Source organism: Ochrobactrum sp. EDr1-4, assembly GCF_049199085.1.
In the GTDB taxonomy this organism is placed as follows: Bacteria; Pseudomonadota; Alphaproteobacteria; order Rhizobiales; family Rhizobiaceae; genus Brucella.
This window is the reverse complement of the sequence record NZ_JBLZOF010000013.1, coordinates 1-57,105: the sequence shown is the minus strand read 5'-3', so window position 1 is coordinate 57,105 and position 57,105 is coordinate 1. Positions and strand designations below refer to the sequence as shown.

Below are 57,105 nucleotides of genomic sequence, written 5' to 3'. Positions count from 1 at the left end.
CTGGGTTGTGGAATTCGACATCAAGGGACTGTTTGACAATCTTCCACACGATCTATTGCTGAAGGCGGTCAGAAAGCACATCACATGCAAGTGGGCTCTGCTCTACATCGAAAGATGGCTGACGGCGCCGATGGAGAAGAACGGAGTGGGGATTGAGCGAACGCGCGGTACTCCGCAAGGGGGCGTGGTCAGCCCAATCCTTTCGAATCTTTTCCTGCACTATGCATTTGATCTGTGGATGACGCGGACGCATCCTGACCTGCGATGGTGCAGGTATGCGGATGACGGTCTCGTGCACTGCCACAGTGAACAACAAGCAGAAGCTCTCAAGGCGGAGCTTGGTTCTCGATTGGCAGAGTGCGGGCTTCAGATGCATCCGACAAAGACCAAGATCATCTATTGCAAAGACCAAAGGCGCAGGGGGAGATACCCGAATGTCGTGTTCGACTTCCTCGGGTATCAGTTCCGACCGCGACGTGTAGCGAATGCGCAGCGAGACGAGTTCTTCTGTGGCTATACGCCTGCGGTTAGTCCCTCGGCACTTAAGTCAATGCGGTCGACGATCAAAAGCTTGAACATAGAAGTGGCTCGGGAAATCTGCACAGCTAGGATAAGTGGAAATTCTGCCTGAGTTCGGCTTAGATGCCGGGAACAGGAGATACCATGACGAGACGACCACGCCGAAACCATAGCCCAGCTTTCAAGGCAAAAGTTGCGGTCGCTGCGATCAGAGGCGAGCAGACGCTAATGGAATTATCCCAGCAGTTTGACGTGCACGCGAACCAGATAAAGCAATGGAAAGATCAGCTTCTTGAGGGGGCGATCGGTGTTTTCGGCCACGATACCAAGGCGGAACCAGCAGAGCCAACCGTCGACGTTAAAACGCTGCATGCCAAGATCGGTGAGCTAACTCTGGAGAACGATGCTTCGCTTGGGGCTTACGCGGCCCCACTGGGGCCACGGTCCCCGCTTCGATAGCCGGAGCGCTCAGCAAGGCGGGATTGCTGGGCGGAAGGAAATGATCGACCGCGCTCACAAGCTTTCGGTCGCCCGACAGGCAAAGCTCCTCGGGTTCAGCCGTAGCAGTGTCTACTATTCACCGCGCCCTGTATCGGATGGCGATTTGGCACTGATGCGCCGGATCGATGAATTGCATCTGGAATATCCATTCGCGGGAAGTCGGATGTTGCAGGGGCTTTTGAAAGGAGAAGGGCTTGAGGTTGGGCGGCTGCATGTCTCAACACTGATGAAGAAGATGAGCCTTGAAGCGATTTACCGTCGCCCAAACACCTCCAAGCCAACGCCAGGGCATAAAATCTATCCCTATCTCCTGCGCAAGCTAGCGGTCACCAGACCCAATCAGGTGTGGGCAATGGATATAACGTATATTCCGATGGCTCGTGGTTTTGTCTATCTGTGCGCTGTCGTCGACTGGTTCAGCCGCCGGGTTCTGTCATGGCGACTGTCGATAACGATGGAGGCGGACTTCTGCATCGAAGCGGTTGAGGAAGCTCTGGACCGCTATGGAAAGCCGGAAATATTCAACACCGATCAAGGATCACAGTTCACGTCCATCGACTTCACTAACGTGTTGAAAAAGGCAGAGATCGCCATCTCGATGGATGGCAAGGGTTCGTGGCGGGACAATGTCTTTGTCGAGCGGCTCTGGCGATCAATCAAATACGAAGAGGTTTATCTTCACGCCTACAAAACCGTGTCCGAGGCCCGCACTGGCATCGGCAGATATCTGAATTTCTACAACAGCCGACGCCCACATTCATCGCTTGACCGACAAACACCGGATCAGGTCTACTTTAACGCGCTGACACCAATGATGGTGGCGGCATAAGCGAGGCGGAAGTCCACTTAACAAAACGCCCGAAACTGTTCAGACAAACCGAACCACTTCTCAAAGCCTATCATGAATAAAATCATTCAGGCCTTTGCTGCACTGCCTTATCCCGCGCGTCGAAGTTTTACCTTTGATCGTGGTTCCGAGTTTATGGGTTATAGGGCACTGTTACTTTAACGGGAGTGCAGACGTAACTCATTCTTTGATGCATCTGTCATGCGGACTTCAGGCAAGCGATTTCCCGCCACATGTTGGTGGCGGCCTGTCGTAACTCACGATGATCGGCAGCGTCGAATTGGTTGCGGGGGAAGTAATATATGTTGTAGATCGGATCATGTATCGACGTGAAGTTTTGCACATGTCGCGCCGATTTAAAGCGCTTCATAACACGCTCGCGTCGTCGGATCGGCTGATGCGAATTCTCTGCCCGATTGTTCAAACCCTTATGCTGGCGATGATCGCAAACGCTAAGGCCTATAGCTCGTTTGGCAGCGCCATAAGATCGTAATTTATCGGTGACCATAACCCGCGGTGCGCAGCCTTGAGCAGAGAGAAGCTTGCGCATGAAACGCTTGGCAGCCTTGGTATTGCGGCGTTTCTGGACCAGAACATCTATCACGAAACCATCCTGATCAACCGCTCGCCAAAGAATGTGATGCTCACCTTTGATCGTAATGACAACCTCATCCAGATGCCATTTGTCACCAAGGCGTGGTGTGCGGCGACGGATATTACTGGCATAGGTCCGTCCGAATTTCTCAGCCCATTCGTACACAGTCTTATGTGTGACGAAGATCCCACGATAAGCCAGCATATCTTCGACCATACGAAAGCTCAGTGGAAAGCGGAAATACAACCAGACAGCTTCCGCGATAATCTCAGCTGGATAACGATGGCGACGATAAAGCGAGGCACGAGGTTCTATCATACCCTATTATCGCTGCTGACGTTTACGCTTTGATTAAGGTAACGGTGCCTCAAGTACGCATCCGTTCTTAAGATCTGCTCCACAAACTCTCATATTGACCCTGATATCTAGAAAAAGCCAACAGAAAGGTGGGCGGGATAACAGTGCTAAATTATATTCAATAAAGGCAAATTATGTCTTGCATTCTAGGGACGCAGATTCACCAACGCATGTGTTTCTGTGTCATTGAAACTTTGTTTGCCCCCATTCATGCATGCGTTATGTAAATAATCAGCCGTCATAAAGGTCGCATTACGTTGCCGGCCTCATTCAGTTGTTGGAATGGCGGAAGCATGAACCTGCAGAAGATCAAAGCGCTCATTGAGTTTACCGGACGCTCATCCGTGTCAAAACTCGTTGTCAGAGATCGTGGCGTGACTTTGCGCATTATAAAATCTCAGGCAGCCGTTGCGGCTAAGCCGGATGTCGTTCCAACGCAGGCTGATCCTGTTACTGTGGAAACTGGCAAGCTGGCCGCTGGTGCTGACGAAGCCGTTCTTGTTGCTGCGCCAATGTTTGGTCTGTTGCATCGCAGTCCCAATCCGGGTGCGCGTCCCTTTGTGGAAGAAGGGGATCATGTCGAATCTGGTCAGGCGCTTTTGATTATTGAAGCCATGAAGGTCTTTAACACCGTCGCCGCGCCCAAAGCGGGGAAGATCACGCGCATCATGGCAGAAGACGGTTATGAGGTCGAGGCTGGCCAGTCGCTTGTGGAGATCGTGTGATGCCGAAACCTGATCATGATAATGCTCCGGCGGCAGCCCGTTTTGATACATTGCTGGTCGCAAATCGCGGCGAGATAGCGTTGCGTATTCAGCGGGCATGCCGCACGCTCGGGATTAAAACTGTGATGATCTGCTCTGAGGCAGATCGCAATGCCGTCTATGCGCAAACCGCAGACGAATTTATCTGTATCGGCCCATCGGCACCTGCGCAAAGTTACCTTAATCGGGCCTCCATTCTGCTTGCGGCGCGCGAAGCAGGGGCAGGGGCTGTCCATCCCGGCTATGGCTTCCTTTCCGAGAATGCCGATTTTGCGGAAGCACTTGAAAAGGCCGGGCTGGTATTTGTTGGTCCACCCGCATCGGCGATCCGCACAATGGGTGACAAGATTGCCGCCAAACGGGCCATGATTGAAGCGGGTGTGCCATGTGTGCCGGGGCCGGATGCAGCCCTGCCGGATGATGTGAGCGCCATCAAGGCAATCGCTGATGAGATTGGTTATCCGGTAATCATCAAGGCAGCAGGCGGTGGCGGCGGACGCGGCATGCGTGTCGTGCACATGGCCTCAGAACTGGAGCATTCGGTTTCGGTAACGCGCGAAGAGGCGCGCCGTGCATTTGGAAAGCCGGAGCTTTATATTGAGAAGTTCCTTCAGCATCCGCGTCATGTTGAAATTCAGGTCCTGTGCGATGAGCATGGCAATGCTGTCTGGTTGGGTCATCGCGATTGTTCAATGCAGCGCCGCCATCAGAAAGTCGTTGAAGAAGCGCCTGCACCGGGCATTCCGGCAGATATTGCTGCGACTGTAGGGCAGCGCTGTGTCGATGCGTGTCTTCAGATCGGATATCGGGGCGTTGGGACATTTGAGTTTCTGTACGAGGATGGCCAGTTCTATTTCATCGAAATGAACACACGGTTGCAGGTGGAGCATCCGGTAACGGAGATGACTTCCGGGATCGATATTGTTTGCGAGCAGATCAAAGTCGCGCAAGGGCTTGAGCTTGAGTTCGGTCAGAACGAAATTGCGGTTAATGGTCATTCTTTTGAGTGCCGTATTAATGCGGAAGACCCTTATACATTTGCTGCATCACCGGGAATTATCAGCTCGATACGTTTTCCCGGCGGGCCGGGGGTGCGGGTCGATACGCATGCATATGCCGGCTATAAGGTTTCTCCCCATTATGACTCGATGATCGCTAAACTGATTGTGCATGCACCGACGCGTGAAGAAGCGATCCGCCGGATGCGCGTGGCGCTTGATGAGTTTCATATCGAGGGTATTTCAACCAATCTGCCACTGCACAGGGAAATCTTCACCGATCCCGCATTTTGCGCAGGCGGGACAGATATTCATCACCTCGAAAAATGGCTGAGTGAGAGAAAACAATGAGCAAGGATGCAAAACATCCGGCGAACGGGATAGTGGACGATTTCACATCGCTAGAGGTGCTCGAACAGATTACCTGCTGGTTGCAGCAAGCGGGTGTGTCGGAAGTCGAAATTGAAACTGATACTGGAGAAAGTATCAGCATCAGTTTGCAGGCATCTGGCAAAATCAGCCGCAGTGAAAGCGCTTCGCAGGCACAGCCCATTGTGGCCGTTCCACTCAAAACCTCCGGTGCTAAAGCGCCGCTTGCTCCTTGTGTCGGGCGGTTTGTCGAACGTCATCCCTATTACAGCGATGGTCCTTTTGCAGCAGGAACGACAATCCGGGCGGGTGAAATTGTCGGATTTGTCAAAACTGGTCCCCTGCTTGTTGCATCGCGTTCAGTACAGGATGTGATCGTGACGGATATTCTTGTCAAAGCCGGTGATTTGGTTGGGTTTGGTGATCCTCTTTTCAAAGTAGAGCCGACATCATGAGTGCCGTGAAACAACACAGCTTGCCGACGCCTGCAATATTGAGTGACGCATCTGCGGATAAGCCGCGCGTGTCGGTTATTGGCACCCGTACCTATCTGATTGAAGCGCCGGGCGATTTTGATGTGGCTGCGCAGCGTCGCATATGGGCGGTATCAAAGCTTCTGGAAAATTGCCCTGATGTTCGGGAACTGGTGCCCGGAGTGACCAATCTGCTGGTCATTCTGCATGAAACGCCGGAAGACGAAGAGGCTGTTTATGCGCGTCTCTTCTCGCTGTGGGAAGAAAGTGCGGCAATTGATTTGCATGGCAAACTGGTGGAAATTCCGGTTCATTATGGTGGCGAACACGCAATCGATCTGAAGACAGTCTGCGATCATTCCGGTTTGAGCGATCACGAAGTGGTACGCCTTCATCATGAAGGAAACTTTACGGTTCTGGCACTCGGAAGCGCGCCGGGATTTGGTTATCTCCACGGTCTTGATAGTCGCATTCATACCCCGCGCAAAGCCGTGCCATCACTGAAAATGCCAAAAGGAACAGTCATTATTGGCGGAATGCAGACGGGTGTTTCCGTTCTGACCGGGCCGAATGGCTGGCATTCTATCGGTTTTGCGGAAACGACTTTTTTCGATCCGACGAAATCACAACCGGCAATTCTTGCGCCCGGTGACAGGGTGCGCTTTGTTCCTGAAAGGATTGAGTTGTGATCCGTATTCTCCAAACCAATCCGCTCAATACTGTTCAGGATCTGGGCCGCTTCGGGTTCCGCAATATTGGCGTAACTTCCAGCGGCGCTATGGATAGTCTGGCACTTGTCATTGGCAATTTGCTCGTCGGAAATGATGATGGCGCGCCTGCCATTGAGGTGCAGACATTCCCGTTCCGAATTGCATTTGATTGCGATACGGTGATTGCGCTCACCGGTGCCGATTGCAGTGCAACACTTGATGGCGAAAGCTTGCCCGGCTGGTGGATGACGCCGATTAAAAAAGGTCAGGTTCTTGAACTGTCGGCCGCCAAAAAATTCGCCCGTGCTTATGTTGCCGTGGCCGGTGGCATTAGAGTTGATGCGGTGTTGGGGTCTGCCAGCACGTCGCTGCGCGGAGCCTTTGGCGGCCATGAAGGGCGCTTTCTGCAAACGGGCGATTGTCTGGAAATCAATCATCCTGAAGGCGGCTTGTTGCCCGCACATGATTTCGGCGTTGAACCACCGCATATTGCTCTCGCGGATTATTTCCCCGTGGCAAGCGATGGCACATTGGTGATCCGTGCTGTCCCATCGACTGAATATGCACTTTTTGGCGCTGAGGCTGAACGGTTCTGGGCGCAAAACTGGAAGATTTCATCTCAAAGCGACCGAACCGGATATCGCCTGAATGGTGAACCTATTCTGCTTTCTTCGCCTGTCGAACTGCGTTCGCATGGGGTTGTGCCCGGTGTGGTTCAGATGCCGCCTGCGGGCGAGCCTATTATTCAGATGAGCGATGCCAATACGGCCGGTGGATATCCGAAGATCGCTGGTGTTATTGAGGTTGATCTTTGGCGGATGGGGCAGGCGCGTATTGGCAGCCATGTGGGCTTCATGCGCTCAAGCGCCGCTGAGGCCCGCACAGTCGAGCAGGCATTGAAGGCCTATATCGATGATATTCGTGCGACATCTGCGCTGCTGAGCCAATCGCTGAGAACAATTGCAAAGAAATCATAAGTGCGACCGGGTTTACGGTTGCCCGAACGACAGAGGTAACGATGCAGATCGATCTCAATTCTGATATGGGCGAAGGCTTCGGCCCTTACCAGTTGTGTGATGATGCGGCGCTGATGAATGTCGTTTCATCGGCCAATATTGCCTGCGGCTTTCATGCGGGTGATCCAGTCACGATGACGCGTATGGTTCGCCTTGCCAAAGCCAGTGGCGTGGGTATCGGTGCGCATCCAGGACTTCCTGATCGACTTGGCTTCGGACGCCGGGAGATGCAAATCGATACTGATGAAATGCGTCAGATCATGCTTTATCAACTCGGCGCCTTATCTGCGATTGCCCGGGCTGAAGATGTCGCTGTTTCGCATATCAGCTTCCATGCTGCGATGGGTAATATGATCAGCCGTGACCCGAAACTCGCCGATATTATTATGAAGGACATCCGGGCTTTCGATGCGGAACTGATTGTCTTCTGCATGCCAAATTCGGCAATACAGGCTGCTGCCAGGCAAAATCAGCTGCGTACGCTTCAGCTGTTTCTGGCTGACCGCGCTTATGATGCGGCAGGCCAGCTTGTGCCGCGCGGCATACCGAATTCCGTCATTAAAAACGAGGCTGATGTGCGCCAGCGCGTTGGCCAGTTTCTGAAGTCGCAAACTGTCAAGACCATTGATGGTCAGATCATTGAAATGCCAGCCCAGTCTATTCTGGTGCACAGCGATACGCCCGGTTCGCTTGAACTGGCTACTATCGTCCGAAATGAAATCGAAAAATCGGGAGCTTCGCTCGCGCCTGCCCGCGCGATCGTCGCCTGAAACCACTCCAACATATGCGTTAACGCTTACTGAAAGCTGTCTGAAATGCCTAGTTTAGCTGATCGTCTTAAAAATGTTTCCGTATCTGCTTCCGCAGCAATGACCCAGCGTGCACGAGATTTTGCAGCTAAGGGCATTGATGTTGTCTCGCTTTCATCGGGCGAGCCGGATTTTCCAACGCCACCGCACGCTATTGAGGCTGCTCATGCTGCTGCACTTGCAGGCGATACCAAATATCCGCCACTCGACGGCACTAACGCCCTTAAAGATGCAATCGTCAGGAAGTTCAAGCGTGAAAACGGTCTGGATTATGCATCCAATCAGGTGCTCGTTGCCGGTGGTGGTAAGCAGATCATTTTCAACGCTGTTATGGCGACCTGCAATCCCGGCGATGAAGTTGTAATTCCTGCGCCGTCATGGATCAGCTACGCCGATATTGTTCGCTTTGCAGGCGGTATCCCTGTTGCAGTCAATTGCGGTCAGGAAAATGGCTTCAAGCTGCGCGCAGAGGATCTGGAAGCGGCAATTACGCCTAAAACCAAGTGGCTTTTCCTGAATTTCCCTAACAATCCCACTGGTGCTGCCTGCTCAAGACAGGAAATGGCTGCAATCGCCGAGGTGATGCTGCGTCATCCGCATGTCTGGATTATGACAGATGATATTTATGAACATCTGATCTATGACGACTTTGAGTTCTGCACAATCGCTGAAGTTGAACCGCGTCTGTATGATCGCGTCCTTACCGTGAATGGCGCGTCGAAAGCCTATGCAATGACCGGCTGGCGTCTGGGTTACTGCGGCGGCCCCCGCGATCTGATTGCTGGTATCAGCAATGTCAATTGTCAGAACAGCGGCGGTACATCGACCATTACGCAGGCAGCAGCAGCTGCTGTACTTGATGGCCCTCAGGATCTGCTGAAAGAGCGCGCCGAAATCTATCGTCAGCGTCGTGACTTTGTTCTTGGTGAACTGGCAAAGGTTGAAGGCCTGAAATGCCACAAGCCTGAAGGCGCATTTTACATCTTCCCAAGCATTGCCGAAATTATCGGCAAGACCACGAAGGCTGGTCGCAAAATTGAAAGCGACGCGGACTTTGTAATGGCTCTGCTGGATGAACAGCATGTCGCGACTGTGCAGGGTGCGGCTTATGGCATGAGCCCGTTCTTCCGCATTTCCTATGCGACCAGCATGGATCGTCTGAAAGAAGCATGCACACGCATTGCGACTTTCTGCCATGACCTCAAATAAGTGACAGAAACCTGCGCCCGTTCAATCGGGCGCAGGAACTCACTTGAGGCGTTCTGTCAGTTCCTGCAGAATTTTCTGTACGGCCTGTGCGGGCTCCGAAAGTGGAGCATGTTCAGAAACACAAAGAGAAAGTGTTTCTTCAATGCGCGGAGAAACCGGGCAGCAGATAACAGGGTTTTCAGCCTCAGAAGCGATACGCTCTGCAATCGCTTTTGGCATAATGGTCAGGCCAATTCCGCTGGAAACTGCATGAGACAGAGTTTTGATAACCTCAACTTCACCGATTACCGATAGTTTTGCACGGCTGCGGGAAAAGGCTGTTTCTACAGCACGCCGAACAAAATTATAGGCTGGCGGCATCAGGAACGGCAGTCCATCAAGCTCCGTGATTGCAACAGGCTTGTCATCTTCCGCTATTGCGAATTTCTCATGAGCGACCAGCCTGAACTCTTCTGCAATGAGTGGCGTAAAACGAAGCCCTTTCATAGGCCCTGCACCATGAATGAGTGCGACTTCCAGCCTGTTGTTCATCAGCATCTGGCTGTAGGTCTGCCCGACACTCTCCGTCAAATGTAGAACGATGCCGGGAAATCTTTTGCGCGTTTCATTCAGCAGATCAAAGGAAAGCGTTGAAGCACTGCTGAATGGTGTCAGTCCGACCGAAACTTTGCCAGCCAAAAACTGTCCCGCCGCTTTCGCATCCGACTGCGCGAGTTCCATTTGTTTAAGAATGATCTGTGCATGACGATAGACCTGTTCGCCCGCATCAGTCATGGCAACGCCCTGTTGGCTGCGGATCAGAAGCTTAACGCCAAAAAACTCTTCCAGACCGGCAAGTTGCTGGCTCAGTGCGGGCTGGGCAATATGCAGAATGTCGGCTGCGCGCGTTATGCTTCCGGTATCGACAATAACGACAAAAGATCTCAGACGTTTGATATCCATGGGCCTAACTCTCGAAATATCGTTTGCCGCGAAATGTTGGTGTTCCGCTTTGCAGAGTACACAAACTTACTGGGGTGGGGATTCTCATGTTTCTGCTTTTTAAGCAACTCCAAGTCGCCTAATGGCTTTTTGCAGCACTGGATTTTCATATTTTTTCCTTTTCGCCGCAATCGGTGGCACCAACCTCATAAGAAAAGCATAGAAATAACAGATATTTACAATTCACCTTCACCTCCATAAGCGGAACTTATCCCTCCAGAGATAATAGGAATTATCGCTGGAATGAATCGTCCGCTAAGTTCATTCAACCAAAAAAAGGGGAAACATATGTCCTTTTCCGATTACAAGACCGCGCTTGTTACGGGCGCTTCCTCCGGCATCGGTGCCGCGATTGTCCGACGCCTCAGCGCTGAAGGTATTGAGGTTCATGCGGTGGCCAGAAGTGAAGAGCTTCTGAAGGCACTGGCAGCGGAAACGGGGTGCGTTGCTCATGTGATTGATGTGACCGACAGAGCAGCCCTTGCAGAACTCACCAGCAATGTGCAGTTCGATATTCTGGTCAATAATGCCGGTGTAGATAAACCGAAGAAATTCCTCGAAGCGGAAGACGGCGATATTGATCTTTTGGTTGATGTGAATCTTCGTGCTGTTCTGCATCTTTGTCGTCTGGTCGTGCCGGGCATGGTTGCGCGCGATCGCGGGCATGTTATCAATATTTCTTCTATTGCCGGCGCTTACAATTTCGGTGGAAATTCCACCTATCATGCGACAAAGGCTGGCGTCAGCATGCTGTCTAACCAGCTTCGCATCGATGCTTTCGGTAAGCGTGTTCGTGTAACAGAAATCTGCCCGGGCCGCGTTGCAACGGACATTTTTGCCCACGTGCATGGAGACAGCCCTGAAATCCGCGAACGATTCATTGACGGGTTTGAGCTGCCGCAGGCTGAGGATATTGCCAACGCTATCGCATTCGCAATCGCATCGCCTGTGGCTGTGAATATCGGCCATATGGAGATTACCCCAACGCTTCAGGTGATGGGCGGTCTGCAAACAGCGAAACCTCAGGATGGAGATCGCTGAAGTGAGCGGCTTCGATCTTTCTGCTATTCTGGGAAATGGTGAATATATCGATATGCTGCTGCGCGGCATAAAGATGACGCTGATCATTGCCCTGAGTTCGTGGCTTCTTGCAATGACGCTGGCCGTGCTTTTGCTGGCTCTGCGTTATGCGCCGGGGCGTATTGGTAATGCCATCGTTGTTGCGTATGTTTCTTATCACCGAAATGTACCAACGCTTGTGCAGTTGTTGCTCTGGTATTTCGGCATTTTCACGCTCATGCCGCAGGCAGTTACCTTCTGGCTTAACGAGCATAATGCCGAAGCAATTTTTGCAGTTGTGGGGCTTGGCCTGTGTCAGGCTGCATATTTCAGCGAAGATCTGCGTTCCGGCTTGCGATCGGTTCATTCCGGTCAGATGGAAGCAGCGCGAGCGCTGGGGCACGGCTACATTTCTGCCATGCGCTATGTGATGATTCCGCAGGGCGTGCGCAATGCCCTGCCAGCGCTGATCAATCATACTGTGTCTTTGTTTAAGAACAGCAGTCTGGCAATTGTGATTGGTGCTGCAGAACTGACTTATGCGGTCAAGGAAATTGAAAATCTCAGCTTCCGCACGTTCGAGACCTATCTGATCGCGACTGTGCTTTATCTGTTCTTTTCGCTCATCATCATGTCGGCTGGTGAATATATCGCACGTAAGTCTGATCCCGTACGCGGAGCACGCTCATGATTGGCGATATTATCAACATCATCAAGGATTACTGGCTGCTTCTTCTGATTGGTCAGTATCCGAACGGACCTATTGGTGGCCTTGCGGCAACTCTGATCCTGTCTGTTCTCGCAATCGTGTTAGCGTTTCCGGTCAGTATCGTGTTCGCAATGGCGCGTCTGTCCAAGTCACCGTGGTTTAATTGGCCAGTGACGGCGATTGTGTATTTCACAAGAGGCGTTCCGCTGCTGCTGCTCATTCTGTGGGGCTATTTTCTGGTTCCACTGCTCACGGGTGCCAATGTTCCAAGCTTCGTAACAATGCTTGTAACCCTTGTGGTTTATCAGGGTGCATTTCTGAGTGAAGTGGTGCGCGGAGGCATTCTGGCTCTGGGGACGGGACAGATGGAAGCGTCACGCGCGCTTGGCCACAGTCACTTTAGCGCGATGCGTTATGTCATCCTGCCACAGGCACTTTTCAATGTTATTCCGAGCATTCTTTCGGTCTTCGTTTCGACCATCAAAGATACAACGCTTGGTTATGTCATTAACGTGCCTGACCTGACCTTCGCAGCCAGCCAGATTAACAACCAGCTGCTGACCCAGCCATTCCAGGTGTTTTTCATTCTGGCAGCCATCTATTACGTCATCTGCTGGTCGCTGACCCGAATGGCAATCATTCTGGAAAACCGGATTACCCGCAAGCGCGCTGGCGAAGGTAAGGACACCACAGCCGAAAAGGCTCAGTTTAAAGCAATTATGGATCAACCGTCATGAACGCTACCGCAACACTTGCTCAAGAGCCAATGATCCAGCTGGTCAATGTTTCCAAAAACTATGGCGAGTATCAGGCGCTCAAAAACATCAATGCTGAAGTTGCCCGCGGTGAAGTCGTTGTCATCTGTGGACCTTCGGGTTCTGGAAAATCGACGCTTATCCGCACAGTAAATAGGCTTGAGGAAATTGGCAGCGGCTCCATTCTTTGTGATGGTAACGATATTCATCGTTCTATGAGTGCCAAAGAACTCAATGGTTTGCGCAGCCGTATTGGTTTTGTGTTCCAGAGCTTTAATCTGTTTCCGCACCTTTCCGTTCTGGACAATATCACGCTGTCGCCGATTAAGATCAAAGGTGTGACAACCGCTGTTGCACGGGAAAAAGCGAAGCAGCTTCTGGATCGTGTCGGTCTCGCGGACAAGGCTGGTGCATTTCCTGCACAGCTTTCTGGCGGACAACAGCAGCGTGTCGCGATTGCCCGCGCACTGGCAATGGAGCCGCCGGTTATGCTGTTTGACGAGCCGACGAGTGCTCTTGATCCGGAAATGGTGGGCGAGGTGCTCAGTGTCATGAAAAGTCTTGCAGCGGATGGCATGACAATGATGTGCGTCACGCATGAAATGGGCTTTGCCCGTGATGTCGCCGATCGCATCTGGTTTGTCGATCAGGGCAGCATCCTTGAAACATCAAAGCCGGATGATTTCTTTTCGCGTCCACAACATGCACGGGCGCAGCGCTTTCTCGCAGACCTGCGGCACTGATTTTTCTGACAGGAGCAGTCGGGGCGATCAGCGTGTCGGGTTTCGACAGGATACCACGATAGAGAATCCATCAACAAAGGGGAGTTCGCATGAAAACTACAGCATGGGTAATGGGACTGAGTGTTATGGCGTCTGCGGTCGTTTCCAGTGGAACGGCGTTCGCGGATCAGCTCGACGATATTCTGTCCTCAAAGACGTTGCGTTGCGGTACTTATGCGGATGTTCCGCCATTCTCTGCGCCTGATCTCAAAACACGCGAGATGGTCGGTTTTGACATTGATCTCTGCAAAGCGATTGCAAGAGAACTCGGTGTTCAGGCTGAGATTAAACCAATTTCTGTTGAGGCTCGTGTACCGGAAGTCCGGCTCGGTCGCGTCGATCTGACAGTTGCGAACCTCGCTTATACACTGAGCCGCGCTGAACAGATTGCTTATAGTGATCCATATTATATCGCCAAAGAAATGCTTATCGTCAAAACGGATGATCCGGGCCAGAAGAAAGCCGATTTTGAAGGCGTTCGTCTCGCATCGACCAAGGGATCAACATCGGAAATGGCGATCCGCCTGAACAAGTCTACGCCATTGACTTTCCAAGATACCGGATCGGCCTATCTAGCGGTTCAGCAAGGCAAAGCGCGTGGTCTGGTGGCCAATACCATGACCACGACAAAGATCGTTAATGAATCGAAGACCAAAGGCGCAGAAATGCGCATGATCGAAGAGCCAATGCTGTATCAGCCGACTGGCATTGGCATGAAAAAAGATGAGCCAGCGCTGCTCGCCAAGGTCAATGAAGTTCTGGTGAAACTCGATCAGTCGGGTGAACTCAACCAGATCTGGGATAAGTGGCTTGGGCCTGATACGGAGTATAAGATCAAAAGAACGGACAAGGTTGTTCCGCTTTCCGAACTGAAATTTGATCCTATTCCTTAACGGGTCTGGACAGAGAGATTTTTTGAGCACGGCGTTTCATTAACGCCGTGTTTTCTGGCTTGTATAAGAACAGAAATTTGTGTTTGCTTTTATTCAACATATTGTTTTAATTTAGTTATTAGAATTTTCATGAGCGACTGACGCGCTGTGGCCTTCATAAGAATTTTGTATGCAGTGCATCCCATATATATATTTGTTTGCTGGCTTTTTTGCTTGATATAACCCCGGTCAGTTCATTTCAGCATCGCATTTTTGTCTGGTTCGCGAAAAGCGATCTGCAAGAAAATGGCGACAGAGGAGGATTTGCCGTGGTTACCCTAAAGCAGAAATTTGACCGTCCATCGCGTGAAGAGGTTGCAGCGCTTTCGAAGTTTTCGCCTGCAACAATTCATGAGGCTCAGGGCCGTCGTGGTGCGCTGTCGTCGCGTTTGAAGCCAGTTGATGTTGGCATGAAACTTTGCGGTCCTGCGTTCACAGTGAAGTGTGCTCCGCGCGATAATATTATGCTTCAGGTTGCAATCAATTATGCGCAGCCGGGCGACATTATTGTTGTTTCCGCTGGCGAATATGAAGAAGCTGGCTCGTTCGGTGATGTTCTTGCCAATGCATGTCTGGCAAAGGGTATTGGTGGTCTTGTTACAGATACCGGCGTTCGCGATACGTTGCAGCTCCGTGAACTCGGCTTCCCTGTATTCTCGCTCAGCGTTTGCATTAAGGGCACTGTGAAAGAGACGCTTGGTGCCACCAATGAGCCTATCATTGTCGGTGATGAAATCATCAATCCGGGCGACATTATCGTTGGCGATGCAGACGGCCTTGTCGTGGTCCGCAAAGATGAAGCGCGTGAAGTTGCCAAGCTCTCACAAGCCCGCGAAGATGCTGAAGCAGGTTACATCGCTGCTTATAAGGCTGGGAAGACCGTGGTTGAAGTCAGCAATCTTGAAGCTGTACTGAAAGCTAAAGGCCTCGTCGTCGAAGCATAATTTAAGCCAAGACCGCCATCAGCCAGTGATGTGCTCCAATTAAGGGAGCCGGAATGATGGCGGTTCTGACGTGATGTTGATATTTTCGATGGGATGAACCATGTCGTTTTCACTTTTTGATCTCAGCGGCAAACGTGCCCTTATTACAGGTTCTTCGCAGGGTATTGGTCTTGCAGTTGCTGGCGGACTGGCTGCGCATGGCGCTGAGGTTGTCCTTAATGGTCGCGATGCTGAAAAGCTTGAAGCTGCGGCTGCATCTTTGCGCGCACAGGGATATGCAGTTGAGACGGCGGCGTTTGATGTGACAAATGCAAACGCCGTTCAGGAAGGCGTGTCCGCGATTGAGAAAAATCAGGGGCCTATCGATATCCTGATCAATAATGCCGGAATGCAGTTCCGCTCACCGCTCGAGGATTTTCCTGCTGATCGATGGGAGCAGTTGCTTACAACGAATATTTCCAGCGCCTTTTATGCGGGACAGGCAGCAGCGCGTTTCATGATTGAACGCGGCAAAGGCAAGATTATCAATATTGCGTCTGTTCAGAGTGAACTCGCTCGTCCGGGCATTGCACCTTATACCGCAACCAAAGGCGCTATAAAAAACCTTACCCGCGGTATGTGCGCAGACTGGGCGCGTTATGGTTTGCAGATCAATGCCATTGCGCCGGGCTATTTCAAGACACCACTCAATCAGGCCCTCGTGGACAGCGAAGAGTTTTCGTCATGGCTGGAAAAGCGCACCCCCGCAGGACGCTGGGGTGATGTGGAAGAGCTGATCGGAGCAGCAGTGTTTTTGTCTGCACCGGCATCGTCATTTGTAAATGGACACACTCTCTATGTTGATGGCGGAATCACCACTTGCCTCTGATTTAACATGGCCAGCCCCTGTCATTGTGATGGGGGTTTCCGGCTGCGGTAAATCATCAGTCGGACGTCTTCTCGCGGACTATCTTCAGGCCGAGTTTATTGAAGGTGATGAGCTGCATTCACCGGCCAATGTTTCAAAAATGCAGGCTGGTATTGCGCTCAATGATGATGATCGCTGGCCCTGGCTTGATGCAATCGGCAGCAGGCTTGCCGCAGCGCCAAAAGTCGTTGTCTCCTGTTCAGCATTGCGAAAAACTTACAGAGATCGTCTGAGAGTTTCGACGGGGCGCCCGCTGAAATTTGTTTGCCTGCATGGGCCAAGACAATTGCTGTTTGATCGCATGTCAGCGCGCCAGAACCATTATATGCCGGCAGCATTACTCGATAGTCAGCTTACAACGCTGGAAATTCCGACCGAAGAAGACGATGCGATCATCGTCGATATTGAGCGTTCGGTCCAGAGTATCGTTGATCTTGCGCTGCCTCTGGTCGCCAGCAGGCGCTAACCAACCTTTCCGAAATTATTACGGTGCACACATGTCTAAACCTCAAATTCTCCTGATGGGCGCTTATCCTGAATGGGACCTCGCTGATCTTGAAGCACAATATCAGGTTCATAAGGTCTATGAAGCGCAGGATCGGGATGCTTTTATCGCTGAGCATGCGCCCGAAATCCGCGCAATCGCGACCCGTGGAGAACTTGGTGCATCAGCAAGTCTGATGAAATCATTGCCGAAGCTGGAAATCGTTTCCTGCTACGGTGTGGGGACTGACGCGATTGATCTTGAACATGCGCGCGGCGCTGGCATTCGGGTTACTAATACGCCTGATGTTCTGACCGCTGATGTCGCTGATCAGGGCGTTGCATTGCTGCTCGCAACTGCGCGTAAGCTGCCACAAGGTGATCGCTTTGTACGTGACGGCAAATGGACCAAAGGCAATATGGAACTGGTAACGCGCGTCAGTGGTAAACGCGTTGGCGTAGTTGGATTTGGACGCATCGGCGCGGCCGTTGCAAAGCGACTGGCCGCATTTGACTGTGATGTCGCTTATTTCAGCAGAAGCCAGCGCGATGGCGTTGCCTGTCCTTTCTTCCAGAATCTTCTTGAAATGGCGAAATGGTCGGAATTCCTGATCGTCACGCTTTCAGGTGGTAATGCGACCCGTAATATCATCGACGGCGCTGTATTAGAGGCGCTCGGTGAACAGGGCATTCTGGTTAATGTTTCGCGCGGTTCGACCGTTGATGAAGCTGCACTGCTTACGGCGCTTGAAGGCAAAACAATCAAGGGTGCAGGGCTCGACGTCTTCCTGAATGAGCCAAATATCGATGAGCGCTTTTTTGCTCTTGATAACGTGGTTCTGCAACCGCATCACGGTTCGGGCACACTCGAAACGCGTCAGGCAATGGGCAAACTCGTGCGCGACAATCTGACTGCGCATTTTGCCGGTTCAGCCCTGCTTACCCCGGTTGTTTGAGGGAAACCCATGAAAGCTATTGTCATTCACGCCGCAAAAGATTTGCGTATTGAGGAGCGGGAGACTGAAACCGCAGGTGCCGGACAAGTGGAAGTGAATATTGAAGCGGGCGGCATTTGCGGCTCCGATCTTCACTATTATAACCATGGTGGCTTTGGCGCGGTTCGCGTGCGCGAACCGATGATCCTCGGACACGAAGTCGCCGGAACGGTCGTTGCTCTTGGAAGTGGTGTGTCCGGTCTTGCCATCGGTGATCGGGTTGTCGTCTCGCCAAGCCGTCCATGTGGCGATTGCGAATATTGTCAGAAAGGGATGCAGAACCACTGCTTTAATATGCGCTTTTATGGCAGTGCAATGCCTATGCCGCATATTCAGGGCGCATTCCGCCAGCGATTGGTGGCTGAACAGGCACAATGCTTCAAGATTGCTGAAGATATTTCCATCAATGAAGCAGCAATGGCTGAGCCATTTGCCGTGACCTTGCATGCGGTTGCGCGCGCTGGCAGCCTGCTGGGCAAGCGCGTTCTGGTTAGCGGTTGCGGACCGATCGGTGCGCTGGCTATCATTGCGGCACGTGCGCATGGTGCCTGTGAGATCGTCGCGACCGACGTTATGGATGCGGTGCTGGAAAAGGCTCTTGCGGTTGGTGCAGATAAGGTCATTAATATCGCGAAAAACCCGCAGGCGCTTGCTGCCTACGCAGCGAATAAAGGCTATTTCGACGTCCAGTTTGAGGCATCCGGCAATGAACAGGCCATCCGCAGCGGGTTGGATGTATTGAGGCCGCGCTCGGTTCTGGTGCAGCTTGGACTCGGTGGTGATATGTCGCTTCCGCAGAATACCATCGTTGCAAAAGAGATTGAATTGAAAGGCACATTCCGTTTCCATGAAGAATTTGGTCTGGCCGTTGATCTGATCAATACGAAGCGCGTCAATCTCAAGCCACTTCTGTCGGCTGTTTATCCGATTGAGGACGCAATCAAGGCATTTGAAATAGCCGGAGATCGTAGTCAGTCTATGAAAGTTCAGCTAAGTTTCTGATGCAGGATGGAGAAAGAGGCTTGCGCAACCATGCGCAAGCGCTCTTCGGGACAAGAATTGAAAATGGAGAATTTCGATGTCGCAAGCTGAAATAGGCCTGATCGGCCTCGGCGTTATGGGGTCTAATCTGGCGCTGAATATTGCTGAGAAGGGCAACCGTATCGCTGTGTTTAATCGCACAGTTGAAGCGACACGCAAGTTTTATGCGGATGCTGGCGAGCTTCAGAGCCAGATTATCCCATGCGAAACAATCGAAGAATTCATCGCTGCCATTCGTCCGCCGCGCCCGATCATTATCATGATCAAGGCGGGTGAAGCCGTTGATCAGCAGATGGATGCGCTTGCTGGTCATCTGTCCGATGGCGATATTATGATCGATGCGGGGAATGCAAACTTCCGCGATACGATGCGTCGTTTTGAAAGCCTCAAAGAAAGCGGTCTGACCTTCATTGGCATGGGTGTTTCCGGCGGTGAAGAAGGCGCGCGGCATGGTCCTTCGATTATGGTCGGCGGCACAGAGGAATCTTACAATCGCGTTCAGTCGGTTTTGAAGTCGATTGCTGCGAAATTTAATGATGAACCATGCGTCGCGTGGCTTGGTGAAAATGGCGCGGGTCATTTTGTGAAGACCATCCATAATGGCATTGAATATGCCGATATGCAGATGATCGCTGAAATTTATGGTGTCCTGCGCGATGGTCTGGGCATGTCGGCTGCTGAAATCGGAGAAGTTTTCGGCAAGTGGAACAAGGGACGCCTGAATTCCTATCTGATCGAAATTACCGAGAAGGTGCTGGCTGCAAGTGATCCGGCCACTGGAAATCCGGTTGTCGATATTATCCTTGATAAAGCAGGGCAAAAAGGCACCGGAAAATGGTCTGTTATTGAAGCGCAGAATATGGGCGTTGCTGCGACCAGCATTGAAGCTGCTGTTGCTGCGCGTTGCATTTCCTCGCTCAAGGAAGAGCGTGTCGCTGCGGAAGATACTCTCGGACTGCCACCTGTGCCTGCTTTGTCAGTTGCTGATAAGGCGGCTTTCATTGATGATCTGGAAAATGCTCTTCTGGCAGCCAAAATTGGCGCTTATGCGCAGGGATTTGCGACGCTTTCCGCCGCATCGCGGGAGTTTAACTGGAACCTGCCAATGCCAACCATCGCCAAGATCTGGCGCGAGGGTTGCATTATCCGCTCGCAGTTCCTTGATGAGATTGCGAGTGCATTTGAAGCTGCGCCAGATGCCGCCAATCTTATTGTGACACCGGCTTTTGCCGCGCTCATTAATGAAACAGACGGCGCATTGCGGCGCGTTGTTTCGACTGCTGTACTGGCTGGATTGCCAGTGCCAGCGCTCGCATCTGCACTTGGATACTTTGACAGCTATCGTCGTTCGCGCGGCACAGCCAACGTCATTCAGGCACAGCGTGATTTCTTTGGCGCGCATGGTTTCGACCGTGTTGATGGCAAGGATATTCACCACGGCCCATGGGGCAGCCACGCCTGATAAATCAGGACCATTCGTTAAAAAGCCGCAGAGCGCATATCGCTCTGCGGCTTTTTCTTTTTGGGAACTTAGTTCAGCGTCTGAGGCCAAAGCATGTATCCCAAAAGTGGTAACCGGTTTTGGGATAAAGACATGCTTAAAACAAAGAGATAGAGTGAGCGCAGTGGACACGATTAACCGCGACTCTAGTGCAGTATCTGGTTCAGGAACAGCTTGGTGCGCTCGTGTTGCGGATTGTCGAAGAACTCAGCTGGCGCATTTTCTTCAACGATTTGGCCCTGATCCATAAAGATAACGCGGTTTGCAACCTGACGCGCAAAGCCCATTTCATGCGTCACGCAGATCATGGTCATGCCTTCATCGGCAAGGCTGACCATCGTATCCAGCACTTCCTTGACCATTTCCGGGTCCAGTGCCGAAGTCGGCTCATCAAACAGCATCACCTTCGGGTTCATGCAGAGCGCTCGGGCAATTGCCACACGCTGCTGCTGACCGCCCGAAAGCTGGCCCGGATATTTATTCGCCTGTTCCGGAATCTTCACGCGCTTCAAATAGTGCATGGCGATTTCTTCCGCCTGCTTCTTTGGCATTTTGCGCACCCAGATCGGTGCCAGCGTGCAATTTTCCAGAATGGTCAGATGCGGGAAGAGGTTGAAGTGCTGAAACACCATACCAACTTCACGACGCACTTCATCAATCTTCTTGAGATCATTGGTAAGCTCAATGCCATCAACGATGATCTGGCCCTTCTGGTGTTCTTCCAGACGGTTGACGCAACGGATCATGGTTGACTTGCCGGAACCCGAAGGGCCAGCAACAACAATGCGTTCGCCGCGCATAACTTTCAGATTGATATCACGCAGAACATGGAATTCACCGTACCACTTGTGCATGTTCTTAATCTCGATGACCACTTCGGTCTGAGTGTCAGTTAGTTTATAAACTGAAGCATTCATAGCCATAAAACCTCAATCGTAAAAGTTTGCCGGAGTTTCTAGGGCGTGTCGCGCTTAATCGTAACCACTGCGCTCGCTCTAACTCTTTGTTTTAGGAATGTCTTTATCCCAAAACCGGTTCCCACTTTTGGGAGACATGCTCTAAGTCTGACACAGGTCTGCACGTCAGTGCGCGCGTTTGACCGCTGACAGAAACTTCTGGACCTCATCGGGAGCACCGGAAGAGAAGAAATCTTCAGGCGCTGCATTCAGACCCAGTTCTCCGCTTTTTAAAAACCAGATTCGATCAGAAACATTGCGGGCGAAGCCCATTTCATGCGTGACGCACATCATGGTTATGCCCTCATCGGATAGCCTTAAGAGCAGTTTCAGAACTTCCTTCACCATTTCAGGATCAAGTGCACTGGTCGGCTCATCGAGTATAAGCACTTCCGGTCGCAATATCAGCGATCGGGCGATCGCGACGCGCTGCGACTGGCCGCCGGATATATCAGCCGGTAAAGCATTGGCTTTGTCGGGAAGGCCAACACGCTCCAGCATTTCCATAGCTATTGGCAAAGCCTGCTTCCTTGACTGCTTCTTTAGTCTGAGCAGAGGAAGCATGACGTTTTCAACGACACTGAGATGCGGGAAAAGATTGAATTGCTGGAATACAAATCCGATCCCGGTTCGTAATTTATTCACGTCGACTTTCGGGCCGTGAATGTCATTGCCCGACAGGGTAATCTTTCCGGATTGGATTTCTTCAAGTCGGTTGACTGTGCGTACCAGCGTGGACTTTCCTGAGCCGGACGGGCCACATAAGACGATGGTGGTGCCTTTTTCCACTGTAGCAGTGATGTTCTTGAGAACTTGCTGCGTTCCATACCACTTTGAGACGTCATCAAACTCGATCATGCTGCTGCCTCCACAATAACGCGTCCTGTGCGTTTGTTAGAAACGCGTCTTTCAAGCCAGTTGGTCGCCTGGCTGAGCATGAAGCAGAGGATAAAGTAGCTGGCAGCCAGCAAACCGAAGATCTGCATCGGCTTGGTTACTTCATTGGAGTTGACCTGCAACATAACATAGGAAAGTTCAGGGACAGCAATGATAGATCCCAGCGACGATTCTTTAATGATAGTGGTCAGCTGATTAACAATGCCCGGTATGACATTGAAAAGTGCCTGTGGCAGAATAATACGCAGCGTTGTTGGAATATAGCCAAGCCCCAGTGCTTCTGCGGCTTCTCGCTGTCCTTTTGGAAGGCCTTCAATACCCGCAGCAATGATCTCGCCAAGATAAGCCGTCTGATAAATAACGATAGCAACAATCAGCGTAAGCGTTGCGTCTATGGGAACACCAATAACGACAGGCAGGGCGAAATAAGCCCAGAAGATCAGCATAAGCAGTGGTATCGCGCGCACGCAATTGACAAAGCCGGTTGCGATCATCCGCAATGGTTTTGATTTTCCCGTGCGGGCGAGGGCGATCAGAACACTGCAGGGGAATGTGACGATAAGGCTGGAAAAGGAAATGATCAGGGTGAGTGCGAGACCGCCCAGCTTACCGTGCGGATATTCACCAACGAGCAGCATCAGCCCGTAATCCTGGAGAATTTGCAACATTATTTTACTCGCAGTTCAAAACGCTTGGAAAGGACAGATGAAATCCACATGATTGCAAAAGAGATCGCCATGTAGATTGCAGTGGCTGCGCCATAAGCTTCAAAAATCCGGAAGGTCTGCTCTTCAATGTAGCGCGCCTGATAGCTCAGTTCAGCCACGCCGATAGCCGCAGCAAGGCTTGTTGCCTTAAACAGGATCAGAGTTTGGCCAAGCAAAGCAGGCAGTGCCAGTCGCCACGCCTGTGGAAGAATAACCCAGCGCATTGCTCCGAGATAGTTTAGCCCGATAGAGCGAGCGGCTTCCATTTGTGCCGGATGAATTGCGCGCAGACCACTGCGGAAGTCTTCGGACATATAGGCCGCTTTGTTCAGCGCCAGCGCTATAATAGCGTAGCCGATCTCAGCGCCAATATCGTTAAGGTAGTCATTTACACTTTCCGGCAGAATGTAAGCGAAGCCGAAATACCAGACAAAAAGCTGCACTAGAATTGGTACATTGCGATGGTACTCGACGAACGCCGCAACCAGAAACTGGGTAGGCTTAAATTCGATAGCCCGTATGACTGTGAGGACAACTGCCAGTGCAAGACCGATGATCCACGACAGAGCAAACAGGATCATCGTCGTATTCAGCCCCTGAAGGAGAAGGTATAAGTAATCCCCCTCCAGGACCTTTGAAAAGTCGAGTTGGTAACCCATGCTAAATGCCTATTATGATTTTGTTCTTACTGATCCAGCCAGCTCGATTGTGGCTTGCCGAACTCGAATTTACGCGTTGCTTTCAGGTCGGAATCTTTGCCAAGCCATTTATCATAAAGCTTATGGCCTTCATCGGACGTTTCGAGTTCAGCGAGAAATTCATTGATGGTTTTGAGGAGCTCGGGAGAGCCTTTGCGGATCGCAAAACCGGACGGCATGGACAAAAGAGGCTCATCAAGGAAGCGAAGTGCTTTGATCTTATCGCCTGCGTTACGCTCTACAGCCTTGCCTTCAGAAAAGCGATAGACAGTGGCTTTAACTTTGCCCTGCTGCAATGCAAGAAATGATGCAGCGCTTGTTTCAAATGACAGCAGACGAGCATCCGGCAGTCTTTTTTCCGCCAGAGGAATAAGAACAGAGCCTTTAACCAGACCAATGCGCTGACCGGACAGATCGTCCACGCTTTTGATGTCCGAACTGTCGAGAACAACGAAGTTGAAATCTTCAGCAATGTAGGCACCGCTGAAATCGACCTGCTCGGCTCGCTCTTTGCTATAGCTTAGCAATGAAGAAAGAATATCGACGCGGCCCTGTGTCAGTTCGGCCATACGGGTCTGCGGTGAAACAGCTGTCAGCTGTGGCTCAACGCCGATATGCTTGGCGAGCATCCGGCAGAGATCAATTTCATAACCAGCTGGTTCTCGTGATGTGCGGTCCTGAAAGCCTAAAGGTGGGGAATTCGTCAATACACCGCAATTGAGCTTTCCTGCGGCTTTAATGTCATCAAGCTGATCGGCACTCGCCGAATAAACCGTCGCAGAGCCGAAAAGCATGACTGCGCTCAGAATTATTTTCAGTTTCATAGATACCTCCCAAAACTTGTCCTCAAATCGCTCTTAGGGGCTTTTAGGTATCAAGACAAATATATATAGGAGATATTTAACATATATAAAATGTATGATGAGAGAGTTTTAAAATATGTCTCTGGACCTTCTCAAAATGCGATACTTTGTGAGAATTGCGGAGTTGGGCTCAATTACACGAGCCTCGATGGATCTCGGTGTCGCTCAGCCCGCGCTTAGTTTTCATATGAGAATGCTTGAAGAACAGCTGGGCGTGCAATTGCTTATCAGAAATGCTAGAGGCGTCATTGCAACCGAGGCGGGAATGACACTTCTGGAACACGCGCAATCTATTCTGCGTGCACTGGATAAGGCTGAAGCTGCTACGCGTGAGCAGGCAGAATTTCCGACGGGAGAAGTGTCGCTTGGAATTATCAGTTCAGTTGCGCCGCGCATAGCGGTTCCGTTGATCGAAGAATGTTCAGCCAGATTTCCGAAGATCAGTTTAAGGATTGCGGAGGGAGACAGCCAGACTTTGCGCTCCGGCGTGGATACGGGCATTTTTAATCTGGTCGTCAATCTGCGTGATGTCGCCAAGCCGACTGCTACGCCGCTTTTTGATGAGCCACTCTTTGTTGTGGGGCCTCCGGGATATTTTGAAGCAAGCAAAAAAAAGCTGCAGATTGCAGATGTTTTGGCCTTACCGCTTATTCTTCCGACGCGCCGGCACGGAATACGAATTCTACTGGAGCGAGAGGCATTAAGGCTTGAAATCGATCTGAAAGTCTCTCGGGAGATTGAAGGCGTGGCGACAACAAAACAGGCGATCAGAGCTGGACTGGGTATTACTGTTCTGGGGGAAGGAGCAGTTATGGGAGAGCGAGATCTGTCAGGTTTGTCTGTCCTCCCGATTGTGCCAACCTTGAGAAGGGCTTTTGTACTGGATATACCGTCTGATACCCCCCCAACGCGTGCAGTACAATCCATTGAAGGCATACTCGTAAAACTGTTCCGAGAAGGTTGACAATAAACCGCGGCACTAAGAGCCTGTTCCAAAATGTGTTGAGCGATTTCAGTTGGTTATGATTCAATCGGATTTCTGACATACGATGGAGATCACGATGACCTGGACTGAAACCGCTCGCCGACAGTATGACCGTCGCAATTCGCGTTATGCAAGTGATTTAACGGATGCGGAATGGTTGATTATTGAGCCCCTGATGCCCGCGTCCAAACACCTTGGACGGCCTCGGAAGACCTATCTGCGGGAGGTGGTGAACTCTCTTCTTTACATCGCTTCCTCGGGCTGCACCTGGCGGCTTCTGCCAACGGATTTCCCACCGTTTTCCACGGTACAGAAATACTTTTACCGGTGGCGGGATGAGGGAACACTGAACGCAATCAACAACACGCTCGTGATGGCAGCACGCGAGTTGGCGGATAAGCAGCCTAGTCCTACTGCTGGTGTGATCGATAGCCAGTCGGTGAAAACTACGGAAAGTGGCGGAATACGTGGCTTTGATGCTGGGAAAAAGATCAACGGACGCAAGCGTCATATTGTGGTTGATACACTCGGTTTGATGGTTGGTCTCATGGTTCATTCGGCCGGCATTCAGGACAGAGACGGTGCACCGGGTGTCTTGAAGAGCATTCTCAAACGCTGGCCGTGGTTGCGTCATATCTTTGCTGACGGTGGATACGCAGGACCAAAGCTCAAAGGCCGGTTAGAAAAGGTCGGGAAGTTTACACTGGAAATCGTCAAGAGGACCGATCGCGCTGAAGGTTTTGAAGTCATCCCGCGTCGATGGGTTGTCGAGCGCACATTTGCATGGCTGGGAAGGTGTCGCAGACTGGCCAAAGACTTTGAGAAAACCATCGCTTCTTCCGAAGCGTGGATTTACATCGCAAATATCCGCTTCCTTACGCGGCGTATCGCAAGAGCCTGATATCGTTACATTCATTATGATTCAGGCTCTAATGATTTGTGTGTATAACAGATATTGTCGAAGCAGATATAAATAAATAGCGTGACTGTTGAACCTGGGTCAATTGCAATTGTATACAGGGTGGATAATTCTTATAAAATAATATATCACATATTATAGATAATAATTTTATTAAAATATTACTATATAATATCCTATTGAGCACACGCCATATATTTTTTATAATAAAATATATGGCTAACTCTTGAAATAATAGTTATAAATATATATGTCATATTACAAGAATTTTATTATGTGAGAATTACTGTAAAAGCAAATGGGGTATTAAAATTGAACCGGAACATTTTTCTTTTGGTGAATTAATTTTATCACAAATGTTAAAAAAATATACAATTGAGCAATGTTACATCACAAAAATAGGGGGGGCTATAGAAAATGGTTTAGATTACATCGAAATTTCGTTAGAAAAGATAGATTCATATCACCTTTATCTTTTGTGTCGGCGCCCGCGATGGCAGTAAAAATACATATAAATGATCATTCTCGGCATTTGTAGATATAAATGAGCAAGAAATTATTGTATTAAATACAGATTATATAAGTGTATATACAGAAAAATATCCATCAATTTGTATTTTTGGAATAGTTTAATGGCATAGCCAAATATATTTTCTTTTTTTGGGGGAGCGCTTTTAAAATTCCGATCCTGAACCAATTTGGAGACGATCAAACTGCAAAGGTTATATTACTGACTGCTTTTCAGTTTTTCAACAATGCCGGACATCCCGTCTTCGACCCTATGGTGGTCATGCAAAAAATAAACTGGGTCGATGGTCCATAAATTTTCAAGTGTGCTGCTAAAGGTTAGAGCAATCGCCATGAATCTTGACTGGCAATCAATACATCGCCCAATTACAGGGGCCAGTGGTTCATATCCCTTCAAGTGTTTATGGAGCCACATTGATGCTGGTGAGGAGCCGAATGCAGATTGTTGCTCAAATCATGGATAAATTTGTGACCCGGTGAGCAGAGAAGCTCACCGGAATTACCTTAATTTTCACGTATTAACCCATGCTCGACTTAAATATGCAGCTTTGCGATTTCCTCAATCCCTGCAGCATCAAGTTTGTAATGACGATAGAGATGTGTGGGCGGCGCGATGAGGCTGAATTCATCCATTATTCCATGACGTACCAGCCTGGCTTTTGATGGCTGCTCCGCCAATACTTCCGCCACTGCCGAGCCAAGTCCGCCAAGGATATTATGCTCTTCAACGGTCAGGATAATTTTCGAATATTTAGCAGCTTCCTGAACGGCTTCGACGTCAAGTGGCTTTATTGTATGCATATCAATGAGACCGACTGAATGGCCTTTTTCGTTCAACGCTTTGACCGCAGCCTTGGCACCATGGACGGCCATACCACAAGCGATGATAGTGACGTCTTTGCCCAGTCCATGAACCTTTGCCTTGCCAATCTTGAACGGCTCGCCAGCCTCGTAAACGACTGGATCCTGACCGCGTCCGGTACGGAAATAGATCGGCTGTGCGTAAGTAGCGGATTCGCGCAAAAGTGCCGCATATTGAACGCCGTCGGACGGCGAAATAACCGTCAGATCAGCAATTGCGCGCATTGTAGAAATATCTTCCGTGGCGTGGTGGGATGTACCATAAAACCCCATAGATATGCCAGTGTGGTGGCCGATCAGACGTACGGGTTGTGCACAATAAGCGACATCCATGCGAATTTGCTCACAAGCAAGCAAGCCGAGGAATGATGCGAAAGTGGCTACATACGGGATCATTCCCGTTGTTGCTATTCCGGCCGCTGCAGAAACCATATTCTGCTCCGAAATGCCGAACTGTACAAACCGTTCGGGGAAGCGCTCTACGAAACCAACCAAGCCATTGGAGTGCTGAAGATCGGCCGTTCCTGCGGCAACAGGATGCCCTTGCTCGGCAAGTTCAATGAGTACGTCAGACAGAACCGACAAGGATGGCGCACGCTTGTTGAGGTCGCGATATTGCCAGGACTCAGGTGTGAGATGAGCAGTCATTACTTTGCTCCCGCGTTAAGAATTGTCTGACGAGCATTTTCGGAATCGATTGGCGACAGGTAGCCCAAATGCCAGCCTGGCTCTGTTTCCATATAATCTATGCCTTTGCCCTTGCTGGTCTTAGCAATGATGCAACATGGCTTAGTACGCTGCTTGTCGGCTTTCACCTGTCGGAGCAATTCGGTCAGAGCAACGATATCGTGACCATCAACGACATGTACTTCCCAGCCAAATGCGCGCCATTTTTCATCCAAAGGTTCAATAGCGATAACATCGTCAACTTTACCATCAAGCTGATAACCGTTGCGATCAACGATGGCTATTAGGTTGGATAGCCCATGGCTTGATGCACCCAATGCGGCCTCCCACACCTGGCCTTCCTGCATTTCACCATCTCCGAGCAGGACAAAAGCGTTGAAATCCTGCTTTTGCATGCGCGCACCAAGGAGCATTCCTGCGCCATTAGACAGAGCGTGACCGATGGAACCCGAGCTGAAATCAACACCGGGAACTTTTCGCATATCAGGATGATCGCCGAGCGGGCTGCCAAGCCGGGTGTAATCATCGAGCCAAGATTTATCGAAGAAATCAAGATCTGCCAGAATAGGGAACAGCCCGACCGCAGCGTGGCCTTTACCCATCAAAAACCGGTCACGATCGGCCCATTTTGGTTCGCCGCGCCGAATATTCATTACATCATAATACAAAGCCGAAAAAATCTCAGCGCATGAAAACACCGATGAATAATGGCCAACCTTAGCAATGCTGATCAGGCGGATCGTTTCCAGCCTGACGAATTCTGCTCTGTCCGTGAGAAGTTCGATCTGCTCACGTGTTAATTCTGTATTTTTCATAATTCGATCCAAGAACGCTGTTTCACCTTATTGAACATCAAGCAGTCAGCATGCGTGGCGCTATTCTGACGGCAGCGAGAAAGGTCAATATCCCTCCGCGACGCAGCACTAAGGAGCATGCTCCTCCCGCACTTTAGAAGCGCACTAACGAAGTAACAGCGATTCCGATATTCGTCAACATATCATGCATCATATATGATATAGTTTTGTCTTTTAATGGGTCTTTAAGATTGACGCCGATAAAATATCATGCATCATTAGTACTGGCTCTTGCATATGATTTGGGAGAATTAAGAGCTTCGAAATCCTGCACGCGCAGTTTTTCAATACTGGGAGAAAATAATGCCAATCGACGGGCGTACTAAGGTCCTCGTTCATCTATCATATCCATCAAAGCATCTAAAAACGCCGGCACTTTTCAATGCGCGTTGTGCCGAACGCGGTATCAATGCTGTGCTCGTGCCCTGGCAGGTCTCATCTGATGATCTTGGCGCTCACATAGCGATGCTTCGCTCTGCGCAGAGCGTTGCCGGAATGATCGTGACTATTCCTCACAAAGAAACAGCAGCACGTCACTGTGACGTTCTGGAAGGTGTTGCTGCCGATTTACTTGTCACAAATGTCATTCGCAGAGGTGAAGATATGAGCCTGACTGGCCGGATGCTTGATGGTATTGGCTTCGTTATGGGATTGAATGATAAAGGGCTCAACCCTCGTGGTAAAAAGACACTGCTGGTCGGTGCTGGCGGCGTGGCGATTGCAATTGCCGAAGCCCTTCTTCGGGCAGATATCAGCGAACTCGTTATTGCAAATCGCACATCAGCCAAAGCTGAAGTACTTGTAGCAAGGTTGACTGCCCTTTACCCTGGAACCCCGATCAAAGTTGGTCCGGCTAATGCTGAAAGTTTTGATCTTGTCGTGAATGGCACAGCACTCGGCATGAAGCCGGGCGACCTGCTGCCGGTCGACATTGAGACAATTGGTAAGGGAACAGTTGTTGCGGAGGTTATTATGGAGCCCGCGAGAACATCTCTACTGAATGAAGCCAAAAAGCGTGGTGCTATTATACACGAAGGTTCGCACATGCTTCGGGGTCAGATCGATGCCTTCATTGATTTTGTACTCATGGATCCATCCTCCCCGGATCTGACCCCAAACTCCTGAAAATTCCACCTGCAATTTCAACTGAGTGAGTAAGACTATGATAATTTTTGGCGCACCTCAGCGTTATGTTCAGGGCGAAGGCGCTCTCTCAACTATTGGCGCAGAACTTGCCAATATCGGAAAAAATGCAGCTTTCGTCGTCGATAAACGAACACGGCCAATCGTTGAGGAAATTATCCTTAACTCTTGCCAGCAGGCTGACGTAACGGCGACTTTTCTGGACTTTGGCGGAGAAATTACCTACGCAGAGATTGAACGCCTCGCGGCTCTTTCTTCCGGGAAAGAGTTTGATGTAGTTGTCTCTGCGGGCGGAGGTAAAGCTATTGATACGGGTAAGCTGCTAAGCCGCGCGATCAATGCAGCTTTTGTTTCCATTCCGACTATTGCATCCAACGATTCACCAACCAGCCATATTGCAGTGGTTTATGATGAAAATCACAAGCTGGTGGGCGTTGAAGAGAATAAGGGTAATCCTGAGCTTGTGCTTGTCGATACCGCGATCATCGTCAAGGCCCCAAAGACGTTTCTATCAGCTGGCATTGGCGATGCGTTCGTAAAAAAATTCGAAGTTGAACAATGTATTGGAGCGAACGGGAAAAACGTATTTGGCGCTCAATCTCCACGCACTGCGCTCGCTCTTGCACGTGCTTGTTATGACACTCTGCGCGAACATACAGAAAAGGCGTTCGAAGCGGTCGACAAAGGCAAGACGACACCCGAATTTGAAGCCATCGTTGAAGCATCAGTACTTATGAGCGGTCTCGCTTTTGAAAGCGGTGGCCTCTCCGTTTCTCATGGCATGACCCGCGGTCTTTCAGCTATTCCAAATGTGGCCGATGCCTTGCATGGACATCAGGTCGCTTATGGTTTGCTGGTTCAATTGGTGCTTGAGGGGCGAAGCGAAGAGTTCATGAATGATATTCGCGGGTTCTACAGATTAGCAGGCCTGCCTTTGAAACTCGCAGCCCTCGGCCATAAGGGCACCAGCAACTCCGATATCGATACAATTTCAGAACTATCTGCATCAGCAGTGCATATGAAGAAGTTCGAAAAGCCAATCACAGCAGCTGACATTGCCAACGCAATTGTAGAAATCGAGGGATGGTAAGATAATGGCACACGAAAACATGATCTTAGACCAGTTTTCTCTTCATGGAAAAGTTGCTCTCATTACGGGAAGCGGACGTGGCATTGGCTTTGCGCTGGCTCAGGGCTTCAGCCAGGCTGGTGCGACAGTCATCATCAACGATATCAACCCGGAAACCGCGAAAACGGCAGCCGCCGCTCTCAATGATGCTGGCGGCAAGGCTTTTGCACTTCCCTTCGATGTAACGGACTTCGATGCGGCGGAAAAGGCCGTTGATGCTATCGTGGCGGAACATGGCCGCATCGACATATTGATGAATAATGCAGGCATCCTGATCCGACAGCCTGTTGAGGCGCACGACATGAATGCGTGGAATAAGGTGATCAACATCAACCTTTCTTCCCTTTACGCTTTGGCACGAGCCTGTGCGATACATATGAAGAAACAGAAGTATGGTCGCATCATTTCAACGGCCTCTGTAATGGCCATCAGTTCGCGCCCCGGTGTCATTTCCTATGTCGCAGCAAAACATGGTGTCGTCGGGCTTACACGTGGCTTAGCCGCAGAGCTCGGACCCGACAACATTACAGTTAATGCGATCGGTCCCGGTTATATTCTTACGGAGATGAACTCAAAAGTTCTGAACTCAGCTTTTGAACAGCAGGTTATCGATAGGACACCACTCGCGCGCTGGGCAAAACCTGAAGAGCTTCAGGGAGCCGCTGTTTTCTTAGCCTCAGATGCAGCAAGTTTCGTTACAGGGCAGGTTTTAATGGTTGATGGTGGGATGACGTCAAATTCCATCTTGACACCAAGTGTTGATCTGGGGTTGGCGAGCTGATGGCGACTATTATTGACGTGGCCGATGTGCGGGTTGACCAAATACGGATTCTGCATGCCCGTGTGCCACTGCAAAATCCAGTCAGACTTGGTAATGCCGTCATTGCTTTGCGGGATTATGTTTGTGTCGAAATCACGCTCACCAGTGGTGAGAAAGGCTACGCGACTGGATACGAGCGTAATCTACCGCTTTTTGAAGTAACGCAGACAGCAGCACGTTCTTACATCGGAGCAACGGCCAGTCGGCGAGCTGCACCGAAGCTAGCAGCGCTTGGTGCCACGCCTGCACCCCGCGCTACAATGGTCCGCGGAGCAAGCCTTTGCGATATTGCTCTCACCGATGCTTGGTGTAAACATCTGGGTCAGCCTCTTTGGGCTGTGCTCGGTGGCGTTCGTGATCGCGTCCCGGTCATGCCAGTAATCGGCTATGGTATGTCTGCTGATCTTGCGGCCTCGCAAGGTGGGGATTTGTGCAAGCGCGGCTTCCGAAATATAAAATTGATGATTGATGGCAACAACATCGATGAAGACAGAACAGTCATCGAAGCATTGAGCGGCGCTTTGCCCAAAGGTCATGGATTTGGCATCGATGCGCACTGGTCCTGGAAAAACCTCGCGGAGGCACTGCCCTATTGCCGAATGGCGGAGAGCCTCGGAACACGCTTTATTGAGGACCCTTTCGCTCCAACGCAGTGGCGAGCAATTGAAGAGCTTTCACGCAAGCTCGATACGCCTCTGGCCGTTGGTGAAGATGTCATTGACCTTCAGGGCTTCAGAGATGTTGCACAGTGCGGAGGGATACTTCGTATCGATGCATCGGTCAGCGGAGGGATTTCCGGAGCTGCCGATGCTGTCGTATTGGCAAAAGCACAGAACTTGCCGGTGATACCTCATGTTTTCCCGTTTCTGCACGCGCATATTGCTTTCGCCAATGAGACTGTTGAAGCCGTTGAAATGATCATGCCTGAGGTCGGAGCAGACCCAATCTACGATTTTTACACACATTATCCGGTGATTGAAAACGGGGAACTGCTTGCAGATACGAAGCCGGGTGCCGGAACCGACATCAATTGGGAAGCGCTCGCAAAATACAGCATAAAACAAGAAAGTATGAAATTATGACAAAGCATGATGCTCATCAGACCCAGTGGGGAAGGACATCGTTTGACCATACCGGGTTCATAACTTCTAATATTGAACGATCAGTCAAATTCTGGACCGAAGTGATGGGTTTCGAGGCCCAGCAAATTGGCGAGCGCAAGAAGCCGTGGATCGCGGATTTCATGGGTGTTCCTGGTGCGGAAGTGCGGCTTGTTCATCTCTACGGTCATGGGGCACATATTGAGTTTATAGAGTTTCAGACAGCAAGAGGGGAGGCCATTCGACCGGCAGGTAATCAACCCGGTGTCGCACATGTTTGTCTCCGCGTCGAGAATCTGGATCCTCTCATCGCACGGATCAGCCAGAATGGTGGAGCATCACAGGGAAAACTGACTGAAATCACAGAAGGTATTGCAAGCGGTCTGCGAGGGCTTTACATGCGAGACCCAGAAGGCATTCTTATTGAACTTGTTGAATTGGCAAAAGAATGAGAGGGGAAAATGGCTGGTAAGCAGATATCGCGCGAAAGCCTTTCGCTGCAGCTTTATAATAACTTGCGCAATTCCCTCATGGATGGCCAATATGCGCCGGGTCAGCGTCTAACCATCTCCGGAATTGCTGAAGAATTTGGAACCAGCATTACCCCGGTTCGGGAAGCGATTTTTCGTCTGGTGAGTGAGCGTGCACTGGATGTGCGCGCTGCGACCTCTGTACAGGTGCCGGATCTAAACTTCGCGAGCTTACGTGAAGTGCAGGCTATTCGTATGCAATTGGAAGGACATGCAGCTTCAGTTGCAGCTCTCAATATTACACCGGCCCAACTTCGTGAACTAAAATCGTTGAATGCGAACTTTATAAAAGCTGTCAAGAGTAGTCCTACGAAAGCTTCTAACCTTAATCGTGACTTTCACTTTGCGGTGATGTCCTATTCCAATATGCCGATCGTAGTTAACATTTGCGAAAACATGTGGGTCCTGATGGGCCCATTTTTGCGCTTGTTTCACGACAGAATACCAGTTCGCGATCTTTCCAGTGAAGATCACAAGCACTTTGAGATAATTGCTGCTTTGGAGGCAAGAGATGACGCCCGGAGCCGGCGGGCCATGGAAGACGATATCAGGTGGGGGCTCGATCTGATCGAACAACTTGAGCAAGAAATGAGTTCAGTTAATGCTGAAGCTTAACCCTCCCATATTTCTTCTATCTTGAAGCGGAAGATTTAGAATGCTCCAGCGTAATTGCAGGGAGCATTCTTTTTTATGGTTTTGCAATGAAAAACGCCGATCTAATAGAATCAGATCGGCGTTTTATTTTGATATTTTCTTAGGTCATTTAGACAGCATCTCTTTCATCAACAAGGTCACGTCCTATCGTTTCAGGAGCAAGGCAAGCCGAAACAAATGAAATGCCTGCCAGTACGGTGATGTAAAGTGCAATTGGCCACCATGCTTGAAAGGTGGACATCAACGCCGCGCATACAAAAGGAGCGATGCCTGCGCCCAGAAGTCCGCCTATTTCTTTTGATGCCGTGATGCCTGCGAGGCGATAGCGCGAACCAAACATTTCCGCCATCCAAGAAGATGCGATCGCATACATGCCAAGGACGCAGGTACCAAAAGCTAGAACAAATGCTAAAATGATTAGATACTGATTACCGGTATTGATCATGTAGAGACCGGGAAATGCAAAAAGTGTCTGAAACCCTGCGAGGGCCATAAAGACCGGTCTACGTCCATGCCTATCTATGAGTTTTCCGATAATTGGAATGCTAAGATAAGCAAAAATCGATGCGATAACGAGAGCCATAGTGCCGGTGGCTTTGGTGGCATTTGGCAGGGTCGCAATATATCCGACCAGGAATACCTGATAAATAATCGAGGTACCACCTTCGCCAAGACGCAGACCAAAACAAGTCAGAAACGCTTTGCGACCTTGACCAAAAACGCCAGCGTAAATCTGCTTAAGCGATTTGTGCTCCTGCTTTTTAGCGACTTCAGTAAATGTGGCACTTTCCTGAACGCCGCGACGCATCCATAGTCCCCATGCAGCAACCAGGAAGCTTGCAAGAAACGGTAACCGCCATCCCCAGCTTAACAATTGTTCCTGAGGCAATAGGCTGACAGCGAGCCAGACTGTGGACGCGATCAATGTACCTGTATTCGTTCCGATACATAGTAATGACCCGATAAAGCCTCTTCGCTCGACGGGCGCGCTTTCAACAAGCAAAGCGGACGCGCTTGCCAATTCAGCACCAGCACCAAAACCTTGAAAGATACGCATGGTTAACAGAAGTATGGGAGCCCATATTCCTATTTGCGCGTATGTTGGTAGTAGTCCGATGATGAACGTGGACACGCCCATGAGTACAATAGTTATTACTAAGATCTTTTTTCGACCGATCCGATCGCCGAGAGCCCCCAGCCACAACCCACCAATGGGTCTGACGGCGAAGCCTACCGCATAAGTGGCGAAACTCGCCAAAAGGCCAAGTGTTGGATTAATGCTCGGAAAAAAAAGCGTATTAAAGACAGTGGCAGCGGCCAACCCATAAATGACGAAATCATAGTATTCCAGCGCTGTTCCTATAAATCCGGACAGCGTGCTCCTGCGAGAATGGGCAGGATACTCTTTAGCAGCCGTGGTAGTGGCCACATATTCGGTTGAACTCATGTAACTCCTCCAGATATCCATTTGCAGAGTGAAGCGACATGATGGCTTCGGCTCTGCTATACTCCCTATTTGTCTGCATAAGGCCGGTTTTCGATTGTCCTGGAAACAGGTTAAGTCAAAAACGGCGTTGCCAAGATCCTCGCCTGTCCTTTCATCTTCATTTAGAGCGCCTTGCGCCTAACTGGGCGCACCGAGGTCACTATAAGACTTCTTAATTACTGAGCCCCCGGCATGCACCTCAAAGAACATCATATATCATGCATCATCCATTTCCACAATGACTGCTTGCTTGATTAATAGTAAGTTTCATTATAATAATCATGCATCATGCATTATTAAAGGGGAGTTTAATATGCCTGCTGCAGTCCTGCATGGAATGAAGGATCTAAGAATCGAAGAGCGCCCGATCGACGAACTTGGCCCTAATGATGTTTGCGTGAAAATTCGGGTTGGGGGAATTTGTGGATCAGATCTACATTACTTTCAGCACGGCCAGAATGGAACAATCAAAGTCCGTGAACCCATGACTTTGGGACATGAAATTGCCGGAACAATAGAGTCTTGGGGAGATGCCGTCGAAGGCCTGGTTAAAGGGCGGCAGGCAGCGGTGAACCCGAGCAACCCATGCGGTCATTGTAAAGCCTGTCGCTCAGGCAAGGAACTGCATTGTAAAGAAGGTAGTTTCTTAGGAAGTGCGATGCGCTTTCCTCATACTCAAGGCGGATTTAGTTCTTTTTTGATTGTTGATCGTAAACAAGTTTTTCCGGTCGAGGATGACGTTAACTTGCACGATCTTGTGTTTGCCGAGCCACTTGCTGTCTGCCTCCACGCCCTGAGTCGGGCTGGAGAATTAAAAGATAAAAGCGTCCTGATTACAGGAGCGGGTCCGATCGGACTTCTTCTTATAATGCTGGCGAAACATAATGGCGCAAAACACATTATAGCAACTGACATAAGCGATTCAGCGCTATCATTCGCACAAAAATGTGGAGCCGATAAGATCATCAACGTGAGCGACCCTCAAGCTCTCGAAGTATGGATTGAATCCAACGATTTAGTAGAAATTGCGTTTGAATGTTCAGGACACCCCTCTGGGGTAGCCGCAACAATACAATCCTTAAAGACATGCGGAATTCTCGTTCAAGTTGGAATGCTCGGCTCCGAAGTAACTGCACCACTCGGCGCAATTGTCGTTAAGGAAATTGACTTCAGGGGTACGTTTCGCTTCGACAGAGAGTTTTCAACCGCTGTCGAATTGTTGACAGAAAGACAACTTGACGTCAGCGCGCTTGTGACTCACCACTTTGCTATAAGTGATGCCCTCAATGCCTTTGTTACTGCGGGGCAGCGTGACTTAGCAATGAAGGTTCAATTAATATTTAACGATTGCTGATTTTTTCAGCTGTTTTCAGATGTAGCCATAGAGCTGTCGAGCCTCGCACCCCACTTATAGGGTTGAGATCAACTGCTCAAGGCTATGATTTTCAGCAAATCCTAACAAATCAATTATTCATATGCGTGTCGTTATTGACTATCATTAAACATCATGCATCATATATCTGTGTGGAGGACTTAATTTCATGCTGCCCAGCTCGATAGTTTTCGGCAGGCAGAATTTAATTAACTAGGAGCGCACGTGGGTTGGGTGCGTCAGGGAGGAGTTTTAATATGCTAACGCGGAAAGATTTTCTGAAGACATTTGCAATTGGGGCAGGGGCCACATTGGTCGGCGGATTGGCTGCGCCAAGGATTTTGCGCGCACAGGCACCGACGCTGTTGCGTTTGAACATGGTTGTGGCGTCTCAGGATCCGAGTTATCCGATGTGGGAGGACTTCGGAAAACGTATAGAAGAAGCATCTGATGGTACGTTGCGCGTACAAGTTTTTCCCACCGAAACGCTTGGCAAAACCGTTGACATGATCGAGGCTGTTTCGCGCGGAGCGCCTATCCTACAAGATTGTGATCCGAGCCACTTCTATAATTACGTGCCGGATTACGCCATCTTCATGGCACCTTATCTCTTTAAAAGGCCAGAAGATATTGGCACCGCATGGAACTCTGACATTGGAGCGCAGCTTGATGCCAAGCTGAATCAGCGAGGCTTGCGTGTTCTGACCATGACATATTACGGGACGCGCCACCTGTTGTCGGCACGCCAGGTAAAGCAGCGTTCCGATACAGCTGGTCTGAAAATTCGCAATGCGCCAACAAAGATGTGGAATGAGGTTGGTCGCGTTTTGGGAGGCGTGATCACGAATACGGCTTGGTCTGAGACTTACACTGCACTTAGCCAGGGTGTTGCTCAAGGGGCTGAAAGTCCGTTGTCTGTGCTCTATTCGTCGAAACTGTACGAAACGCAGCCCAATATTTCCCTGACCGGACATCTCGTTGCAACGACATCGATTGTAATGTCACAACGCGTCTATGAAAATCTTCCAGAACCTGCCCGCAAAGCGTTGGACGTGGTTGGGCGCGGTTATACGACAGTCCGTCAGCCGATGATTGAGGCTCTTGAATTTGAGTTTCGTGGAAAACTGGAAGACGCCGGACGTGTCTTTAACGATGTGGATACATCATCTTTTGTCGAGGCAGCAGCCGAGACTCCCAAGCACTTTCCCGAATGGACGAGCGGCATTTATGAAGATGTCCTGAAAACCATCTCTTAATCCTTCCCTCGGGGCTGCGCGATAATGCGTGCAGCCTTCTGGAGTGTTGTCCTATGGCTGCTCATTCTTTGAGTGTCAGGTCTTCCCGTTATCCGGAGATTACTTATGGAGATGTTTTTTAATTCGAGGCTGGGGCGTTGCTTCAATAAGGCAGAAATTATCATCGCCGTTATTGCGTTTATGCTTATGCTAAGCGTTGTCGTTCTGAATGTTGGAATGCGGTATTTTGGCGCGACCAGTCTCTTGTCGACTGAAGAACTCGCCTATCTGGGTTTCACTTGGTCTACGTTTATGGCCGTTGCCTATATCTATCGAACCAAAGGTATGATCGCGATTGACTTTTTTCTGGAGCTTGTTCCGCGCAGCGTGCAGCGCTTTGTCATAATCGCAGTCGACATGTTGCTCATTGCTGCAAACATATGGCTTGTGTGGCTTGCATGGCAACTGGCTTCAGGTGGTTGGGTGCGCAAAACAGCCGTTCTGGAGGTGCCGTATTTTTGGGTAAACCTTGCACCCTTGTCGGCCTTTGTATTGATGACGATTTATAGCGTCATTCATCTCCTTCATTCCTTACGCGGTGAACCTGATCATGTGCCGCTGCACGAGACCGTTCTGTGACCGCTCTCATTTCTCATAATTTTTGAACGGAATCGCAAAATGACGTTTCTGTCCTTTTCGCCAATTATCTTTCTCTTCGTGATGTTTTTGTTGCGGGTCCCCATCGCAATGTCTCTGCTGATCGCAACGGCCTACTATTTCGGTGTGGTCAACACTTTTATGCCCAAAGAAACCATGATTCAGACGATCGTTGCATCGACGGAATCCTTTCCATATCTCGCGATCCCATTTTTCACCTGTGCTGGTGTAGTGTTTAACTATGCCGGCATTACCAATCGCTTGATGAAACTCGCGGTTCTGCTGGTCGGCCATTTGCGCGGGGGCATGGCACAGGTGAATGTTGCCATGTCGGCACTAATGGGCGGGCTTTCTGGCTCAGCGAATGCTGATGCGGCCATGACAACGAAGATCGTCGTACCTGAGATGGAGAAGCTGGGGTATGATCGCGGGTTTTCCACTGTCGTTACTGCAGCTTCGGCGTGTATTACGCCAATCATCCCGCCTGGCATTATTCTTATTCTCTATGCCCTCGTTGCAGATGTTTCCGTGGCTAAAATATTCTTAGCCGGATATTTACCTGGATTGGTAATATGTGCGGTGTTGATGATTACTGTTGCAATTCTCGCCAGCTTTCGTGGCTATCCGCGTTCTCGTGATCGACGCGCATCAGCGCGCGAAATTCTGCGTCAGCTGGGTGAAAGCACATGGGCTCTTCTTCTGCCCTTCGGTATTATTATGGGCCTACGTTTTGGCGTTTTCACGCCAACGGAGGCTGGAGCGATCTCGGTTGTTTACGCGCTTTTTGTCGGCGGTGTGATCTATCGGGAATTGAAGATCAAGGATCTGCCAGCAATTCTCGAGGAATCCGTAATTGCTACTGCCAGCGTTATGTTCATCATCTGCGCTGCAAATGCTTTTGCGTCCTATCTGACGTGGGAGGGCATTCCCGCACTGGTCTCGACTTTCCTTCTAAACTCCGTCGATTCACCACTTATGTTGCTGCTACTTATCAATGTGATCCTCCTGATTGTCGGCCTTTTCTTCGAAGGCGGCTCAGCAATGATCCTTATGACACCGTTGATTTTCCCAGCCGCAATGCAAATGGGCATAGACCCAATTCATCTAGGAATCTTGATGTCTGTAAACCTGACCATTGCCGGATTTACGCCGCCTGTGGGTACGATGATGTTTATAACTATATCGATAGCAAAGGTTAGAATGGAGGAATATGTGCGGCAGTCATGGCCGTTTCTTATCGCCCTCTTGGTCGCGCTTGGACTTATAACCTACATACCGCAAATTTCGCTGTGGTTACCAAACTGGCTCCTGTGAGAATACAGGTAATGTATTTAGCCTGGCAATCAAACCTTGTGGGCCCCTGTCGGGGCTCACTATCAGCTATAGCGGATCAACAGTATTACCGAGCCTTAGATTTATCATAATCTGTCTGAGCGATTATGGAGGACGCAACAAAAGTCTTGATTTTTATCCATCAATAAAGCGCGAGGTATGAAAACGGGAAACTCGCCTCGCTCATTCATAAGATTAACTGCACAATGAAGAAGATTAATTTGATTTTCTTACGAAGCGATAGTGTTACCCTGTGATTAGGAGGACACATGCTGAACGAAACAATGCTTTACAAAGCGGCTTACATATCGCCTAAACAACGAATTAGGCGGATATCCATTCACGATTTGAAGGGAATTCCAATTACACCGCCGCCATTTCGTGATCGCCCTAGTACTGAGGGGGCACTGTTGCTTGAGATGGAAACGAACGATGGTGTGGTGGGATGGGCGACCAGTGGATATACGCATCCAATCGCGATCGAATTAATCGAGAAGTATCTAGCACCACGAATCATTGACGAAGGTATTGATCCATTTCGGACAGATCTTATTCCTCGCCTGTTCGACAGACATACATGGGAGCGTCCGCTAGGGCGTGTTCTCGTTTCCGCTATGGCAATGGTAGATATTGCCTGCTGGGACATAAAAGGAAAGACAATTGGAAGGCCCGTGCATCACCTCATAGGCGGAGCAAGAGACAGGGTACCAGTATATATCACGCATGGTGCAGCCTACGATGGCGCACCAGTTTACACTGCAGACGAACTTGCTGCTGAAGCCGCATACTTGGTGTCACTCGGATATAACCACCTAAAGAACACTGTTGGTCGCCAAGCCATACCTGATCCAGATGATGATTACGTCCGCATGGCTGCTATGAGAGAAGCAGTTGGCCCTAATGTAAAGCTGTCGATGGACGGTAACTTGCGAATGAGCCTTCCGGAAGCTATTCGACTGTGCAAGCTATGTGAAGAGCTGGATATCTCTTTCATTGAGGAGCCAGTTTATTACAATGATCCCCGCAACCTTGCGCATTTAAGACAACAGACTACCATCAGAGTAGCGGCTGCGGAAAATGAGCACTTTAAGGCTCGGGACTATCTCGAGGCCGATTCAATTGACTATCTTCAACCAAACATCAACAACGACGGTGGCTTAACGGCGAGCTTGAGAATTGCCGCACAAGCGCATGCTTATAATATTCCTTTGAGTCACGGAAATGGTAATGGCCCGCATAACATCGCACTCCACGCTGGACTGTTGAACGGTGGGTTGGTGGAATATCACTTTCACAAGTGGATGACCTACAACGCTCTGTTTGAGGAGGTACCGCAGCCGCAGGCTGGCTGGTTGGAAGTGTCGCAAAATCCCGGATTTGGATTAGAGCCAAAAGACGGTGTCATTCGCGAGTATAAGCGTAACCAATAAGAAAGCTTCTGTCGGTAAAGCCAATTTTTTTAAGGATTTCTGGGAGGAAAACCATGTCGAGAATTACGACGAAATTAACTGTCGCGCTTATGGTTGTGGGGCTGGCGTCTGGTAAAGTTGATGCCGCTGATTATCCGAATCGTGATGTGACGATGATTGTGCAATCGTCTCCAGGTGGTGGCTCCGATATTATAGCGCGCACGATCGCGAAGATCATCAACGAACAAAAGCTCAGCCCGACACAGATGCTTGTCGAAAACAAGCCAGGTGGAGGAGGCGCCATTGCATATAACTATGTTGCTAAGCGGAAAGCTGACCCGTACATTATTGGAACGATTGCGACGAGTTTCTTTGTTGCTCCACTGATGGGGCAATCACCTGCTAAGATCGAAGACTTTCAACCGATCGCGGTAATTGCAGGTGACCCATTTGTTCTGGTAGCTGACGCTAGATCAGGCATCGAGAGCTTAGATAATATTAAGGAAAAAAAGAGCGTCAGAATAGGTAATACGGGTCCGGTGACGGATCCCGCCCTGTTAGCGGTGTCACTTGGTAAAGAGTTAGCCGTGGAAGTTCGACCTATTCCCTTTGGTGGAGATGGCGAGGTAACAACTGCATTGCTCGGTGGACACATCGATCTGCAGTTTGGCAACGCCTCCGAAGTTATGACCCAGATTAAAGCAGGCCGTCTTAAGCCAATTGCGGTGACGTCGCCAAACCGTCTTAAGTCCTTGCCGGATATTCCAACTTTCAAAGAATTGGGCTCTAACATTGAACTTATGCTCTATCGCGGTGTTGTCATGCCGAAGGATGTCCCGGCCGAGGCAGTTTCCTTCTGGGAAGAAGTTATGAAAAGAGTTTCGGAAAGTGAAACCTGGCAGACGCAGTATATTGAGCGTAATGACTCGGTACCTCTTTACTGGAACGCTGAGGAGTTCGGCAAAAAAATTCCAGAGGTGAGTGCACTATATGCTGCCTACCTCCAAACCCTGAAGCAGTAACCACTTTCCTTATAACTTGGATGCTTCGCTCGTCCTAGCGTTGGGAATCCTTGATTACGCATTTAGGGAGGTTTGAATGCAACCGCTTACTAGCGAGAAAATTTTCACATCATTATTTGCCGCTTTTGCCATCTATATTGTTTGGCAATCACTCCAATATGGTGTTTTTTCAGAATCGATAACAGGCGCTGGATTTTTCCCGGCCATGGCGGGTCTGCTAATCCTCATTAGTACTTGCGTATCTCTTTTTATCAAACCAAAGCAGACGGAGGTAGCCGGTGGAGTAATTTCAGATAACGACGACGTACTTAGAGCTAGTGAGCGCCTGGAGGTTTTACGCGTTGTCGTTCTCGTCGCCATAACTGTTATATTTGTTATTGCGACCCCTTACTTAGGTATGATTGCGCTTACGCCTTTCTACATCATGTCATGTTTTCTAACGTTAACGCCTGACCGAAGTGCAAAAGGCGTGATTATTGGACTAGCAAGCGCAATAGGATTCACCTTGGTAGCTTGGGCTGTGTTTGACAAGGGTCTCGGCGTGCCGTTGCCTATTGGGCTGCTTTGGGAGCTGATATGATAGAGATACTTTCTAATTTATTAAATGGACTGGCGGTGGCCATGAGCGGACCAATGCTCCTTGCGACATTGCTTGGAGTTCTGCTCGGTCTCGCTATCGGAGTACTACCGGCAATGGGACCGCCAGCCGCGCTTGCGATCCTGCTACCTATTGTTGTATCTTTTGAGCCTGCGGTCGCTGTCGCTGGCCTTGCGGGTGTTTATTACGGAGCAATGTACGGCGGTGCAGTGACGTCTATTCTCCTTGGTATTCCAGGCGAGAGTGCAGCGATGATGACAACGCTAGACGGTTATCCGATGGCTAAAAACGGGGAAGCGGGGCGGGCTCTAGGTATCGCGACTTTCGCCTCTTTCGTGGGCGGTTTTATCGCCATAATTTTATTCACGTTTGTCGCTGCGCCATTTGCTGAATTTGCCCTTCGCTTTGGTCCGATCGAAATGACTGCGCTTATGGTAATGACACTTATTTTCTCAACCTCATTGGGTGGTGACAATCGTGCTAATGGATTTGCAGCATTGGGACTCGGCCTTTGGATAGGCTGCGTCGGGCTGGATATCGTCAGTGGCTCTCCTCGATTTAACTTTGGTACCTTCGAGTTGCTTGAAGGTATTGAATTCACTGTCATCGCAATTGGTATGTATGGTGTAGGCGAGATTTTTGCTAGCGTTAATGAAACTGCACCCAAGGTGAATAGGACAAAATACTCGCTAAGAGCATTACTGCCGCGTGTAAAAGACATTTTTACAACGTGGAAAGATCTTTTGCTAGGATCTGCGATCGGATTCATTGTTGGTATCTTGCCAGGTGCGGGCGCGACTGCAGCGACTATATTCTCCTACTCATTGTCGAAGAAAATATCTAAAAATCCAGAGAGTTTCGGACGAGGTGCCCCAGAGGGTATCGCTTCTCCAGAGGCTGCGAACAACTCTGCCTCATACGCGGCAATGATACCACTTTTCACGCTAGGTATCCCTGGCTCAGGTACGACAGCCATCATGTTAGGCGGCCTGCTTATGCTTGGCTTACAGCCTGGTCCACTACTCTTTGAACAAAACCCCGAATTTGTCTGGCCGGTCATTGGTACCTTCTATACTGGAAACCTGATGTTGGTAGTACTCACCATAGTACTCACGCCAGTTCTAGCATCTTTAGTTTTCATACCGGCGGCGTACTTGTTTCCAATCGTTCTCGGAATCGTAGTTTATGGCGTATTTAGTGTGAACTACTCATTCTTCGATCTTAGTCTGGCGATGGCTTTTGGTGTCCTAGGCTATCTGTTCCGGAAGTTCAGTTATCCTTCAGTGCCTGTGCTTCTGGGCTTGGTTCTCGGGCCCATCTTGGAGCAGAATGTTCGTCGTTCGTTGCTCATGTCGGACGGAGATATTTCCGTATTCTTCAGCAGTACAATATCCGTCGTTTTTCTAGGGTTATCTGTCGTTTTACTAATTTTTCCCTTATTAAGATGGATAAGTGGACGACTTCGCTAGGCAATCCATTGCGAATACAAATTATATCACCTCGGGATCGACAGGTGGTCGATCCCGAGGTTGACTCTTTATAATCAATCTTGGCTAATCTGGCTCGGAGAAGGCGAGTCATCATGTTTAAAACTGACCACGTCCGTGATTTCAGTCACGTCAATCTCAAGCTGATAAATACCTTTGTCTGCGTTGCCGACATTGGTTCCTTTCATCGTGCGGCTGATGTTCTGGGACGTACGCAGTCCGCGGTATCTATGCAGATAAAAGAACTTGAAAGCCAGTTAGGTTTTCCGCTTTTCGTTAGAACCACCCGCCAGCTAGAACTCACTATCCCAGGGCGGATGCTTTTAGACCAATCGCGCGCTTCTATATCTAGCATTGCCGCTGCGTTAAGGTGCATTCAAGACGAACGAAATTTTCGTGGTGGACACATCAGAATTGCATGTTCACCTACCTATGCGGCGGCTAGCTTACCTAGGGTCATAAAAGCATTTAAAGAAGAGTATCCGACCGTGAAGGTTTCAATCGGCGAGTACAAATCTGCTGAAATCCTCAACGCTTTAAAACAAGACAAGGCCGACTTTGGTGTGGGTCCCGAACTCTCTGATCCCGAAATGACGTTCGAACTGGGAAGAACCGAACCACTGCTAGCAGTTGTCCCAAAAGGTTGGCTTGATGATCGCTCGTTTGAAACCATCACCTTAAAAGAATTATTGGTGCGCCCCCTCGTAATGTTCTACCCCAATACGGTCGTACATAAGATTATATCAGCTGCTGCGCAACAGATAGGAGTTCCAGTCAAAGTAGAATATTACTGTATCCAGGGCGAAACACTGCTCGCTTTTGCCAATGCCGGGCTTGCTATCGCGATACTGACGGGGTCAATCGCCAATCTTTCTCACATAGAAGACTGCAAAGTGCTTAGAATCGTGGAACCTGAGTTGCTCCGACGCTTTACGATGATTACGCGGAAGGGGGCGGCCTTAATGCCAGAAGCTAAGTATCTTTATCAACTTATCATCAAAGACATCTCTCAGGGTTAGGGCACCGTAAATTTAACTCTAGGGCAAGGTTTCGCGGCGATGAGAGGGAATGAGAGAACTACGTGTTGAGTTTCGTCTGATTTTGAGCCAGGTTCACATTTCGGGTTAACCGTACGCATACGCCGTAGACCCCAGGACGATGTGGCTTACGCGTGCTATGTTTGATGGATGGAGATCGACGAGGACAAAATCGATGACGTAGTCTTGGCCCTGTTTTGGCTAACGCTCCACAGCGAGCGTTGTGCCTGGAAGGGGTTTGATTGGTCAACAACGGATCGATTGCATGAGAAGGGTCGGATCTGCGACCCGGTGAACAAGTCGAAGTCGCTGATACTGACGGATGAAGGTTTGCAGCGTTCAGAAGCACTCTTTCGTCAGCTGTTTACACGGTAAACGCTTCTCCTTTGTTTGCCGCCGCCTACGGATAAGGGATCAGGTTTTGCGGCGTGTTTTCCGTGCCCATTTTGCAGCTAAATCATCAACGGCTTTGTTGAGTTTGGAGAAGTTGACGCTGACGGCATCATGATCGCCGCTGCCCCACCATTCGAGGAATTCGGCATGTCGCTCGTGCGCCGGATCTGCAAGCGCCTCGCAGAACTCTTGGTATCCCCATGGGCCCCCGATGTCCTCGGGCGGGCAGTTTCCCGTTGCTTCAAGGAGCATCGGCTTTTCTTCCACAATGGCGGGGAATAGGCGTTCGATTTTGATGCTGTGTTCCCAGCCATCGCCAAAGTCGTAAAGATATTTGAACGATTTTGCGCCGGTGTCCTGAACGGCCGAAAGTAGTGTGTGTTTCGGCATGGAATATTGGGTCTGACTCATATTTGATGATTTCGCGGTCGAAACTGACGCGGTTATCAGAAAGGAATCAGCATCATGGCGACCCAGTTTCGTCTGTCGTCCCTGATCCCGGTCGGATTGATTGTTGAGAGTTCCGACGAGGACAACGGGGTTATCATTGTTTCAGCGCGGGCAGCCGCTGATCAACGTTCCTGCCCTTTATGCAACCAAATGTCAGATCGTGTTCATAGCCGCTACGTTCGGATAGTTGCTGATTTGCCTTGTGGTGGCACCAAGGTCCAACTGCGATTATCAGCAAGGCGCTTTATCTGTGAGATGACAGTTTGTCGTCGCCGGATATTCGTCGAAAGGTTTGGAGAGCTTATCGTTGCGGAGCGCAGCCGTCGAACCGCTCGACTTGATACCGTCGTACATCATCTCGGGTTGGCTCTGGGAGGGCGGCCCGCAGCAGCCTTTGCCAAACGCTTGATGATCCCAGTTAGCAATGACACACTCATCCGTGCGGTGAGAAGAAAATCCATGGTGCCGGATGATGCTCTAAACGCCGTCGGAATTGACGATTGGGCTTTCCGCCGCAATCACCGCTATGGCACCGTCGTATGTGATCTTGAGAAGCGAAGGATTGTCAAACTTCTGCCTGATCGCGACAGTTTCGACGTTCCTTGCTCAGCACCCCGAAATAGCGATTGTTTCACGCGATAGAGGCGGCGGCTATCGTGAAGCTGCTGCCAAGGCTTTACCCCATGCTATGCAGGTCGCAGATCGTTGGCATTTGATGGAGAACGCCAGCGCAGCGTTCCTCGACGTCGTGCGCAAATCCATGCGGGCGATCCGTACCGCAATTGGTGCTACGACGATCAATCCTGCGCTACTCACTTGCGCTGAACGACTGCAATATGAGAGCTATCTACGGCGTGAGGACGTGAATTCGACAATCACCAAGCTGGCTTCCGATGGCGTGCCAATAAAGGAAATCGTGCGACAAACCGGCTATAGCCGCGGAACGGTTCGCCAGATTGTCCGCGGTCACAGAACTGATGTATTTCGTGTCAGACAAAGTTCCCTTGAGGCCTATCTGCCACTGTTGGATCAACTCTGGGGATCTGGGCAGCACAACGGCGCTGAACTCTGGCGACAGCTAAAGTACAAAGGTTTCCGTGGTTGTTCTCGTGTCGTTGGGGAGTGGGCCGCAAGGCGACGGCGGTCTGAGCGGGTCTGCGATCAGCAACTTCAAAAAGTGCCATCCGCCAGAACGATTGCCCGATTGATGACAACTGCTCGTGATCAACTGAGTAAGGCTGACACAATCACCATTGCGGCCATAGAAGTCGGCGTTCCCGCCTTGATCCAAGCTCGCAATCTAATTGATCGTTTCCAGACAATGATCCGAATGAAGGCCAAGACAGAACTCGACCCGTGGATCGCTGATGCACGCGACAGTCTGTTTGCCCCCTTCGCCAACGGGATACTGAAAGACAAGACAGCGGTGTCCGCCGCCATCACCGAACCTTGGTCGAACGGCCAGGTCGAAGGGCAGATCAACAAGCTGAAGCTCGTTAAAAGGCAAATGTATGGGCGTGCCAAGCTGGATCTTCTTCAGGCACGGTTGATCGGCGCAATGTGAAAGATATCGTCATCAAAAATGCGTCAGATCCAATATTCCGTTCCGATTGACACCTTGACTTCAACGCGCCGAATAGAGAAGACCCTAATTTTTTCACTTTTCGAAGCGTCATGAGCCCAACATATTCTCTCGCACTTCCAGAATATGCCTAGTCATACAATTTCTTGCTGCTTCGGTATCACGGTCTAATATTGCAAGCGTAATTTCGTTGTGGCTAAGCTGATAACGAGCACGACGTTCTGTGGACAGGGAGGCCCGTTTCAAACGCCCCCATACCGAGTGCGAACGCGCATCTGAAATATATCTGTATAGTTTTTCGCAAAGCTTATTGTGAGCAGCTGCAACGACTAGTTCGTGGAAAGCCGCGTCCCAATGTTCATATTCTTCAAAAGTCGCTGCGGCATCCCCGTACCTCACGATTTCGCGCAACTGGTTTACTTGCGAAGGAGTTGCGCGCATTGCAGCTTGAGCTGCTAAAGTCGGCTCAAGGATAAGACGCGTTTCAAGTACTTCGGCCGGATTGGTTTCATCCAATACGTTACCAAGCAAACTCACAGTATCTGTTTGGGCCGGACGCTGACCAATGAACGTTCCACGTCCGACGTGACGCCAGATCCGGCCGCTATTTTCCATATTTAACAGGGCATTACGCACAGCGCTGCGTGGTTGTTCCAGCAAAGATGCCAATTCGCGTTCGGTCGGAAGCTTGTCACCAGACGACAAACTTCTTTCGGATATCATACGCTCAATCTGTGCTTCAATCGTCATTTTCCACCTCTTTCGGCAATGATAACCGATTTTCTTTTGAATTTCCACTAAACCAATCTTGACACCAATCATAATTATGAACATGATTGGTTTGTGCTTAGGAGGAGCGAATGAAATTAGCAACTATCCGGAAAAATGGGACTGAAATACCTGCGGTTCAGACAGACGAAGGCGAATTCATTTCACTGGCACCTATCGCAGGTGACCTGCCAAGCAGCCTAATTGATCTGATCAAGCTTTGGGACGAGGTCCACGAAACAGTTGCTCATCGCGCGCTGACCGGTCCACGCATTAAAGCGTCTGACGTCGAGGTCGTGGCACCCATACCCGTGCCGCTACGTGATATTATTTGTGTTGGAAAAAATTACTTCGAACACGCGCGGGAATTCACTGAAAGCGGCTTTGACTCTTCAGGTGCCGGGCAGGTGATACCGCAATCTCCGGTGATTTTTACCAAAGCTACGACGTCGGTAATCGGCACTAATCAACAGATCCCTTTGTGGCTCGACCCGACTGGTACCGTAGACTATGAAGGTGAACTGGGCGTGATTATCGGCCGCGACGCGTTCAAAGTAGGTCGCGCAGACTGGCGCGAGGTGGTGTTCGGCTATACGATTATCAATGATGTGACCTCACGCGAATTACAGCGCAAACACCAGCAATGGTTTATTGGGAAAGGCATTGATGGCTTCTGTCCTATGGGGCCGGTTGTCGTCACGGCTGATGAGTTTGGCGAACCGGGTCCACAGATCATTGAAACTTGGGTGAACGACGAAATTCGGCAGCGTGCCGCTCTCCATGACCTTATTTTTGATATTCCAACACTTATTGAGACTATCTCGGCGGTTATTACACTAAAAGCTGGTGACATTATTGCAACTGGAACGCCGGCTGGCGTCGGTATCGGATTCAACCCACCACGCTATCTCGCTCATGGTGACCAAATCAAAGTATCCATCAGCAATCTCGGCACGCTTCAAAATCACGCGGTTGGTACAGCGCACCCGTGAGCGCGTTATGAGTGGGCCTATTTGGCTGAAATGCAATCATACAGAGGAGTTATGTAATGGTTTCCAAACTGAAAGGTGTTTTCGAGAGATTTGATCCCGTGGTCCCACCAGTGCCAGTAATTTTTGACGTTGCGCGGAGTGGTCGTCAGTATCCGGTTGATTTTCGCTCACCGCTTCCGTTTTCGATGCTACACGATAATGTCTCAGCCTATGTTGAAGAGCTATATGAAAGCGCGCCTGAATATGGTGCCGTAATGCTCTATGCGCTGTTTCCAAACACCTATATCGATGTCAACAGATCAGATTTAGATATCGATCCGGAGCTACTGGCAGAAGAATGGCCCGTACCTTTGAAGCCAGATGTGTCATTGAGCGGTCTTGGCCTCCTAAAGTCTAAATCCCGCTATGGTCAGCCAATGCATGAAGGCAAGTTGGCAGTCGCTGATGTGCTTGCGCGCATCGAAAATTATTATCGTCCATTCCACGCCGAACTTCGGGATAATCTTGATCGTATGCAGAAGGCGTGGGGATTTGCATATCAGATTAGTTGTCATTGCATGTCGGCAGTGGGTGCGCCTACCCATCCTGATCATGGCCAGGAACGCGCTGATTTTTGTATTGGTGATCGGGACGGAACAACCGCATCACCAGAATTTGTAGCCTTTCTGAAAGGTGCTATCGAGGATCTCGGGTACTCCTGCTCGGTAAACACGCCTTACACTGGTGGTGAGCTGAATGTTCGCTATGGTGATCCGAAAAATGGAATTGAGAGTGTCATGCTCGAAATCAATAAAAAGCTTTTCATCGATGTGAACACGTTCAAGAAGACTGAAAACTTCACAACTATGCAAACAGTCCTCGGCAAGCTCATGAAGAAAATAACGGACAGGGCCCGCGAGCAGACAGCGAAATAAATAGGCGCATCGATCTGGGAGGTATAGATGCAGAACAATCACCTGAATATCAATCGCCGCCATTTCATGGCGGGCAGCCTCGCAGCAGCGACGTTGTTCCCTTTAAAGGGAATAGCGTTTGCGCAAAAGCAAGGCGGACACCTCAGTGTTCTTTGTAACCCTGAGCCCGCCACGCTTATGCTTCCCCTGAGCACACAGGGACCCACCCAGCTGATTGGCGGTAAAATATTTGAAGGACTGCTCAATTACCGGCACGACCTTACACCGATTCCAAATCTAGCTGAGTCCTGGGAAGTTTCTGATGACGGAATGAGCTACACGTTTCATCTTGTTAAGAACGCAAAGTGGCACGACGGCAAACCATTTACAGCACATGATGTTGTATTCACAACGCGTGACTTTCTGCCAAAAACCCACACACGTGCGCGTAATAATTTTTCAAACGTGGCTTCTTGGGAAACGCCGGATGACCATACGGTTATTTTTCGAATGAAGAATACCTATGCCCCGTTTTTGAGTGCGTTTCAAGTTGGCTCGGCACCTATGGCGCCCAAGCATATTTACGAGGGTACAGACTTCCGACAAAATCCTGCTAACGCCCATCCAATTGGTACCGGCCCATTTCGATTTGTAGAGTGGCAGCGGGGCAGCCACGTTCAGCTTGATCGGAACGCCGATTACTGGAAGCCAGATCTGCCTCGGGTTGAAAGCATTTATTTCCACATTATCCCAGATGTCGGTGCGAGGACGCTGGCATTGGAGAACGGCAATGTTGACGTCGCAACCACTGAAGACATTGAACTATTTGATGTCGAAAGGCTCAGCAAATCACCGAACCTTGCAAGGGTGGATGCGGGAGATGAAATTTTCGGTCAGATGGGCTGGTTAGAAATCAACAACCGCAAAAAGCCACTTGATGATAAGCGCTTCCGCCAGGCGATAATGTACGCGCTTGATCGAAAGTTCATCGTTGAACGGATCTGGTTTGGTATCGGTAAAGAGGCACAAGGGCCATTTACCTCGAAGACAGCCTTCTTCAATCCTGATGGATTTAAATATTCCCATAATCCTGATCGCTCGCGTGAACTGTTGGACGAAATGGGTTTGAAGCCAGACGAAAACGGCGTGCGCGTATCACTTAAACTTCTGCAGTCTCCTTATGGAGGGCCGTGGGCCAGGCTGGCAGAATACGTCAAGCAAGCTCTTGGTGAGATCGGCATTAATGTAACGGTTGAATCAACCGATGCGGGCGCCTTTGCCCAAAGAGTTTCAAACTGGGAATTTGATCTTACTTTCAACATCTTACTTCAGTTTGGTGATCCGGCACTGGGTGTTTCTCGCTCGTACATCTCCACAAATATTCAGAAAGGCGTCATGTTCTCCAATACGATGGGATATGAAAATTCCAGAGTTGACGAACTTTTCGCAGACGGGGCTAGTAGTATCGACCCGGATGTAAGACGCGCTGCCTATAAAGAAGTGCAGGACATTTTGATCGATGAAGTTCCGGTCGCGTGGCTGTTTGAAATGGAGCGGCCAGCATTTGTCAATGTTCGGGCACATGACGTCGTCACCGGTGCAAACGGACTATATGATGACTTAGCTCAGGCATGGGTGGACTAGGCGGATCAACGTCTCTCAGGGAGAGCCATTTTGCAACGTATTCGTTATATTTCAGTACGCGTTGTGCGAGCGACGCTGCTGATCCTGCTTATCGCTACACTTAATTTTGTTATCGTCAGGTTGGCACCGGGTGATCCCGCATCGGTGATTGCGGGTGAATCCGGTGCGGCTGATCCGGTTTTTATGGCACAATTGCGTGAGGAATTTCGTCTTAATGATCCTTTGTTGAGCCAGTTATGGGCCTATATCTCTGGTATTCTGCAACTTGATTTAGGGTACAGCCACCGTCAGCGGACGGCAGTCATAACCTTGATTATGGATCGCCTTGGAGCAACACTGTTACTTACAACCACCGGATTTTTGCTGGCGCTTCTGTTTGGCATAACCTTGGGTGCTGTGGCAGCTTTCAATCGCGGCGGCCTTATTGATCGCGCGATCAACGCGGTCAATCTCTTTTTGTTTGCGACGCCAATATACTGGATTGGGCTGATCGGCGTCCTGATATTTTCTGCCCAACTCAATTGGCTGCCGGCTTATGGTGCTGCATCACTGATTCAGCCCCGAGATTGGGTAGGGTTTCTCACAGATCGGGCATCCTATCTTATTCTGCCCGCCCTCACGCTAGGGCTCAGTTATACGCCTATTTATGCCCGTTTGATGCGTGCTTCGATGTTGGAGGTCAAAGACCAGGAATTTGTCCGCCTTGCGCGGTCCAAGGGACTTTCATCTGCTAGGGTCGCCGTCAAGCATGTTATGCGCAACTCGATGTTACCGGTTATAACATTTGCTGGGGTTCATGCCGGTAATCTTCTCGGTGGATCTATTCTGGTGGAGACAATTTTCGGTTGGCCTGGTCTCGGCCGTTTGACGCTCGATTCCATGCTCGTGCGTGACTACAACGTGTTGCTTGGAATCTTCTTCATATGCAGTGTTTTGACAATTTTGTTCAACCTGATCACCGATCTTCTTTATTCGGTCGTTGATCCTCGTATTGATATTGAGGGCTGAGCCATGCGTATTTTTCCAAAAACACGCTCTGGACAAACAGGGTTAGTCCTTATTCTATCAATATGTGCAGTTGGCATTTTTGCGCCTTGGATTGCGCCGTATGGTCCTTGGGAGCTTTCAGGCCCTCCGACGCTGCCACCATTTCGTGATACGGCACACTGGCTGGGAACCGACACACTTGGCCGCGACATTCTGTCCGGTATAATATACGGGACGCGCGTGTCCTTGCTGGTCGGCTTTCTTTGCACCGTAGCGACGGTGATAGCAGGCGTGTTACTAGGCGCCACATCCGGATACTTCGGCGGCTGGATTGACGATGCGTTGATGCGGTTCACTGAATTCTTTCAAGTCCTACCGAGCTTTATCTTTGCTGTTGTGCTTGTCGCGGTATTTCAACCTTCTCTCTATTCAGTCATGACGGCAATCATTTTGGTGAGCTGGCCACCCGTCGCCCGCCTTGTGCGATCAGAATTCCTGACGTTGAAAAGGCGCGATTTTGTCGATGCAGCTGTTACGGCGGGGAAAGGAAACGGATGGATCATTTTTCGCGAGATTATGCCCAACGCCACCGCGCCGATTGCTGCAATGGCAACTTTGATGGTGGCGGCATCCATCTCTCTAGAATCCTCACTTAGTTTCCTCGGTTTGGGTGACCCTAACTACATTTCATGGGGATATATGATCGGTGTATCGCGAACTTTAATACGCACTGCCTGGTGGATGAGTGTGTTCCCAGGCATCGCATTGGTGATTGCTATCCTCGCCATCAATATGGTGGGTGATAGCCTTGGGCAGCGCGGCAAAAGCAGAGTGTCATAAAGGTTAAACCAATGCAAAACGCTCTCGAAATCAACAACCTCTCCGTTGCTATAGGAACCTTGGGCGACAGATGCCGGGCCGTAGACAATGTGAGTTTTTCAATCCCGGCTAACAGTATTACCTGCGTTGTTGGGGAATCTGGATCAGGGAAATCTGTGACAGCTTCTGCTGTTATTGGTCTTCTTCAGGATGGCCTTCATGTAGAGGGCGGTCAGATCCTGATTGATGGAAAAGATATCCTGAAGAACAATGCTCGCGAATGGCGCAATCTGCGCGGGCGCGACATCTCGATGATTTTCCAGGAGCCGCTATCCGCGCTCAACCCTTTAATGACCATCGGCGATCAGATTGCCGAGGTATTTCATAATCGGGGGGAGAGGGGCCTTAATGTTCGGAAGAAAGTGCTCGAATTGGTACGCGCTGTCCGGCTTCCTGATCCCGAAACGATAATCGATAGCTATCCTTTCCGTCTGTCAGGTGGTCAAAGACAACGAGTAGTTATTGCAATAGCGCTGGCACTTAGACCGAAACTGCTCATTGCGGATGAACCGACAACGGCATTGGATGTTACAACACAGGCGCAGATCCTCAGTTTAATCAAAGTACTTCAGGTTGAACGCCAGACTGCAGTACTTTTTATCACGCACGATTTCGGTGTCGTTGCAGACATTGCAGATAATGTTGTTGTCATGCGCAATGGCGTTGTCGTTGAAGCAGGAACAGCGGCGGAGGTTATGAGCCGGCCGAAGCATGAATATACCCAACAGTTGCTCAATGCCGTTCCTAAATTTAGTCCTGGTGTACAAAAACCAGTCAGTCACGAAGCGCCTGTCTTATCCGTAGAATCTTTGAGCAAGACGTTCGTAATCAAAAAAGGCTTCTGGGGTGGAAAGCGCGAATTGAATGTTCTTAAAGAACTCAGTTTCTCTTTACGGCCGGGTGAAACGCTCGGCGTCGTCGGTGAATCAGGTTCAGGTAAATCAACGCTGGGTCGATGCGTGATCCGTCTTACCGATTCTGATAGCGGGAAAATCCTGCTCGACGGACAGAATATTTCTAATCTTTCGGGCAGCGCGATGCAGCCTGTTCGCCGGAAGATACAAATGGTTTTTCAGGACCCTTTTGCATCGCTTAATCCGAAACGAACAGTGCGTCAGATGCTAATGACGTCCTTATCGGAGATTAATATTAACGGCAGTCTTGCAAGTAAACGATGTGAAGAGCTTATGGAGGTTGTTGGCCTCACCATACAGGCTCTGGATCGTTATCCTGATGAGTTTTCCGGAGGGCAGCGTCAACGACTTGCGATTGCTCGCGCTATAGCGCCAGAGCCACGTATCCTTATTGCCGATGAGGCTGTCTCGGCGCTGGATGTTTCAATCCAGAATCAGGTCCTGAAGCTATTCGCATCGCTCAGGGAGCGATTGCAGCTTGCTCTTATCTTTATCACACATGATCTGCGTGTCGCAGCGCAGATCAGTGACCGGATTATGGTGATGCATAAGGGCACAGTAGTTGAAACAGGCCCTACTGGTGATATTTTTCTGAATCCGAAGCATGCATATACGCAATCGCTGCTTGCTGCGATGCCCGGACAGAAAGTATACTGAAACCGCGCAACATATGCCGCGATAACGATAGGGGTAGACGAAAATGGAATTAGGGGCTGTGATATTAACAGCCTCGATTCTTATGGTTCTTCGGCACCGTTACCTTAACGTGAGCGCCAACGTATGTCATTCTTTGACGCAGTTTCTATGCAGATTCCACCGTCTGACAAACGGCGACAGTCCGTCATATCAGATGCTGCCATCCCTTCAGCTTTATGCGGCGTAGCATAAAATCTGAATGTCAGCTCAACCTTCCATCCATACCTGATTGAGAATTCGGGCAGCCAGAGCAGCCTTATCCTGTGGCAGAAACCGCCCATAATGGCTCGCAACCATTTCCGGGGTATCCTGAATCGCATAACTGGCTTGCTCGTAAGACCCTGTTTGCTTGAGAATATGGGTGGCCAGAACATCGCGCACATTGTGCGGCCCATGGGGAAGCAAGCCTTTGATCGCGCCCCGGTGTCAATCGGAACGGAATATTCACCCCCTTTACTTATCCAATATTGACCCCCTGATTACGGATTAGCATTTGGCCTGCCCGACGCTGGCCGGGGTTGCAAAGGGTAGGCCAAGTGCGGGTGATTAGCTCTTTCGGCTTTAGATCCCATGAGGAGTGAACAGCGGCCGTCGCTCTGGCAGAGTGAGGTTGCATCAAAACACTCGCTCAGGAGGAGCAATTTATGGAACCCGCATCCATTCATCCGACCGCTGTCCGTACTGA

General features: G+C 50.0%; 55 protein-coding genes and 4 pseudogenes (1 of these 59 only partly in view). 46 read left to right on the top strand and 13 right to left on the bottom strand.

What is annotated here, in order from left to right; translation table 11 throughout:
- From ltrA to ACOZHT_RS22735, 3 genes and pseudogenes are all read left to right on the top strand, one after another.
- Window positions 1-580 (top strand): annotated as a pseudogene (gene ltrA, locus ACOZHT_RS22745) (group II intron reverse transcriptase/maturase); its annotated part reaches 407 nt to the left of the window's first position; the annotation flags it as partial.
- Between the two features lie 83 nt (window positions 581-663).
- Window positions 664-1,849 (top strand): IS3 family transposase gene (locus ACOZHT_RS22740; RefSeq protein WP_421566719.1). Its coding sequence is split into 2 segments (ribosomal slippage): window positions 664-926 and window positions 925-1,849, totalling 1,188 coding nucleotides; the frame shifts between segments, so codons are not numbered across the junction.
- 48 nt (window positions 1,850-1,897) lie between these two features.
- Window positions 1,898-2,020: pseudogene (locus tag ACOZHT_RS22735) on the top strand (IS30 family transposase); the annotation flags it as partial.
- Between the two features lie 46 nt (window positions 2,021-2,066).
- Here ACOZHT_RS22735 and ACOZHT_RS22730 read toward each other — a convergent pair.
- Window positions 2,067-2,780, bottom strand: coding sequence for an IS6 family transposase (locus tag ACOZHT_RS22730; protein WP_421566718.1), 714 nt, complete (start codon window positions 2,778-2,780; stop codon window positions 2,067-2,069).
- Window positions 2,781-3,112: 332 nt separating this feature from the next.
- Here ACOZHT_RS22730 and ACOZHT_RS22725 point away from each other — a divergent pair, with 332 nt between their 5' ends.
- The 7 genes from ACOZHT_RS22725 to ACOZHT_RS22695 are packed head-to-tail and all read left to right on the top strand — an operon-like array spanning window position 3,113 to window position 9,167.
- Window positions 3,113-3,544 (top strand): acetyl-CoA carboxylase biotin carboxyl carrier protein, encoded by a 432-nt coding sequence (locus ACOZHT_RS22725; protein WP_421566717.1) that lies wholly within the window; start codon window positions 3,113-3,115, stop codon window positions 3,542-3,544.
- A complete protein-coding gene (gene accC / locus ACOZHT_RS22720; protein ID WP_421566716.1) occupies window positions 3,544-4,932 on the top strand; it encodes an acetyl-CoA carboxylase biotin carboxylase subunit in 1,389 nt (462 codons plus the stop codon). Before ACOZHT_RS22725 ends, accC begins: the two co-directional genes overlap by 1 nt.
- Entirely contained in the window at window positions 4,929-5,405 is a 477-nt protein-coding gene (locus ACOZHT_RS22715; protein ID WP_421566715.1) for an acetyl-CoA carboxylase biotin carboxyl carrier protein, read from the top strand. Before accC ends, ACOZHT_RS22715 begins: the two co-directional genes overlap by 4 nt.
- Window positions 5,402-6,112 carry a 5-oxoprolinase subunit PxpB gene (gene pxpB / locus ACOZHT_RS22710; RefSeq protein WP_421566714.1) on the top strand — a complete coding sequence of 237 codons (711 nt, stop codon included), beginning with the start codon at window positions 5,402-5,404 and terminating at the stop codon, window positions 6,110-6,112. Before ACOZHT_RS22715 ends, pxpB begins: the two co-directional genes overlap by 4 nt.
- A complete protein-coding gene (locus tag ACOZHT_RS22705) occupies window positions 6,109-7,110 on the top strand; it encodes a biotin-dependent carboxyltransferase family protein (protein WP_421566713.1) in 1,002 nt (333 codons plus the stop codon). Before pxpB ends, ACOZHT_RS22705 begins: the two co-directional genes overlap by 4 nt.
- Before the next feature lie 41 nt (window positions 7,111-7,151).
- Entirely contained in the window at window positions 7,152-7,919 is a 768-nt protein-coding gene (locus tag ACOZHT_RS22700) for a LamB/YcsF family protein (RefSeq protein ID WP_421566712.1), read from the top strand.
- Window positions 7,920-7,964: 45 nt separating this feature from the next.
- Window positions 7,965-9,167 carry a pyridoxal phosphate-dependent aminotransferase gene (locus ACOZHT_RS22695; RefSeq protein ID WP_421566711.1) on the top strand — a complete coding sequence of 401 codons (1,203 nt, stop codon included), beginning with the start codon at window positions 7,965-7,967 and terminating at the stop codon, window positions 9,165-9,167.
- Between the two features lie 39 nt (window positions 9,168-9,206).
- Here ACOZHT_RS22695 and ACOZHT_RS22690 read toward each other — a convergent pair whose 3' ends face one another.
- Window positions 9,207-10,109 (bottom strand): LysR substrate-binding domain-containing protein, encoded by a 903-nt coding sequence (locus ACOZHT_RS22690; protein WP_421566710.1) that lies wholly within the window; start codon window positions 10,107-10,109, stop codon window positions 9,207-9,209.
- A gap of 327 nt (window positions 10,110-10,436) precedes the next feature.
- Here ACOZHT_RS22690 and ACOZHT_RS22685 point away from each other — a divergent pair, with 327 nt between their 5' ends.
- From ACOZHT_RS22685 to gndA, 11 genes are all read left to right on the top strand, one after another.
- Window positions 10,437-11,189 carry an SDR family oxidoreductase gene (locus ACOZHT_RS22685; protein ID WP_421566709.1) on the top strand — a complete coding sequence of 251 codons (753 nt, stop codon included), beginning with the start codon at window positions 10,437-10,439 and terminating at the stop codon, window positions 11,187-11,189.
- A 1-nt stretch (window position 11,190) separates the two neighbouring features.
- Window positions 11,191-11,898, top strand: coding sequence for an amino acid ABC transporter permease (locus tag ACOZHT_RS22680; RefSeq protein ID WP_421566708.1), 708 nt, complete (start codon window positions 11,191-11,193; stop codon window positions 11,896-11,898).
- A complete protein-coding gene (locus tag ACOZHT_RS22675) occupies window positions 11,895-12,653 on the top strand; it encodes an amino acid ABC transporter permease (protein WP_421566707.1) in 759 nt (252 codons plus the stop codon). The genes ACOZHT_RS22680 and ACOZHT_RS22675 overlap by 4 nt, the downstream gene beginning before the upstream one ends.
- Window positions 12,650-13,414: an amino acid ABC transporter ATP-binding protein gene (locus ACOZHT_RS22670; RefSeq protein ID WP_421566706.1), complete on the top strand. Its 765-nt coding sequence runs from the start codon at window positions 12,650-12,652 to the stop codon at window positions 13,412-13,414. The genes ACOZHT_RS22675 and ACOZHT_RS22670 overlap by 4 nt, the downstream gene beginning before the upstream one ends.
- Before the next feature lie 110 nt (window positions 13,415-13,524).
- Window positions 13,525-14,346, top strand: coding sequence for an ABC transporter substrate-binding protein (locus tag ACOZHT_RS22665; RefSeq protein ID WP_421566740.1), 822 nt, complete (start codon window positions 13,525-13,527; stop codon window positions 14,344-14,346).
- A gap of 308 nt (window positions 14,347-14,654) precedes the next feature.
- Window positions 14,655-15,329 (top strand): 4-carboxy-4-hydroxy-2-oxoadipate aldolase/oxaloacetate decarboxylase, encoded by a 675-nt coding sequence (locus ACOZHT_RS22660; protein ID WP_421566705.1) that lies wholly within the window; start codon window positions 14,655-14,657, stop codon window positions 15,327-15,329.
- Window positions 15,330-15,429: 100 nt separating this feature from the next.
- Window positions 15,430-16,197, top strand: a complete 768-nt coding sequence (locus ACOZHT_RS22655; RefSeq protein WP_421566704.1) for an SDR family oxidoreductase — start codon at window positions 15,430-15,432, stop codon at window positions 16,195-16,197.
- Complete coding sequence (locus tag ACOZHT_RS22650; protein ID WP_421566703.1) at window positions 16,166-16,702, top strand: gluconokinase; 537 nt, start codon at window positions 16,166-16,168, stop codon at window positions 16,700-16,702. The genes ACOZHT_RS22655 and ACOZHT_RS22650 overlap by 32 nt, the downstream gene beginning before the upstream one ends.
- 31 nt (window positions 16,703-16,733) lie before the next feature.
- A complete protein-coding gene (locus tag ACOZHT_RS22645) occupies window positions 16,734-17,675 on the top strand; it encodes a 2-hydroxyacid dehydrogenase (protein ID WP_421566702.1) in 942 nt (313 codons plus the stop codon).
- A 9-nt stretch (window positions 17,676-17,684) separates the two neighbouring features.
- Window positions 17,685-18,716 carry an L-idonate 5-dehydrogenase gene (locus ACOZHT_RS22640; protein ID WP_421566701.1) on the top strand — a complete coding sequence of 344 codons (1,032 nt, stop codon included), beginning with the start codon at window positions 17,685-17,687 and terminating at the stop codon, window positions 18,714-18,716.
- 76 nt (window positions 18,717-18,792) lie between these two features.
- Window positions 18,793-20,217 carry an NADP-dependent phosphogluconate dehydrogenase gene (gndA, locus tag ACOZHT_RS22635; protein WP_421566700.1) on the top strand — a complete coding sequence of 475 codons (1,425 nt, stop codon included), beginning with the start codon at window positions 18,793-18,795 and terminating at the stop codon, window positions 20,215-20,217.
- A gap of 185 nt (window positions 20,218-20,402) precedes the next feature.
- Here gndA and ACOZHT_RS22630 read toward each other — a convergent pair whose 3' ends face one another.
- The 5 genes from ACOZHT_RS22630 to ACOZHT_RS22610 form a co-directional block, all read right to left on the bottom strand.
- The gene (locus ACOZHT_RS22630) at window positions 20,403-21,179 is read right to left on the bottom strand and encodes an amino acid ABC transporter ATP-binding protein (protein WP_421566699.1); all 777 of its coding nucleotides are present in this window, start codon (window positions 21,177-21,179) and stop codon (window positions 20,403-20,405) included.
- A 159-nt stretch (window positions 21,180-21,338) separates the two neighbouring features.
- Window positions 21,339-22,070: an amino acid ABC transporter ATP-binding protein gene (locus tag ACOZHT_RS22625; protein WP_421566698.1), complete on the bottom strand. Its 732-nt coding sequence runs from the start codon at window positions 22,068-22,070 to the stop codon at window positions 21,339-21,341.
- On the bottom strand, window positions 22,067-22,777 hold the full coding sequence (locus ACOZHT_RS22620) for an amino acid ABC transporter permease (RefSeq protein WP_421566697.1): 711 nt from the start codon (window positions 22,775-22,777) through the stop codon (window positions 22,067-22,069). Before ACOZHT_RS22620 ends, ACOZHT_RS22625 begins: the two co-directional genes overlap by 4 nt.
- Window positions 22,777-23,475 (bottom strand): amino acid ABC transporter permease, encoded by a 699-nt coding sequence (locus ACOZHT_RS22615; protein WP_421566696.1) that lies wholly within the window; start codon window positions 23,473-23,475, stop codon window positions 22,777-22,779. The genes ACOZHT_RS22620 and ACOZHT_RS22615 overlap by 1 nt, the downstream gene beginning before the upstream one ends.
- Window positions 23,476-23,501: 26 nt before the next feature.
- Window positions 23,502-24,338 (bottom strand): transporter substrate-binding domain-containing protein, encoded by an 837-nt coding sequence (locus tag ACOZHT_RS22610; protein WP_421566695.1) that lies wholly within the window; start codon window positions 24,336-24,338, stop codon window positions 23,502-23,504.
- Between the two features lie 115 nt (window positions 24,339-24,453).
- Here ACOZHT_RS22610 and ACOZHT_RS22605 point away from each other — a divergent pair, with 115 nt between their 5' ends.
- Together ACOZHT_RS22605 and ACOZHT_RS22600 are read left to right on the top strand one after the other, a co-directional pair.
- A complete protein-coding gene (locus ACOZHT_RS22605; protein WP_421566694.1) occupies window positions 24,454-25,341 on the top strand; it encodes a LysR family transcriptional regulator in 888 nt (295 codons plus the stop codon).
- 97 nt (window positions 25,342-25,438) lie between these two features.
- Window positions 25,439-26,263: an IS5 family transposase gene (locus ACOZHT_RS22600; RefSeq protein ID WP_421566693.1), complete on the top strand. Its 825-nt coding sequence runs from the start codon at window positions 25,439-25,441 to the stop codon at window positions 26,261-26,263.
- A 1,080-nt stretch (window positions 26,264-27,343) separates the two neighbouring features.
- Here the strand turns inward: ACOZHT_RS22600 and ACOZHT_RS22595 are convergent.
- On the bottom strand, window positions 27,344-28,318 hold the full coding sequence (locus ACOZHT_RS22595) for a transketolase family protein (protein WP_421566692.1): 975 nt from the start codon (window positions 28,316-28,318) through the stop codon (window positions 27,344-27,346).
- Window positions 28,318-29,172, bottom strand: a complete 855-nt coding sequence (locus ACOZHT_RS22590) for a transketolase (RefSeq protein ID WP_421566691.1) — start codon at window positions 29,170-29,172, stop codon at window positions 28,318-28,320. Before ACOZHT_RS22590 ends, ACOZHT_RS22595 begins: the two co-directional genes overlap by 1 nt.
- Before the next feature lie 342 nt (window positions 29,173-29,514).
- Between ACOZHT_RS22590 and ACOZHT_RS22585 the strand changes: the two genes are divergently transcribed.
- From ACOZHT_RS22585 to ACOZHT_RS22560, 6 genes are read left to right on the top strand one after another with little or no spacing between them, the layout of a single operon-like run.
- A complete protein-coding gene (locus tag ACOZHT_RS22585) occupies window positions 29,515-30,336 on the top strand; it encodes a shikimate dehydrogenase family protein (protein ID WP_421566690.1) in 822 nt (273 codons plus the stop codon).
- A gap of 37 nt (window positions 30,337-30,373) precedes the next feature.
- Window positions 30,374-31,444 (top strand): glycerol dehydrogenase, encoded by a 1,071-nt coding sequence (locus ACOZHT_RS22580; protein ID WP_421566689.1) that lies wholly within the window; start codon window positions 30,374-30,376, stop codon window positions 31,442-31,444.
- Window positions 31,445-31,448: 4 nt separating this feature from the next.
- Entirely contained in the window at window positions 31,449-32,264 is an 816-nt protein-coding gene (locus ACOZHT_RS22575) for an SDR family NAD(P)-dependent oxidoreductase (RefSeq protein WP_421566688.1), read from the top strand.
- Window positions 32,264-33,385, top strand: a complete 1,122-nt coding sequence (locus tag ACOZHT_RS22570; RefSeq protein ID WP_421566687.1) for a mandelate racemase/muconate lactonizing enzyme family protein — start codon at window positions 32,264-32,266, stop codon at window positions 33,383-33,385. Before ACOZHT_RS22575 ends, ACOZHT_RS22570 begins: the two co-directional genes overlap by 1 nt.
- Window positions 33,382-33,855 carry a VOC family protein gene (locus ACOZHT_RS22565; RefSeq protein ID WP_421566686.1) on the top strand — a complete coding sequence of 158 codons (474 nt, stop codon included), beginning with the start codon at window positions 33,382-33,384 and terminating at the stop codon, window positions 33,853-33,855. The genes ACOZHT_RS22570 and ACOZHT_RS22565 overlap by 4 nt, the downstream gene beginning before the upstream one ends.
- 9 nt (window positions 33,856-33,864) lie before the next feature.
- Window positions 33,865-34,548 (top strand): GntR family transcriptional regulator, encoded by a 684-nt coding sequence (locus tag ACOZHT_RS22560; protein WP_421566685.1) that lies wholly within the window; start codon window positions 33,865-33,867, stop codon window positions 34,546-34,548.
- Window positions 34,549-34,696: 148 nt separating this feature from the next.
- Here the strand turns inward: ACOZHT_RS22560 and ACOZHT_RS22555 are convergent, their stop codons facing one another.
- Window positions 34,697-36,034 (bottom strand): MFS transporter, encoded by a 1,338-nt coding sequence (locus tag ACOZHT_RS22555; protein WP_421566684.1) that lies wholly within the window; start codon window positions 36,032-36,034, stop codon window positions 34,697-34,699.
- Window positions 36,035-36,386: 352 nt separating this feature from the next.
- Between ACOZHT_RS22555 and ACOZHT_RS22550 the strand changes: the two genes are divergently transcribed.
- The 10 genes from ACOZHT_RS22550 to ACOZHT_RS22505 all read left to right on the top strand — a co-directional run bounded on the left by ACOZHT_RS22550 (window position 36,387) and on the right by ACOZHT_RS22505 (window position 46,597).
- The gene (locus ACOZHT_RS22550) at window positions 36,387-37,427 is read left to right on the top strand and encodes an L-idonate 5-dehydrogenase (protein WP_421566683.1); all 1,041 of its coding nucleotides are present in this window, start codon (window positions 36,387-36,389) and stop codon (window positions 37,425-37,427) included.
- A 275-nt stretch (window positions 37,428-37,702) separates the two neighbouring features.
- The gene (gene dctP / locus ACOZHT_RS22545) at window positions 37,703-38,701 is read left to right on the top strand and encodes a TRAP transporter substrate-binding protein DctP (RefSeq protein ID WP_421566682.1); all 999 of its coding nucleotides are present in this window, start codon (window positions 37,703-37,705) and stop codon (window positions 38,699-38,701) included.
- A gap of 105 nt (window positions 38,702-38,806) precedes the next feature.
- Window positions 38,807-39,319: a TRAP transporter small permease gene (locus ACOZHT_RS22540; RefSeq protein WP_421566681.1), complete on the top strand. Its 513-nt coding sequence runs from the start codon at window positions 38,807-38,809 to the stop codon at window positions 39,317-39,319.
- A 39-nt stretch (window positions 39,320-39,358) separates the two neighbouring features.
- Window positions 39,359-40,651: a TRAP transporter large permease gene (locus tag ACOZHT_RS22535; protein ID WP_421566680.1), complete on the top strand. Its 1,293-nt coding sequence runs from the start codon at window positions 39,359-39,361 to the stop codon at window positions 40,649-40,651.
- 287 nt (window positions 40,652-40,938) lie between these two features.
- The gene (locus ACOZHT_RS22530) at window positions 40,939-42,099 is read left to right on the top strand and encodes a mandelate racemase/muconate lactonizing enzyme family protein (RefSeq protein ID WP_421566679.1); all 1,161 of its coding nucleotides are present in this window, start codon (window positions 40,939-40,941) and stop codon (window positions 42,097-42,099) included.
- Between the two features lie 53 nt (window positions 42,100-42,152).
- Window positions 42,153-43,100 (top strand): tripartite tricarboxylate transporter substrate binding protein, encoded by a 948-nt coding sequence (locus ACOZHT_RS22525; protein ID WP_421566678.1) that lies wholly within the window; start codon window positions 42,153-42,155, stop codon window positions 43,098-43,100.
- A 76-nt stretch (window positions 43,101-43,176) separates the two neighbouring features.
- Window positions 43,177-43,680, top strand: a complete 504-nt coding sequence (locus ACOZHT_RS22520; protein WP_421566677.1) for a tripartite tricarboxylate transporter TctB family protein — start codon at window positions 43,177-43,179, stop codon at window positions 43,678-43,680.
- On the top strand, window positions 43,677-45,167 hold the full coding sequence (locus tag ACOZHT_RS22515) for a tripartite tricarboxylate transporter permease (RefSeq protein ID WP_421566676.1): 1,491 nt from the start codon (window positions 43,677-43,679) through the stop codon (window positions 45,165-45,167). The genes ACOZHT_RS22520 and ACOZHT_RS22515 overlap by 4 nt, the downstream gene beginning before the upstream one ends.
- A 113-nt stretch (window positions 45,168-45,280) precedes the next feature.
- Window positions 45,281-46,204, top strand: coding sequence for a LysR family transcriptional regulator (locus ACOZHT_RS22510; protein WP_421566675.1), 924 nt, complete (start codon window positions 45,281-45,283; stop codon window positions 46,202-46,204).
- Between the two features lie 168 nt (window positions 46,205-46,372).
- Entirely contained in the window at window positions 46,373-46,597 is a 225-nt protein-coding gene (locus ACOZHT_RS22505; RefSeq protein WP_421566674.1) for a DUF6429 family protein, read from the top strand.
- 39 nt (window positions 46,598-46,636) lie between these two features.
- Here ACOZHT_RS22505 and ACOZHT_RS22500 read toward each other — a convergent pair whose 3' ends face one another.
- The gene (locus ACOZHT_RS22500) at window positions 46,637-47,026 is read right to left on the bottom strand and encodes a plasmid pRiA4b ORF-3 family protein (protein WP_421566673.1); all 390 of its coding nucleotides are present in this window, start codon (window positions 47,024-47,026) and stop codon (window positions 46,637-46,639) included.
- A gap of 54 nt (window positions 47,027-47,080) precedes the next feature.
- Here ACOZHT_RS22500 and ACOZHT_RS22495 point away from each other — a divergent pair.
- Window positions 47,081-48,629 (top strand): annotated as a pseudogene (locus ACOZHT_RS22495) (ISL3 family transposase).
- A 108-nt stretch (window positions 48,630-48,737) separates the two neighbouring features.
- On the opposite strand, the gene ACOZHT_RS22490 reads toward ACOZHT_RS22495, so the two are convergent.
- Entirely contained in the window at window positions 48,738-49,397 is a 660-nt protein-coding gene (locus tag ACOZHT_RS22490; protein WP_421566672.1) for a FadR/GntR family transcriptional regulator, read from the bottom strand.
- 110 nt (window positions 49,398-49,507) lie between these two features.
- Here ACOZHT_RS22490 and ACOZHT_RS22485 point away from each other — a divergent pair, with 110 nt between their 5' ends.
- The 6 genes from ACOZHT_RS22485 to ACOZHT_RS22460 are packed head-to-tail and all read left to right on the top strand — an operon-like array spanning window position 49,508 to window position 56,381.
- Window positions 49,508-50,407 (top strand): fumarylacetoacetate hydrolase family protein, encoded by a 900-nt coding sequence (locus ACOZHT_RS22485; RefSeq protein ID WP_421566671.1) that lies wholly within the window; start codon window positions 49,508-49,510, stop codon window positions 50,405-50,407.
- A 56-nt stretch (window positions 50,408-50,463) separates the two neighbouring features.
- Complete coding sequence (locus ACOZHT_RS22480) at window positions 50,464-51,321, top strand: N-formylglutamate amidohydrolase (RefSeq protein ID WP_421566670.1); 858 nt, start codon at window positions 50,464-50,466, stop codon at window positions 51,319-51,321.
- 27 nt (window positions 51,322-51,348) lie between these two features.
- Window positions 51,349-52,944: an ABC transporter substrate-binding protein gene (locus tag ACOZHT_RS22475; protein ID WP_421566669.1), complete on the top strand. Its 1,596-nt coding sequence runs from the start codon at window positions 51,349-51,351 to the stop codon at window positions 52,942-52,944.
- A gap of 30 nt (window positions 52,945-52,974) precedes the next feature.
- Window positions 52,975-53,952 (top strand): ABC transporter permease, encoded by a 978-nt coding sequence (locus tag ACOZHT_RS22470; protein ID WP_421566668.1) that lies wholly within the window; start codon window positions 52,975-52,977, stop codon window positions 53,950-53,952.
- A gap of 3 nt (window positions 53,953-53,955) precedes the next feature.
- On the top strand, window positions 53,956-54,771 hold the full coding sequence (locus ACOZHT_RS22465; protein WP_421566667.1) for an ABC transporter permease: 816 nt from the start codon (window positions 53,956-53,958) through the stop codon (window positions 54,769-54,771).
- Between the two features lie 11 nt (window positions 54,772-54,782).
- Complete coding sequence (locus tag ACOZHT_RS22460; protein WP_421566666.1) at window positions 54,783-56,381, top strand: dipeptide ABC transporter ATP-binding protein; 1,599 nt, start codon at window positions 54,783-54,785, stop codon at window positions 56,379-56,381.
- 246 nt (window positions 56,382-56,627) lie between these two features.
- Here ACOZHT_RS22460 and ACOZHT_RS22455 read toward each other — a convergent pair.
- Window positions 56,628-56,843: pseudogene (locus tag ACOZHT_RS22455) on the bottom strand (hypothetical protein); the annotation flags it as partial.
- Window positions 56,844-57,105: the final 262 nt, after the last annotated feature.

Coding starts and splice junctions, on each gene's coding strand:
- gndA (WP_421566700.1), top strand. CDS start 18,793: ATGTCGCAAGCTGAAATAGGCCTGATCGGCCTCGGCGTTATGGGGTCT.
- ACOZHT_RS22610 (WP_421566695.1), bottom strand. CDS start 24,338: ATGAAACTGAAAATAATTCTGAGCGCAGTCATGCTTTTCGGCTCTGCG.
- ACOZHT_RS22695 (WP_421566711.1), top strand. CDS start 7,965: ATGCCTAGTTTAGCTGATCGTCTTAAAAATGTTTCCGTATCTGCTTCC.
- ACOZHT_RS22515 (WP_421566676.1), top strand. CDS start 43,677: ATGATAGAGATACTTTCTAATTTATTAAATGGACTGGCGGTGGCCATG.
- ACOZHT_RS22620 (WP_421566697.1), bottom strand. CDS start 22,777: ATGTTGCAAATTCTCCAGGATTACGGGCTGATGCTGCTCGTTGGTGAA.
- ACOZHT_RS22460 (WP_421566666.1), top strand. CDS start 54,783: ATGCAAAACGCTCTCGAAATCAACAACCTCTCCGTTGCTATAGGAACC.
- ACOZHT_RS22590 (WP_421566691.1), bottom strand. CDS start 29,172: ATGAAAAATACAGAATTAACACGTGAGCAGATCGAACTTCTCACGGAC.
- ACOZHT_RS22565 (WP_421566686.1), top strand. CDS start 33,382: ATGACAAAGCATGATGCTCATCAGACCCAGTGGGGAAGGACATCGTTT.
- ACOZHT_RS22490 (WP_421566672.1), bottom strand. CDS start 49,397: ATGACGATTGAAGCACAGATTGAGCGTATGATATCCGAAAGAAGTTTG.
- ACOZHT_RS22645 (WP_421566702.1), top strand. CDS start 16,734: ATGTCTAAACCTCAAATTCTCCTGATGGGCGCTTATCCTGAATGGGAC.
- ACOZHT_RS22640 (WP_421566701.1), top strand. CDS start 17,685: ATGAAAGCTATTGTCATTCACGCCGCAAAAGATTTGCGTATTGAGGAG.
- ACOZHT_RS22600 (WP_421566693.1), top strand. CDS start 25,439: ATGACCTGGACTGAAACCGCTCGCCGACAGTATGACCGTCGCAATTCG.
- ACOZHT_RS22530 (WP_421566679.1), top strand. CDS start 40,939: ATGCTGAACGAAACAATGCTTTACAAAGCGGCTTACATATCGCCTAAA.
- ACOZHT_RS22690 (WP_421566710.1), bottom strand. CDS start 10,109: ATGGATATCAAACGTCTGAGATCTTTTGTCGTTATTGTCGATACCGGA.
- ACOZHT_RS22500 (WP_421566673.1), bottom strand. CDS start 47,026: ATGAGTCAGACCCAATATTCCATGCCGAAACACACACTACTTTCGGCC.
- ACOZHT_RS22670 (WP_421566706.1), top strand. CDS start 12,650: ATGAACGCTACCGCAACACTTGCTCAAGAGCCAATGATCCAGCTGGTC.
- ACOZHT_RS22615 (WP_421566696.1), bottom strand. CDS start 23,475: ATGGGTTACCAACTCGACTTTTCAAAGGTCCTGGAGGGGGATTACTTA.
- ACOZHT_RS22700 (WP_421566712.1), top strand. CDS start 7,152: ATGCAGATCGATCTCAATTCTGATATGGGCGAAGGCTTCGGCCCTTAC.
- ACOZHT_RS22630 (WP_421566699.1), bottom strand. CDS start 21,179: ATGGCTATGAATGCTTCAGTTTATAAACTAACTGACACTCAGACCGAA.
- ACOZHT_RS22540 (WP_421566681.1), top strand. CDS start 38,807: ATGGAGATGTTTTTTAATTCGAGGCTGGGGCGTTGCTTCAATAAGGCA.
- ACOZHT_RS22550 (WP_421566683.1), top strand. CDS start 36,387: ATGCCTGCTGCAGTCCTGCATGGAATGAAGGATCTAAGAATCGAAGAG.
- ACOZHT_RS22730 (WP_421566718.1), bottom strand. CDS start 2,780: ATGATAGAACCTCGTGCCTCGCTTTATCGTCGCCATCGTTATCCAGCT.
- ACOZHT_RS22675 (WP_421566707.1), top strand. CDS start 11,895: ATGATTGGCGATATTATCAACATCATCAAGGATTACTGGCTGCTTCTT.
- ACOZHT_RS22570 (WP_421566687.1), top strand. CDS start 32,264: ATGGCGACTATTATTGACGTGGCCGATGTGCGGGTTGACCAAATACGG.
- ACOZHT_RS22555 (WP_421566684.1), bottom strand. CDS start 36,034: ATGAGTTCAACCGAATATGTGGCCACTACCACGGCTGCTAAAGAGTAT.
- ACOZHT_RS22475 (WP_421566669.1), top strand. CDS start 51,349: ATGCAGAACAATCACCTGAATATCAATCGCCGCCATTTCATGGCGGGC.
- ACOZHT_RS22685 (WP_421566709.1), top strand. CDS start 10,437: ATGTCCTTTTCCGATTACAAGACCGCGCTTGTTACGGGCGCTTCCTCC.
- ACOZHT_RS22585 (WP_421566690.1), top strand. CDS start 29,515: ATGCCAATCGACGGGCGTACTAAGGTCCTCGTTCATCTATCATATCCA.
- ACOZHT_RS22480 (WP_421566670.1), top strand. CDS start 50,464: ATGGTTTCCAAACTGAAAGGTGTTTTCGAGAGATTTGATCCCGTGGTC.
- ACOZHT_RS22715 (WP_421566715.1), top strand. CDS start 4,929: ATGAGCAAGGATGCAAAACATCCGGCGAACGGGATAGTGGACGATTTC.
- ACOZHT_RS22465 (WP_421566667.1), top strand. CDS start 53,956: ATGCGTATTTTTCCAAAAACACGCTCTGGACAAACAGGGTTAGTCCTT.
- ACOZHT_RS22525 (WP_421566678.1), top strand. CDS start 42,153: ATGTCGAGAATTACGACGAAATTAACTGTCGCGCTTATGGTTGTGGGG.
- ACOZHT_RS22535 (WP_421566680.1), top strand. CDS start 39,359: ATGACGTTTCTGTCCTTTTCGCCAATTATCTTTCTCTTCGTGATGTTT.
- accC (WP_421566716.1), top strand. CDS start 3,544: ATGCCGAAACCTGATCATGATAATGCTCCGGCGGCAGCCCGTTTTGAT.
- dctP (WP_421566682.1), top strand. CDS start 37,703: ATGCTAACGCGGAAAGATTTTCTGAAGACATTTGCAATTGGGGCAGGG.
- ACOZHT_RS22625 (WP_421566698.1), bottom strand. CDS start 22,070: ATGATCGAGTTTGATGACGTCTCAAAGTGGTATGGAACGCAGCAAGTT.
- ACOZHT_RS22485 (WP_421566671.1), top strand. CDS start 49,508: ATGAAATTAGCAACTATCCGGAAAAATGGGACTGAAATACCTGCGGTT.
- ACOZHT_RS22650 (WP_421566703.1), top strand. CDS start 16,166: ATGTTGATGGCGGAATCACCACTTGCCTCTGATTTAACATGGCCAGCC.
- ACOZHT_RS22655 (WP_421566704.1), top strand. CDS start 15,430: ATGTCGTTTTCACTTTTTGATCTCAGCGGCAAACGTGCCCTTATTACA.
- ACOZHT_RS22505 (WP_421566674.1), top strand. CDS start 46,373: ATGGAGATCGACGAGGACAAAATCGATGACGTAGTCTTGGCCCTGTTT.
- ACOZHT_RS22560 (WP_421566685.1), top strand. CDS start 33,865: ATGGCTGGTAAGCAGATATCGCGCGAAAGCCTTTCGCTGCAGCTTTAT.
- ACOZHT_RS22575 (WP_421566688.1), top strand. CDS start 31,449: ATGGCACACGAAAACATGATCTTAGACCAGTTTTCTCTTCATGGAAAA.
- ACOZHT_RS22665 (WP_421566740.1), top strand. CDS start 13,525: ATGGGACTGAGTGTTATGGCGTCTGCGGTCGTTTCCAGTGGAACGGCG.
- ACOZHT_RS22520 (WP_421566677.1), top strand. CDS start 43,177: ATGCAACCGCTTACTAGCGAGAAAATTTTCACATCATTATTTGCCGCT.
- ACOZHT_RS22510 (WP_421566675.1), top strand. CDS start 45,281: ATGTTTAAAACTGACCACGTCCGTGATTTCAGTCACGTCAATCTCAAG.
- ACOZHT_RS22725 (WP_421566717.1), top strand. CDS start 3,113: ATGAACCTGCAGAAGATCAAAGCGCTCATTGAGTTTACCGGACGCTCA.
- ACOZHT_RS22605 (WP_421566694.1), top strand. CDS start 24,454: ATGTCTCTGGACCTTCTCAAAATGCGATACTTTGTGAGAATTGCGGAG.
- pxpB (WP_421566714.1), top strand. CDS start 5,402: ATGAGTGCCGTGAAACAACACAGCTTGCCGACGCCTGCAATATTGAGT.
- ACOZHT_RS22580 (WP_421566689.1), top strand. CDS start 30,374: ATGATAATTTTTGGCGCACCTCAGCGTTATGTTCAGGGCGAAGGCGCT.
- ACOZHT_RS22595 (WP_421566692.1), bottom strand. CDS start 28,318: ATGACTGCTCATCTCACACCTGAGTCCTGGCAATATCGCGACCTCAAC.